The sequence below is a fragment of the Profundibacterium mesophilum KAUST100406-0324 genome, assembly GCF_009835145.1.
Taxonomy (GTDB): Bacteria; Pseudomonadota; Alphaproteobacteria; order Rhodobacterales; family Rhodobacteraceae; genus Profundibacterium; species Profundibacterium mesophilum.
In genome coordinates, this window is record NZ_APKE01000037.1 from 1 (window position 1) to 56,333 (window position 56,333).

49 protein-coding genes and 1 tRNA gene (1 of these 50 running past the window's edge) are annotated in these 56,333 nt (G+C 69.2%); 23 read left to right on the top strand and 27 right to left on the bottom strand.

The annotated features are described in order from the left end of the window. Window positions 1-176: 176 nt before the first annotated feature. Window positions 177-833: a sulfotransferase family 2 domain-containing protein gene (locus tag PMES_RS15350; protein WP_159966621.1), complete on the top strand. Its 657-nt coding sequence runs from the start codon at window positions 177-179 to the stop codon at window positions 831-833. A gap of 45 nt (window positions 834-878) precedes the next feature. Here the strand turns inward: PMES_RS15350 and PMES_RS15355 are convergent, their stop codons facing one another. From PMES_RS15355 to PMES_RS15390, 8 genes are all read right to left on the bottom strand, one after another. Then, complete coding sequence (locus PMES_RS15355) at window positions 879-3,086, bottom strand: 3-hydroxyacyl-CoA dehydrogenase NAD-binding domain-containing protein (RefSeq protein ID WP_159966622.1); 2,208 nt, start codon at window positions 3,084-3,086, stop codon at window positions 879-881. Window positions 3,087-3,098: 12 nt separating this feature from the next. Next, the gene (locus PMES_RS15360) at window positions 3,099-4,310 is read right to left on the bottom strand and encodes an acetyl-CoA C-acetyltransferase (protein WP_159966623.1); all 1,212 of its coding nucleotides are present in this window, start codon (window positions 4,308-4,310) and stop codon (window positions 3,099-3,101) included. Between the two features lie 14 nt (window positions 4,311-4,324). Beyond that, window positions 4,325-4,960 (bottom strand): glutathione S-transferase family protein, encoded by a 636-nt coding sequence (locus tag PMES_RS15365; RefSeq protein ID WP_159966624.1) that lies wholly within the window; start codon window positions 4,958-4,960, stop codon window positions 4,325-4,327. Between the two features lie 292 nt (window positions 4,961-5,252). Beyond that, window positions 5,253-5,462: a hypothetical protein gene (locus tag PMES_RS15370; protein WP_159966625.1), complete on the bottom strand. Its 210-nt coding sequence runs from the start codon at window positions 5,460-5,462 to the stop codon at window positions 5,253-5,255. Between the two features lie 63 nt (window positions 5,463-5,525). Next, window positions 5,526-7,304 carry an acyl-CoA dehydrogenase C-terminal domain-containing protein gene (locus PMES_RS15375; protein ID WP_159966626.1) on the bottom strand — a complete coding sequence of 593 codons (1,779 nt, stop codon included), beginning with the start codon at window positions 7,302-7,304 and terminating at the stop codon, window positions 5,526-5,528. Window positions 7,305-7,339: 35 nt separating this feature from the next. Then, on the bottom strand, window positions 7,340-7,741 hold the full coding sequence (locus tag PMES_RS15380; protein ID WP_159966627.1) for a MerR family transcriptional regulator: 402 nt from the start codon (window positions 7,739-7,741) through the stop codon (window positions 7,340-7,342). A gap of 142 nt (window positions 7,742-7,883) precedes the next feature. Continuing rightward, the gene (locus tag PMES_RS15385) at window positions 7,884-8,285 is read right to left on the bottom strand and encodes a MerR family transcriptional regulator (RefSeq protein ID WP_159966628.1); all 402 of its coding nucleotides are present in this window, start codon (window positions 8,283-8,285) and stop codon (window positions 7,884-7,886) included. Between the two features lie 85 nt (window positions 8,286-8,370). Then, window positions 8,371-9,561, bottom strand: a complete 1,191-nt coding sequence (locus PMES_RS15390; protein WP_159966629.1) for a putative manganese transporter — start codon at window positions 9,559-9,561, stop codon at window positions 8,371-8,373. Between the two features lie 120 nt (window positions 9,562-9,681). Between PMES_RS15390 and PMES_RS15395 the strand changes: the two genes are divergently transcribed. The 3 genes from PMES_RS15395 to PMES_RS15405 are packed head-to-tail and all read left to right on the top strand — an operon-like array spanning window position 9,682 to window position 11,998. Beyond that, window positions 9,682-10,122 carry a PaaI family thioesterase gene (locus tag PMES_RS15395; protein ID WP_159966630.1) on the top strand — a complete coding sequence of 147 codons (441 nt, stop codon included), beginning with the start codon at window positions 9,682-9,684 and terminating at the stop codon, window positions 10,120-10,122. Beyond that, window positions 10,119-10,664, top strand: coding sequence for a PaaI family thioesterase (locus PMES_RS15400; protein WP_159966631.1), 546 nt, complete (start codon window positions 10,119-10,121; stop codon window positions 10,662-10,664). The genes PMES_RS15395 and PMES_RS15400 overlap by 4 nt, the downstream gene beginning before the upstream one ends. Beyond that, window positions 10,661-11,998: an MATE family efflux transporter gene (locus tag PMES_RS15405; protein ID WP_159966632.1), complete on the top strand. Its 1,338-nt coding sequence runs from the start codon at window positions 10,661-10,663 to the stop codon at window positions 11,996-11,998. Before PMES_RS15400 ends, PMES_RS15405 begins: the two co-directional genes overlap by 4 nt. Before the next feature lie 18 nt (window positions 11,999-12,016). Here the strand turns inward: PMES_RS15405 and PMES_RS15410 are convergent, their stop codons facing one another. Further along, window positions 12,017-13,078 (bottom strand): quinone-dependent dihydroorotate dehydrogenase, encoded by a 1,062-nt coding sequence (locus PMES_RS15410; RefSeq protein WP_159966633.1) that lies wholly within the window; start codon window positions 13,076-13,078, stop codon window positions 12,017-12,019. Further along, window positions 13,075-13,524, bottom strand: a complete 450-nt coding sequence (locus PMES_RS15415) for a DUF952 domain-containing protein (protein ID WP_328809169.1) — start codon at window positions 13,522-13,524, stop codon at window positions 13,075-13,077. The genes PMES_RS15410 and PMES_RS15415 overlap by 4 nt, the downstream gene beginning before the upstream one ends. An 84-nt stretch (window positions 13,525-13,608) precedes the next feature. Between PMES_RS15415 and PMES_RS15420 the strand changes: the two genes are divergently transcribed. The 3 genes from PMES_RS15420 to PMES_RS15430 all read left to right on the top strand — a co-directional run bounded on the left by PMES_RS15420 (window position 13,609) and on the right by PMES_RS15430 (window position 16,527). Beyond that, on the top strand, window positions 13,609-15,165 hold the full coding sequence (locus tag PMES_RS15420) for a bifunctional metallophosphatase/5'-nucleotidase (RefSeq protein WP_159966634.1): 1,557 nt from the start codon (window positions 13,609-13,611) through the stop codon (window positions 15,163-15,165). An 86-nt stretch (window positions 15,166-15,251) separates the two neighbouring features. After that, window positions 15,252-15,809, top strand: a complete 558-nt coding sequence (locus tag PMES_RS15425) for a sugar O-acetyltransferase (protein ID WP_159966635.1) — start codon at window positions 15,252-15,254, stop codon at window positions 15,807-15,809. Window positions 15,810-15,813: 4 nt separating this feature from the next. Continuing rightward, the gene (locus PMES_RS15430) at window positions 15,814-16,527 is read left to right on the top strand and encodes an SOS response-associated peptidase (RefSeq protein WP_159966636.1); all 714 of its coding nucleotides are present in this window, start codon (window positions 15,814-15,816) and stop codon (window positions 16,525-16,527) included. A gap of 699 nt (window positions 16,528-17,226) precedes the next feature. Here PMES_RS15430 and PMES_RS15435 read toward each other — a convergent pair. After that, entirely contained in the window at window positions 17,227-17,817 is a 591-nt protein-coding gene (locus PMES_RS15435; protein ID WP_159966637.1) for a DUF1285 domain-containing protein, read from the bottom strand. A gap of 74 nt (window positions 17,818-17,891) precedes the next feature. On the opposite strand from PMES_RS15435, the gene PMES_RS15440 reads away from it, so the two are divergent. The 5 genes from PMES_RS15440 (at window position 17,892) to PMES_RS15460 (ending at window position 25,622) form a co-directional block, all read left to right on the top strand. After that, window positions 17,892-18,899, top strand: a complete 1,008-nt coding sequence (locus PMES_RS15440) for an AAA family ATPase (RefSeq protein ID WP_159966638.1) — start codon at window positions 17,892-17,894, stop codon at window positions 18,897-18,899. Further along, window positions 18,896-19,786 carry a DUF58 domain-containing protein gene (locus tag PMES_RS15445; RefSeq protein WP_438943247.1) on the top strand — a complete coding sequence of 297 codons (891 nt, stop codon included), beginning with the start codon at window positions 18,896-18,898 and terminating at the stop codon, window positions 19,784-19,786. The genes PMES_RS15440 and PMES_RS15445 overlap by 4 nt, the downstream gene beginning before the upstream one ends. Then, on the top strand, window positions 19,786-22,599 hold the full coding sequence (locus tag PMES_RS15450; RefSeq protein ID WP_159966668.1) for a DUF4159 domain-containing protein: 2,814 nt from the start codon (window positions 19,786-19,788) through the stop codon (window positions 22,597-22,599). The genes PMES_RS15445 and PMES_RS15450 overlap by 1 nt, the downstream gene beginning before the upstream one ends. Before the next feature lie 34 nt (window positions 22,600-22,633). After that, complete coding sequence (locus PMES_RS15455) at window positions 22,634-24,688, top strand: hypothetical protein (RefSeq protein ID WP_159966639.1); 2,055 nt, start codon at window positions 22,634-22,636, stop codon at window positions 24,686-24,688. Window positions 24,689-24,839: 151 nt separating this feature from the next. Further along, window positions 24,840-25,622: a TerC family protein gene (locus PMES_RS15460; RefSeq protein WP_159966640.1), complete on the top strand. Its 783-nt coding sequence runs from the start codon at window positions 24,840-24,842 to the stop codon at window positions 25,620-25,622. Window positions 25,623-25,647: 25 nt separating this feature from the next. Here PMES_RS15460 and PMES_RS15465 read toward each other — a convergent pair whose 3' ends face one another. Further along, window positions 25,648-26,364: a DUF599 domain-containing protein gene (locus PMES_RS15465; protein ID WP_236549836.1), complete on the bottom strand. Its 717-nt coding sequence runs from the start codon at window positions 26,362-26,364 to the stop codon at window positions 25,648-25,650. A 268-nt stretch (window positions 26,365-26,632) separates the two neighbouring features. On the opposite strand from PMES_RS15465, the gene PMES_RS15470 reads away from it, so the two are divergent. From PMES_RS15470 to PMES_RS15490, 5 genes are all read left to right on the top strand, one after another. Then, window positions 26,633-28,072, top strand: coding sequence for an FAD-linked oxidase C-terminal domain-containing protein (locus tag PMES_RS15470; RefSeq protein WP_159966641.1), 1,440 nt, complete (start codon window positions 26,633-26,635; stop codon window positions 28,070-28,072). Between the two features lie 114 nt (window positions 28,073-28,186). Further along, on the top strand, window positions 28,187-29,326 hold the full coding sequence (locus PMES_RS15475; RefSeq protein WP_159966670.1) for an FAD-binding protein: 1,140 nt from the start codon (window positions 28,187-28,189) through the stop codon (window positions 29,324-29,326). Window positions 29,327-29,340: 14 nt separating this feature from the next. After that, the gene (gene glcF, locus PMES_RS15480; protein ID WP_159966642.1) at window positions 29,341-30,747 is read left to right on the top strand and encodes a glycolate oxidase subunit GlcF; all 1,407 of its coding nucleotides are present in this window, start codon (window positions 29,341-29,343) and stop codon (window positions 30,745-30,747) included. A 72-nt stretch (window positions 30,748-30,819) separates the two neighbouring features. Continuing rightward, a complete protein-coding gene (locus PMES_RS15485) occupies window positions 30,820-31,668 on the top strand; it encodes a trypsin-like serine peptidase (RefSeq protein ID WP_236549837.1) in 849 nt (282 codons plus the stop codon). Window positions 31,669-31,802: 134 nt separating this feature from the next. Beyond that, complete coding sequence (locus PMES_RS15490; protein WP_159966643.1) at window positions 31,803-32,276, top strand: Hsp20 family protein; 474 nt, start codon at window positions 31,803-31,805, stop codon at window positions 32,274-32,276. Between the two features lie 140 nt (window positions 32,277-32,416). On the opposite strand, the gene PMES_RS15495 is transcribed toward PMES_RS15490, so the two are convergent. Next, entirely contained in the window at window positions 32,417-33,895 is a 1,479-nt protein-coding gene (locus PMES_RS15495) for an NAD-dependent succinate-semialdehyde dehydrogenase (RefSeq protein ID WP_159966644.1), read from the bottom strand. Window positions 33,896-33,986: 91 nt separating this feature from the next. Between PMES_RS15495 and PMES_RS15500 the strand changes: the two genes are divergently transcribed. Next, the gene (locus PMES_RS15500) at window positions 33,987-34,796 is read left to right on the top strand and encodes a hormone-sensitive lipase (RefSeq protein WP_159966645.1); all 810 of its coding nucleotides are present in this window, start codon (window positions 33,987-33,989) and stop codon (window positions 34,794-34,796) included. Here the strand turns inward: PMES_RS15500 and PMES_RS15505 are convergent. Both PMES_RS15505 and PMES_RS15510 read right to left on the bottom strand, forming a co-directional pair. After that, window positions 34,793-35,821, bottom strand: coding sequence for a P1 family peptidase (locus PMES_RS15505; RefSeq protein WP_159966646.1), 1,029 nt, complete (start codon window positions 35,819-35,821; stop codon window positions 34,793-34,795). The two genes, PMES_RS15500 and PMES_RS15505, sit on opposite strands and share 4 nt — an antisense overlap. A 63-nt stretch (window positions 35,822-35,884) precedes the next feature. After that, window positions 35,885-36,316, bottom strand: coding sequence for a cupin domain-containing protein (locus PMES_RS15510; protein WP_159966647.1), 432 nt, complete (start codon window positions 36,314-36,316; stop codon window positions 35,885-35,887). A 364-nt stretch (window positions 36,317-36,680) separates the two neighbouring features. Here PMES_RS15510 and PMES_RS15515 point away from each other — a divergent pair, with 364 nt between their 5' ends. The 3 genes from PMES_RS15515 to PMES_RS15525 all read left to right on the top strand — a co-directional run bounded on the left by PMES_RS15515 (window position 36,681) and on the right by PMES_RS15525 (window position 40,957). Then, on the top strand, window positions 36,681-37,322 hold the full coding sequence (locus PMES_RS15515) for a hypothetical protein (protein ID WP_159966648.1): 642 nt from the start codon (window positions 36,681-36,683) through the stop codon (window positions 37,320-37,322). Window positions 37,323-37,503: 181 nt separating this feature from the next. After that, window positions 37,504-38,493: a deoxyribose-phosphate aldolase gene (gene deoC, locus PMES_RS15520; protein WP_201289022.1), complete on the top strand. Its 990-nt coding sequence runs from the start codon at window positions 37,504-37,506 to the stop codon at window positions 38,491-38,493. Between the two features lie 94 nt (window positions 38,494-38,587). Beyond that, entirely contained in the window at window positions 38,588-40,957 is a 2,370-nt protein-coding gene (locus tag PMES_RS15525; protein WP_159966650.1) for an aldehyde dehydrogenase family protein, read from the top strand. On the opposite strand, the gene PMES_RS15530 is transcribed toward PMES_RS15525, so the two are convergent. From PMES_RS15530 to PMES_RS15540, 3 genes are read right to left on the bottom strand one after another with little or no spacing between them, the layout of a single operon-like run. Beyond that, the gene (locus PMES_RS15530) at window positions 40,944-41,696 is read right to left on the bottom strand and encodes a LamB/YcsF family protein (protein ID WP_159966651.1); all 753 of its coding nucleotides are present in this window, start codon (window positions 41,694-41,696) and stop codon (window positions 40,944-40,946) included. The two genes, PMES_RS15525 and PMES_RS15530, sit on opposite strands and share 14 nt — an antisense overlap. 12 nt (window positions 41,697-41,708) lie before the next feature. After that, on the bottom strand, window positions 41,709-42,728 hold the full coding sequence (locus PMES_RS15535; RefSeq protein ID WP_159966652.1) for a 5-oxoprolinase subunit C family protein: 1,020 nt from the start codon (window positions 42,726-42,728) through the stop codon (window positions 41,709-41,711). Then, the gene (locus PMES_RS15540) at window positions 42,725-43,510 is read right to left on the bottom strand and encodes a 5-oxoprolinase subunit B family protein (RefSeq protein ID WP_159966653.1); all 786 of its coding nucleotides are present in this window, start codon (window positions 43,508-43,510) and stop codon (window positions 42,725-42,727) included. The genes PMES_RS15535 and PMES_RS15540 overlap by 4 nt, the downstream gene beginning before the upstream one ends. 158 nt (window positions 43,511-43,668) lie before the next feature. Here PMES_RS15540 and PMES_RS15545 point away from each other — a divergent pair. Then, a tRNA-Gly gene (locus tag PMES_RS15545) sits at window positions 43,669-43,742 on the top strand. 112 nt (window positions 43,743-43,854) lie between these two features. After that, a complete protein-coding gene (gene amaB / locus PMES_RS15550) occupies window positions 43,855-45,354 on the top strand; it encodes an L-piperidine-6-carboxylate dehydrogenase (protein ID WP_159966654.1) in 1,500 nt (499 codons plus the stop codon). A 2-nt stretch (window positions 45,355-45,356) separates the two neighbouring features. Here the strand turns inward: amaB and argE are convergent, their stop codons facing one another. From argE to PMES_RS15595, 9 genes are all read right to left on the bottom strand, one after another. Then, entirely contained in the window at window positions 45,357-46,517 is a 1,161-nt protein-coding gene (argE, locus tag PMES_RS15555; protein WP_159966655.1) for an acetylornithine deacetylase, read from the bottom strand. A gap of 67 nt (window positions 46,518-46,584) precedes the next feature. Then, complete coding sequence (locus PMES_RS15560; RefSeq protein ID WP_159966656.1) at window positions 46,585-47,961, bottom strand: aspartate aminotransferase family protein; 1,377 nt, start codon at window positions 47,959-47,961, stop codon at window positions 46,585-46,587. Window positions 47,962-48,071: 110 nt separating this feature from the next. Next, complete coding sequence (locus PMES_RS15565) at window positions 48,072-49,115, bottom strand: aldose epimerase family protein (RefSeq protein ID WP_236549838.1); 1,044 nt, start codon at window positions 49,113-49,115, stop codon at window positions 48,072-48,074. Beyond that, a complete protein-coding gene (locus PMES_RS15570) occupies window positions 49,112-51,016 on the bottom strand; it encodes a beta-galactosidase (RefSeq protein ID WP_159966657.1) in 1,905 nt (634 codons plus the stop codon). The genes PMES_RS15565 and PMES_RS15570 overlap by 4 nt, the downstream gene beginning before the upstream one ends. A 142-nt stretch (window positions 51,017-51,158) precedes the next feature. Next, window positions 51,159-52,010 carry an SMP-30/gluconolactonase/LRE family protein gene (locus tag PMES_RS15575; RefSeq protein WP_159966658.1) on the bottom strand — a complete coding sequence of 284 codons (852 nt, stop codon included), beginning with the start codon at window positions 52,008-52,010 and terminating at the stop codon, window positions 51,159-51,161. After that, entirely contained in the window at window positions 52,007-52,612 is a 606-nt protein-coding gene (locus PMES_RS15580) for a 2-dehydro-3-deoxy-6-phosphogalactonate aldolase (RefSeq protein ID WP_159966659.1), read from the bottom strand. Before PMES_RS15580 ends, PMES_RS15575 begins: the two co-directional genes overlap by 4 nt. Then, on the bottom strand, window positions 52,609-53,589 hold the full coding sequence (locus PMES_RS15585; RefSeq protein ID WP_236549839.1) for a 2-dehydro-3-deoxygalactonokinase: 981 nt from the start codon (window positions 53,587-53,589) through the stop codon (window positions 52,609-52,611). Before PMES_RS15585 ends, PMES_RS15580 begins: the two co-directional genes overlap by 4 nt. Window positions 53,590-53,635: 46 nt before the next feature. After that, window positions 53,636-55,744: an alpha-galactosidase gene (locus PMES_RS15590; protein ID WP_159966660.1), complete on the bottom strand. Its 2,109-nt coding sequence runs from the start codon at window positions 55,742-55,744 to the stop codon at window positions 53,636-53,638. A gap of 51 nt (window positions 55,745-55,795) precedes the next feature. Continuing rightward, window positions 55,796-56,333, bottom strand: the 3' portion of a protein-coding gene (locus PMES_RS15595; RefSeq protein WP_159966661.1) for a carbohydrate ABC transporter permease. It continues 311 nt past the right edge of the window; only the last 538 of its 849 coding nucleotides appear in the window; its start codon lies beyond the right edge, outside the window; it ends in the stop codon at window positions 55,796-55,798.

Below are 56,333 nucleotides of genomic sequence, written 5' to 3' on the forward strand. Positions count from 1 at the left end.
CGCAAAGCCGCCTCGACGACCTGCTGCCGTGGAACTTCAAGCCGTCAAGCTGAACCGCTGGTGCTGTTCAGCTAACGCTTACAGTATTGCGGGGATGCGCGGCGGTGCAAGGGCGTTTTCCCGGGGGGGCGCGCCGGCCTTGCCCGCGCCGGCGCCACGGCGCTAGGGTGCGCGGCATGATCATCTCCCCCGGGCGCCGCTACATCTTCGTGCATATTCCCAAGACGGCCGGCACGTCGTTTGCCGCCGCGCTCGAGGCGCGCGCGATGAAGGACGATGTGCTGGTGGGGGACACGCCGAAGGCCCTGCGCCGGCGCGGCCGCCTCGCGGCGCTCAGGCGCACCCTGCCGCCCGGCGCGCGCCTTTGGAAGCATTCCCGGCTTGCCGATATCGAGACCCTGCTCGCGCCCGGGGCGCTGGACGGCTACGAGGTCGTGACGCTGATCCGCAATCCGTGGGACCGGATGGTGAGCTACTATCACTGGCTGCGGCGGCAGGAATTCGGCCATCCGGCCGTGCTGCGCGCCGCGAAGCTCGATTTCGACGGCTTCGTCCGCGACGAGGCGACGCGCGCGGCCTTCGCGGCCGAAAGCTACGGCGCCTATCTGCGGGTGCGCGGCGGGCGCGAGGTGCCGGCGCGCTTCGTCAGGATCGAGCATCTGGCCGATGACCTGGCACCGTTCGAGGCGCATCTGGGATTCGCTCTGGCGGTGCCGCATCTCAACGCTTCGGACCGCGCGGCGGGGTACAGGGACTTCTACGGGCCGCGCACGCGCGATCTCGTGGCCGCCTGCTGCGCACAGGATATCGCGCGCTTCGGCTATGGCTTCTGAGCCGGACGGGCCGCCCCCATGCGCGGGCGGCCCGTCCGCAGGGCTTCAGGCCGCGGCGGAGGCCGCCGCGCCGCCGCCGAAGCGGCTGTAGAAGCTCTGACCCTTGTCGGCCAGCTCGCGCAGCAGGTCCGGCGCCTCGAAGCGCGCGCCATGCTCGGCGCTCAGCGTCTCGCATATCTCCACCGCCTTGGCCGCGCCGATGATGTCGAGCCAGCCGAAGGGGCCACCCGACCACGGCGCGAAGCCCCAGCCCAGGATCGCGCCCACGTCGCCCTCGCGGATATCCTCGAGCACGCCCTGCTCGAAGGCGCGCACCGCCTCGAGCACCTGCGCCATCATCAACCGGTGCTGCACACGCGTCACGTCGGGCTGATCGCCCTCCTTGGTGAACTTCTCGCGCAGCCCCTCCCAGATGCCCGTCCGCTTGCCCGCATCGTCATAGGCATAGAAGCCGGACTTCGACTTGCGGCCGAGACGCCCCTGGTCGAACAGCCAGAACAGGACCTCGTCGGCGGCGTGGTTGTCATAGGCATCGCCCATGGCCGCTTTGGTCGCCTTGGCGATCTTGACGCCCAGATCGATCGAGGTCTCGTCGTTGAGTTGCAGCGGGCCGAGCGGGAAGCCCAGCATCTTGGCCGCGTTCTCGATCAGCGCCGGCTCCACGCCCTCCTGCACCATGCTTACGCCCTCGTTGATATAGGGGATGATGCAGCGATTGGCGTAGAAGAACCGCGCGTCATTGACCACGATCGGGGTCTTGCGGATCTGGCGCACGAAATCGAGCGACTTGGCCACGGCCCGGTCGCCGGTCTCGGCGCCCTTGATGATCTCGACCAGCAGCATCTTGTCGACGGGGCTGAAGAAGTGAATGCCGATGAACTGCTCGGGACGCGCGCTCGCCTTGGCCAGATCGCTGATCGGCAGGGTCGAGGTGTTGGTGGCGAAGATGCAGTCCTCGCCGACGACGGCCTCGACCTTCTTGGTGACCTCGGCCTTGATCGACGGGTCCTCGAACACCGCCTCGACGATCAGATCGCAACCCCGAAGCGCCTCGTAATCGGTGGTCGCGGTGATGCGGGCAAGCACCTCGTCCGTCTTCTCGGGCGTGACCTTCTTGCGGCTGATGCCCTTGTCGAGCAGCCCTTCGGAGTAGGACTTGCCCTTGTCGGCATTGGCCTGCTCCTGATCGATCAGGACGACCTCGATCCCGGCATTGGCACTGACATAGGCGATGCCGGCACCCATCATGCCCGCGCCCATGATGCCGACCTTCTTGACGCGCTCGTCGGCGACGTCGGGACGGTTGGCGCCTTTCTCGAGCGCTTCCTTGTTGATGAAGAGCGACCGGATCATCGCCTCCGACGAGGGGTTCATCAGGACGGAGGTGAACCAGCGCGCCTCGATCTTGATGGCGGTGTCGAAGGGCACCATCGCGCCCTCGTAGGCCGCCGAGAGAAGGGCCTTGGCGGCGGGAAACGCGCCTTGCGTCTTGCCATGCACCATGGCGGAGGCGCCGACATAGGTCATGAAGCCCTGCGCCGAGTAGGGCGTGCCGCCGGGCATCTTGTAGCCCCTGGCATCCCACGGCTTGAGGATGTCGGCATCCTTCGCAGACAGCACCCAGTCCTTCGCGGCCGCGAGCGGATCGGCCACGACCTCGTCCACCAGCCCGGCGGATTTCGCCTTCTTCGGATCCGACAGCTTGCCTTCCAGCAGGAAGGGCGAGGCGGCCATGGCCCCCATCTTGCGCACCAGCCGCGTGGTGCCGCCCATACCCGGGAAGATGCCGACCATGATCTCCGGCAGGCCGATCTTGGCCTTGGGGTTGTCGGCCACGAAGATGCGGTGGCAGGCCAGCGGGATCTCGAAGCCGATGCCGAGCGCGGTGCCGGGCAGGGCGGCGGCGATGGGCTTGCCGCCCTTGTTGGTCTTGGGATCCATGCCCGCGCGCTCGATCTTGCGCAGCACGCCGTGGCAGCGCATCAGCCCGTCCATGAGCCCTTGCGCGGGGTTGTCGCCGGCGCTCTGCTTCATCTTGGCGATGATGTTGAGATCCATGCCGCCCGCAAAGCTGCCCTCCTTGCCGGAGGTGATGACGATGCCCTTGACGGCCTCGTCGGCCAGTGCCTCGTCGATCAACGCGTCGAGATCCTCGAACCCTTCGATGTTCATGACGTTCATCGACTTGCCCCGGGTGTCCCAGGTGATCGTGGCGACGCCCTGCGCGTCGGTGTCCATGGTGAAATCGCTCATGGCTGTCGCTCCTTACACGCGTTCGATGATTGTGGCCGCGCCCATGCCGGACGCGATGCAGAGCGTGGCGAGCCCCACTTCCTTGTCGGACCGCTCCATCTCGTCGAGCAGCGTGCCGATGATGATCGCGCCGGAGGCGCCAAGCGGGTGGCCCATGGCGATGGCGCCGCCATTCACGTTGAGCTTGTCGTGATCCACGTCGAAGCGCTGCATGAAGCGCAGGACCACGCTGGCGAAGGCCTCGTTCACCTCGATGAGATCGATATCGCCGATCTGCATGCCGTGATCGGCGAGGATCTTCTCGGTCACCGGGACCGGGCCGGTGAGCATGATCGTGGGATCGGTGCCGATCTTGGAGGTCGCGCGGATGCGCGCGCGGGGCTTGACGCCATGGCGCTCGCCGAACTCCCTGGAGCCGACGAGCACGGCGGCGGCGCCATCCACGATGCCCGAGCTGTTGCCGGCATGGTGGATGTGGTTGATCCGCTCGAGATGGGGGTATTTCATCAGCGCGATCTTGTCGAAGCCGGGCATGCTCTCGCCCATGTCCTTGAAGGCGGGGCTCAGCGCGCCGAGGCTCTGCATGTCGGTCTGCGGGCGCATGTATTCGTCATGTCCCAGGATCGGCAGGCCGTTGCGGTCCTTGATCTCGATCATCGACTTGGAGAAGCGCCCCTCGTCCCAGGCCTGTTTGGCGCGGCGCTGGCTTTCGACGGCATAGTGGTCCGCCGCGTCGCGGGTGATGCCGTATTCGGTGGCAATGATGTCGGCGCTGATGCCCTGGGGGACGAAATAGCTGTCCATGGCGACGCTGGGATCGACGGCGATCGCGGCACCGTCGGAGCCCATCGGCACGCGGCCCATCATCTCGACCCCGCCGGCGATATAGGCATCGCCCCCGCCGCCGCGCACCTGCAGGGCAGCCATGTTCACCGCCTCCATGCCGCTGGCACAGAAGCGGTTGATCGACACGCCGGGGATCGTTTGGTCGAGTTCCGAAGCCAGGACCGCCGTCCGCGCGAGGCAGCCGCCCTGTTCCGCGACTTGGGTGACATTGCCCCAGATCACGTCCTCGACAGCATGGCCCTCGAGGTTGTTGCGGCGCTTGACGGCATTGAGGATGTCGGCGCTGAGCTTGACGCTCGTCACCTCGTGCAGGGCACCGTCCTTGCGTCCCTTGCCGCGCGGGCTGCGCACGGCGTCGTAGATATAGGCTTCGGTCATGGTCTGTCTCCTTCTCAGCCGGCTTCGGGTTTCGAGCGCGGCATCAGATCATAGGGGTGCTTCCAGCCGGGCAGGGCCGCGATACGGTCCAGCCAGGCATCGATATTGGGCCAGTCGGCCCGATCGAAACCGAACGGTTCGGGATAGTAGAGATAGCCGCAGCAGGACAGATCAGCGATCGTGACGTCATCTCCGACGATCCAGTCGCGCGATCCCAGATGGGCATCCAGAACTTCATATGCCGCCTTGAGGCGACCCTGCATGAAGCCGATGACCTCGGCGGGCCGCTTGTCCTCGGGCAGGAAGTTCATCAAGAAGCGGGTCATCCCCGCCTGTCCCGACAGCTTGTGATTGTCCCACAGGATCCAGCGCAGGATCTCGCGCCTCTGGTCCGTGCCGCCCCCGAGCCGTCCCGTACGCTCCACCACGTAATCCTGGATGACGCCCGATTGCGTGAGCCTGACATCGCCCTCGACCATGACGGGCGCCTCGCCCATCGGGTTTATATCGGTGCGGTAGTCGCTGCCGCGGGTCTCGCCGTTGAAGAAGTCGACGAAGGTCGGCTCCCAGTCCATCCCGGCCAGTTCCAGGGTGAGCGCCGCCTTGTAGGCATTCCCGGATTCGCCGAAACAGTAGAGTTTGATCGTCATGCGTAAGCTCCTGATGCTACCGGCGGGGGTTTCACACCCCCGCACCCCCGTGAGGTATTTCAACGAAGATGATGAGACGGTAGAGAAATCTTAACTACGTTCTCGTTATCTCGATCGCGCGGCACAGGCTGAGGAGCCGATGACCGCCGAAGGTGAAGACCGGACGTCCCGCGCCCGATCGGATATACGATGACGCCCCTGAGGTGCGGGCTGCGGAACGATCCACCGTTGCGTCCTTCATCTTCGCCAAAATACCTCCGCCGGAGGCGATCCCGACCGTGCGGCAGGCGCGTCATTCCGGTTTCGCGCGGGCGGCCGTGAACAGTTTCAGCCTGGCGTTCAGGTTCTCCTTGTTGGTCACGCTGTCGAAATTCTCGAAGATGAACGAAAGTGCCTCCCCTTCCGAAAGGTCCGCGCTCGCTGCGAATTTCCTGAGCCTTCGATACCCGTCCTCGGTCATCGCGGCCGGAAAGCGGCGGGTGAGCAGGAAGCGTTTGGGCATGGTGCACCCCTTGGGAATGGAGGGCGGCGGGGCACGGAGGAGAGGCGCGCCGCCTTGGAAAGGTCAGAAGTTCGCGGCAGCAAGGCTCATCACGGGGGCCGAGCCGCTCTGGATGCGCGACAGGTGCAGTTGCGTCGAGGGGAGCTGCCGCGCCATGTAGTAGCGCCCCGTGGCCAGCTTGGTCTCGTAGAACGCCGCGTCGCCTTGCCCGGAGGCCAGGCCGGCCCGTGCCGCGAGCGCCATCCGCGCCCAGGAGAAGCCCAGGCAAACATGCCCGAAGAGGTGCATGAAGTCGTAGCTCCCCGCAAGGGCGCTCGCCGGGTCCTTCATGCCGTTCTGCATGAAATACATCGCGGCCTGCTGAAGGTCCTTGCTCGCGCCTTTCAGCGGATCGAGGAACTGCTCCTTGAGCTCCGCGTCGCCCTCGTTCTCCTTGATGAAGGTCTTGATCATGTCGAAGAAGGCCATCAGCGTCTTGCCGCCGTTCATGCCGAGCTTGCGCCCCACGAGATCGAGCGACTGGATGCCGTTGGTCCCCTCGTAGATCATGGTGATCCTGGCATCCCTGACGAATTGCTCGAGGCCCCATTCGCGGGTGAAGCCGGAGCCGCCCAAGGTCTGCTGCGCGAGGACCGTGGTCTCGAAACCCTTGTCCGTCAGGAACCCCTTGAGAACCGGGGTCAGCAGCGAGATCAGCGCCTCCGCCTCGGCATCCTCGCAGCGATGGGCGCGGTCGATCAGCGAGGCGCCCCAGAAGGTGAAGGCGCGGGCGCCTTCGACGAAGCTCTTCTGGTCGAGCAGGTTCCGCCGCACGTCGGGATGCACGATGATCGGATCAGCGGGCCCGTCGGGGTTCTGCACGCCGGTCACGTCGCGGCCCTGAAGGCGGTCGCGAGCGAAGGCGAGGGCGTTCTGATAGGCAACGGCGCCCTGCGCGTAGCCCTGCAGGCCGACCCCGAGCCGCGCTTCGTTCATCATGGTGAACATCGCACGCATGCCCTTATGCGCCTCGCCGATCAGGTAGCCGGTCGCGCCATCGTAATTCATCACGCAGGTGGCGTTGCCGTGGATGCCCATCTTCTTCTCGAGGCCGCCGCAGGAGAGGCTGTTGCGGGCGCCCGGCATGCCGTCTTCGTTGAGCAGGAACTTGGGAACGATGAAGAGCGAGATGCCCTTCACACCCTCGGGGCCGCCGGGGATCTTCGCCAGCACGAGATGGACGATATTGTCCGTCAGGTCATGCTCGCCCGCCGAGATCCAGATTTTCTGCCCCGAGATGCGGTAGCTGCCGTCATCCTGCGGCACGGCCTTGGTGCGGATCAGGCCCAGATCGGTGCCGCATTGCGGCTCGGTCAGGTTCATGGTGCCCGACCAGGTGCCGTCGATCATGCGCGGCAGGTAGGCCTGCTTCTGCGCCTCGGAGCCGTGCACGGCGATGGCCGACATCGCGCCGTGGCTCAGGCCCTGGTACATGTTGAAGGCCATGTTGGCGGAGACGAACATCTCGCCGGTGGCCGACTGCATGATGTAGGGAAGGCCTTGCCCCCCGTATTCGGGATCGGCGTCGAGCCCGGTCCAGCCGCCCTCGCACATCTGCTCGTAGGCTTTCTTGAACCCGGTCGGGGTGCGCACGACACCGTTCTCGAGGGTGCACCCTTCGGCGTCGCCGACAGGGTTGAGCGGGGCCAGAACGTTTTCGGAGATCTTGCCGGCCTCGCCGAGGATCGCACCGGTGAACTCGGCATCGAGATCGTCGTAGCCGGGAATGTCCGACGTGGAGACCGCGAGGACATCATGGAGAATGAACTGCATGTCCTTCACGGGAGCGGAATAGATCGGCATGGAAGCTGTCCTTGGATTGGTGGTGTCTGGCTGGATCAGGCGGCGGCGATGCGGCGCAGCTCGGCAAGGCGCTTGGCCCCCCAGTCGAGCTGCTCTTCGAGCTCCTCGATCGCCTCGTCGAGCTCGACGCGGCGACGGCGCAGATCCTCGAGGCGGTCACGCGCCACGTCGTAGGTGCGGGAGAGCTGTTTCTCCTGCTGGTCGTTCTCGTAGTAGAGATCGAGCAGCTGGCGGATCTCCTCGAGGCTGAAGCCGAAGCGTTTGCCGCGCAGGATCAGCTTGAGACGGGCACGGTCGCGGCGGGTGAACAGGCGTTTCTGTCCTTCCCGGATCGGTGCCAGAAGCTCCTTGCCCTCGTAAAAGCGCAGGGTGCGCGGGGTCACGTCGAATGCATCGCACATCTCGCGGATGCTCATCAGGGATTCGGTCGTGTTCATGGTCATGCTCCGCTGGGCGCCGGGCGCCAGTTCGGGGAATGGCCATGATGTAGCAGTCGCTTGACGTGAACGTAAACGTAAACGTAACGTCAAACGAAGCCGCATCCTACCGCGCGGGGCTCCGGCAGGACAGGAGGTCCGCTCAGTCCGAGACGGGTTTGGGGGCGGGTTCTCCGCTCTCGAGCGCCTTGACGATTTCGTCGCGGGTCTGCTGCAGTTCGGCGAGCGTCGCGGCAAGCTGTCCGTGCTCGGCCCTCAGCTGCTCGAGCTGGGCATCGGCCAGCTTGACCCATTCGGCGAGTTGCACCTCGTTGCCCTCAACATCGTAGATCAGCAGCCATTTGCGGATGTCCTCCAAGCTGAAGCCCCAGCGGCGACCGCGCAGGATCAGGGTCATGCGGGCGATCTCCCGCGGGCCGTAGAACCGCGATCGGCCCTCCTTCTCGGGGCTGAGCAGCTCGATATACTCGTAATAGCGCAAGGTCCGCGGCGTGACGTCGAACCGTGCGCACATTTCCTTGAACGGTAATTTCTTCTTGGTCATGTGCGTGCTGGTTTCCCCCTTTGAACCAAGACTACGGGCAAAGTTATAGGGGTTCAACAGATGGCGGAAGGCGGCCGCCCGCGCGCTATGGCATCAGCAGATCCGGCGCGAGGAAATAGAAGCCATATGCGACCAGCAAGGCGGGCAGGGCCGAGTAGATCGTCGCCCAGAACGCGACCGCGGGATCGATCGCCAAGGCCGGAAAGAGCGCGTCCCCGTCATTCGAGATGGCATTGCCGATCAGGGCGGAGAAGGGAATCAGTCCGTTGACGAAGAGGGTGGTCACCAGCACCTGCGGCCCGCATCCCGGCACGAAGCCGACGAGGATGGCAATCAGTGGAAGCAGGGGAGCGACGGTGGAGAAGAGCGCTTCGAGATCGAGCCCCGCATAGGCGGCGGCGTAATCGTAGGCGAGATAGGCGCCGATGACCCAGATCGAGATGAACGCCGTCTCCTCGGCCATCCTGACCAGCGGGCCGTCATTCGAATGGGTCATCGCCATGACCGGCGAGCGCGCCCAGATCCACAGCCCGATTGCGGTGCCGGCCAGTGCGAACCAAGTCGTGGGAATGCCGGCCACCTGGTTCAGCTCGATCTGGGCAAGCTGCGCGCCGCCGACCACGAGGCCGGGCGCCAGCATCACGAGATAGGCAATGTGCCGCAGACCCGGAGCGCCGATCATGGGCACCGCAGGGCAGGCGCCGGTCGCCGCGCGTCCGGGCGGGGAGGGGGCAAGAAGGTCGGTCAACCAGCCCGACACGATCCCGACCCCGAAGGAAACCGGCAGGACGATCATCGCGGCATCGGGCCGCGTTGCGATCAGCAGGAAGGCCGCATCGCCCATCGTCGCGGTCAGGGTGGCGACCACGGCCCCGAAACCGACATTGCCCGAGCTGTAGGCCGCGACGACGACAACCGCGCCGCCGCATCCGGGCGTTGCGCCCAGAAGCGCCGCGAGCGGCACTTGAAAGCCGCGCGCGCGGCTCAGGGAGCGACCGATATCGAAGCCAAAAACGCGCTCGGCCCCGTAGAACAGCAAAAGCGTGGCCGCGACGAAGGCGCTCACCTGCACGAAGGCATCGGTCATCAACGCGCGTGTGAGCGCGCCGAATTCGCCCGGCATCGCCGCAGCGAGCAGCAGGAGAAGGGCCATCCCGAGGCGCCGCGGACGAAACCCGAACCAGCCTTGCGCCGCCTTGGTGCTCTCATGGCGGGGCGCGGGCGCTGCATCCGGCGTGCCGGCGGGCGTGGCAAGACGGGGGCGCAGATCAGTCATAGGGTCATCCTGCTTTTGCGAATTACTCTCAATAGCGAAGTTAACCCTTGTCCGGCAATATGCAAGACCCGATACATCAGGCAGGGGTCCCAAGCCGGTCCCGCAGGATCAGGAGGCAGGATGCAGCAGGACCGGACAGCGAGGATCGCGCGCCAGTTCATCGAGGCGATCCCCCACGCCCGCGCGCTCGGGATGACGCTCGAGACGATCGGGGACGGAACCGCCGAGATCTCGATGCCCTACGATCCGCGCCTGATCGGTGATCCGGCGACCGGGGTGATCCATGGCGGTGCGGTCTCGGCCCTGATGGACACTTGCGGCGGCGCGGCGGTGATGCTGCATTCCAGCGGGCCGAGCACCACCGCGACGATCGATCTGCGCATCGATTACATGCGCGCCGCCGTGCCGGGGCAGAAGATCACCGCGCAGGCGACCTGCTACCACGTGACCCGGGCCGTCGGCTTCGTGCGGGCGGTCGCGATGGACGAGGACAGGGACAACCCCGTGGCGATGGCGACCGGCGCCTTCATGCTCGCCTATGCCAAGGCGGAGCGGTCATGACCGACGATGCGCCCTCCCGCCCGGCGACGCGCGGCCGCCCCGAACCCGTGCAGGTCGTCAAGCAACGACGCGACGGCGCCCTCTCCGCCCTCGTGCGCGGCGTGCCCTACATCACCTATCTCGGCATCACCTTCGAGCGCCGGGGCGACGAGATCACCGCGATCCTGCCATTCGACGAGAAGCTGATCGGCAATCCCGCGCTTCCCGCGATCCACGGCGGGGTGACGGCTGCCTTCCTGGAGGTGACGGCGATCATCGAGCTGTCCTGGACCTACCTGTGGGATGATATCGAGGCGGGACGCATCGACCTCGAGGCCGAAGATGCCTCGCGCCGCCTGCGGCTGCCCAAGACGATCGATTTCACCGTCGACTACCTGCGCTCGGGATTGCCGCGCGACGCCTATGCCCGGGCGAGGGTCAACCGCTCCGGTCGCCGCTATGCCAGCGTCCATGTCGAGGCCTGGCAGGACAATCGCAGCCGCCTCTTCGCGCAGGCGACGGGCCATTTCATGATGCCGCAGGGCCTTCGGGAGCGGGAGTGAACGCGGCAGGCGGCACGCAGTCGCGGCGCCCGCGCGCGGTCACCCACCGCCGGGTGCTCGGCGTGGCGCTGCCGATCGTGCTGTCGAACGCGACCGTGCCGATCCTCGGTCTCGTCGATACCGGGGTCGTGGGCCAGATGGGGGCTGCCGCGCCGATCGGGGCCGTCGGCATCGGCGCGGTGATCCTGACCGGCATCTACTGGGTCTTCGGCTTCTTGCGGATGGGCACGACCGGGCTCACCGCCCAGGCCTTCGGATCGGGCGACGAGCCCGAGGCGGCCGCGCTCCTGATGCGGGGGCTGATGATTGGCGGCGCGGCGGGCGCGGCGATGATCGCGCTGCAATTGCCGCTCTTTGCCGGTGCGTTCGCGCTCTCGCCGGCCAGCCCGCAGGTCGAGGAGCTGGCGCGCCAGTACATGGCCATCCGGGTCTGGTCGGCGCCTGCCGCGATCGCGCTCTACGCGATCACGGGCTGGCTGATCGCGGCCGAGCGCACCCGCGCCGTCCTCGTGGTGCAGCTGTGGATGAACGGGCTGAACATCGTGCTCGATCTCGTCTTCGTGCTCGGGATGGGTTGGGGGGTTGCGGGGGTCGCGGCCGCCACGTTCCTCGCCGAATGGTCCGGCCTCGCGGTGGGGCTGTGGTTCTGCCGCGCGGTGTTCACCGGGCCTCATTGGCGCGACGCGGCGCGGATCTTCGACCGGCCGCGGCTGCGGCGCATGCTCGCGGTCAATTCCGACATTCTGGTCCGCACGCTGCTGCTCGAGACGGTCTTCGTCTCCTTCCTGTTCTTCGCCGCGCGGCTCGGGGACGTGCCGCTCGCCGCGAACCAGGTCCTGCTGCAGTTCCTGCATGTCACCGCCTTCGCGCTCGACGGGTTCGCCTTCGCGGCCGAGACGATGGTGGGGCAGGCGATGGGCCACCGGCGGCCCGACCTGCTGCGCCGCGCGGCCGTGCTGTCCTCGCTCTGGGGCGGGGGCATGGCGTTGCTGCTTGCGGCGACCTTCGCGCTGCTGGGGGCTGAGCTGATCGCGGTGATGACGACCTCGGCGCCGGTGCGGGACGCCGCCGGGAGCTACCTTGGATGGATGGTGGCCGCCCCGATCGCGGGGCTCGCGGCCTGGATGCTCGACGGCATCTTCATCGGGGCGACGCGCACCCGCGACATGCGCAACATGATGCTCGTCTCGACGCTGGTCTACGGCGTCGCGCTGATGCTGCTGATGCCGGTTTTCGGCAATCACGGGCTCTGGATGGCGCTGCTGATCTCTTTCGCCGCTCGCGGGATCAGCCTCGGGATACGCTACGGCGCGCTAGAGGCCTCCGCCCGCTGATCCGGGCGGCGCGCGCGGCTAGTCCAGCCAGTCGGCGCGCCCGCTGCCCACCGCGTCGGCGAGGCGGGCGTGGCCGTCACGCTCGAGCAGCGCATCGAGACCTTCCGCGATCCCCGCGGCGAGCGACAGGCCCTCGTAGGCGAGGGCGGAGTAGAGCTGCACGGCGCTCGCACCGGCGCGGATCTTCTCGTAGGCGTCCTGCGCGCAGCTCACCCCGCCGACCCCGATCAGGGGGATCGCGCCCTCCGTCAGCGCCGACAGGCGCGCCAGCACCCGTGTCGAGCGCTCGAAAAGCGGCTTGCCCGACAGGCCGCCGGCCTCGCCGCGCGCAGGGCTGAGCAGCCCGTCGCGCGACAGCGTGGTATTGGTCGCGACGATGCCGTCGATCCGCGACTCGAGCGCGACCTGCGCGATAGCGTCCAGCTCCTGCGCGTTCAGGTCGGGTGCGATCTTGAGAAAGATGGGCACCGGACGCGCGAGCGCGGCATTGGCGGCACGCACCCCCGCAAGGAGCGCCGAAAGCGCCTCCGGCCCCTGCAGATCACGCAGCTTCTCGGTATTGGGCGAGGAGACGTTGACGGTCGCGAAATCGACATGCGGACCGATCACCGTCAGCACCTGCGCGAAATCGGCGGCGCGGTCCGCGCTGTCCTTGTTCGCACCCAGATTGATGCCGCGCGGCACGCCGCGCGGGGCGGCGCGCAGCCGTGCCGCGATCGCTTCGGCGCCGTCATTGTTGAAGCCGAACCGGTTGATCACCGCGCCATCCTGCGGCAGGCGAAAGAGGCGCGGACGCGGATTGCCGGGCTGCGGACGCGGGGTGGCGGCGCCAAGCTCGATGAAGCCGAAGCCGGCCCGCGACAGGGCGCCGGCAGCCTCGGCATTCTTGTCGAACCCTGCCGCCAGGCCGACCGGGTTGGCCAAGTCCATCCCGGCAAGGCTGCAGGCGAGGCGCGGGCGGGTCACCGGACCGGCGCCCCCCATCAGGCCGCTGCGCAGAGCGTGGATGGCGGCGCGATGTGCCGTTTCGGGGTCGATCCGGCGAAGGGCCGACAGGCCGAGCCGCTCGAGCCGCCTCATCCGCTCTCGCCGTTCCGTGCCGATGCGGACGTTTGGGCCGCGTCCCCGCCAGCATCCGTTCCGGCACGGGCAGGCAGGACATGCCCGCCGGGGCCATCCTCGATCGGGGCGCTCCAGAGCACGTCCGCGATCTCGAGGGGCCTGTAGAGATGGGGAAACAGTTGTCCGCCGCGCGACGGCTCCCATTTGAGCTCGGGGCCGAGCCCGTCGGCCTCCAGCGCAAGCAAAACCAGCCCGGTCTCTTGCGCGAAGTGCTTGGCGAGGGTCTGCTCGAGCTGCGCGCGTGTCGAGAAGTGGATGTACCCGTCCGACAGGTCGACCGGGGCGCCCCGGCTCGTCTTGTCACGGTCGAAGGCCTCCGCCTCGGGCGCGCGGAATATCTTGTAGATCACCATGGGCGCGGTGATGCCCGCAGCGAGGCGCCGCGTCAAGGCGCGGGCGGGCATGCCGGCCACCGGGCAGCGCTTGCCAGGATGCGAAAAGGACAGCACTCTGCGCCTGACAAGAAACCAGATCGGGAGCCCTGAACCATGTCCATCCGCCTTTTGTCCTCGGCCGCGCTGCTTGCGCTCGGTGCCGGCGCGGCGCATGCCGAATATGCGCTGACCATCCTGCACACCAATGATTTCCATTCCCGGTTCGAGCCGATCAGCAAATACGATTCGGGCTGCTCGGCGGAGGACAACGCGGCGGGCGAGTGCTTCGGCGGCTCCGGCCGGCTGGTCACGGCCATCAAGGAGGCCAAGGCCCGCGCGGACAACCCCATCCTCGTGGACGGGGGCGATCAGTTCCAGGGCTCGCTCTTCTATACCTATTACAAGGGCAAGCTCGCCGCCGAGATGATGAACGCGCTCGGATATGACGCGATGACCGTCGGCAACCACGAATTCGACGACGGCCCCGAAGTGCTCAAGGGGTTTGCCGAGGCCATCAACTTCCCGATCCTGATGTCGAATGCCGACATCTCGAACGAACCGCTGCTCACGGACGTGATCGAGAAAAGCACCGTCATCGAGAAGAACGGCGAGAAGATCGGCCTGATCGGCCTGACGCCGCAGGACACGGACGAGCTGGCGAGCCCCGGTCCCAACGTGACCTTCTCGGACCCGTCGGAGGCGGTCCAGGCCGAGGTCGACCGCCTGACCGAAGAGGGCGTGACCAAGATCATCGTCCTGAGCCATTCGAGCTATGGCGTGGACAAGCAGGTGGCCGAGAACACCACCGGGGTGGACGTGATCGTGGGCGGTCATTCCAACACCCTGCTGGGCGACATGGAAGGCGCCGAGGGCCCCTATCCGACGATGGTCGGCGATACCGCCATCGTCCAGGCCTATGCCTATGGCAAGTATCTGGGCGAGTTGAACGTCACCTTCGATGATGACGGCAAGATCACCAAGGCCGAGGGCGCGCCGATCCTGATGGATGCCAGCGTGGGCGAGGATCAGGGCACGGTCGACATGATCGCCGAGAAGGCCAGGCCGCTGGACGAGATCCGCAACAAGGTCGTGGCGGAAGCCGCCGAGCCGATCGAGGGGGGCCGCGAGGTCTGCCGCGCGCAGGAATGCGCGATGGGCAACCTGGTGGCGGATGCGATGCTCGACCGGGTGAAGGACCAGGGGATCGACGTGGCGATCGCCAATTCGGGCGGTCTGCGCGCCAGCATCGACGCGGGCGAGATCACGATGGGCGAGGTGCTGACGGTGCTGCCCTTCCAGAACACGCTCTCGACCTTCACCGTCAACGGTCAGCAGCTTCTCGACGCGCTCGAGAACGGCGTCGGCCAGATGGAGGAGGGCGCAGGCCGCTTCCCGCAGGTCGCCGGCATGACGTTCACCATCGATCCCGATGCGGCGGCAGGCGCGCGGGTGCGCGACGTGATGGTGGGTGGTGAACTCGTCGATCCGGTGCAGACCTACGGCGTCGTCTCCAACAACTACGTGCGCAATGGCGGGGACGGCTACAAGATGTTCCAGGATGCACAGGACGTCTATGACTACGGCCCCGACCTTGCGGATGTGACGGCGGAATACCTGGCCAGGAACGCGCCCTACAAGCCTTATACCGACGGGCGCATCACGGTCGAATGACGGCGCTGCGGCGGGTGGCGCCAGGACGCGCCGCCCGCAACGCGCCGTCGGCGATGGTGTGCGGGCCACCCACGCGCCCGGGGGGCATGATGACCGAGAAGGAAAAGATGCTCGCCGGCGCGCTCTACGATGCCGGCGATCCCGAGCTGGTCGCCGACGCGGCCGCTGCCGCCGCGTGGATGCGGCGCTACAACGCCTGCGACGATCCCCGGGAGCGGGCCGCCCTGCTGGGTGCGCGCTTCGCTTTCGTGGGCGAGGGGGCCTCCATCCGCCCGCCCTTCCATTGCGACTACGGATACAACATCCGCCTTGGGCGCGGGGCCTTCCTGAACTTCAACTGCGTGATCCTCGACGTGACGGCGGTGGTGATCGGGGAGATGACACAGGTCGGGCCGGGCGTGCAGATCCTCGGCGCCGACCATCCGCGCGATCCGCAGCTCCGCGCAGGGATGCTGGAATACGGCCGCCCGGTCCGCATCGGCGCCAATGTCTGGATCGGGGGTGGAGCGCTCCTGCTGCCCGGTGTCACGGTCGGCGATGACGCGGTGATCGGCGCGGGAAGCGTCGTGACCCGCGACGTGGCGGCCGGCAGCACCGTCGCCGGCAATCCCGCGCGCGCCTTGCCGCTACGAAAGGAGACCTGAGGCCATGTGCGGGCGCTTCGTGCTCACCCATCCCTCGGACGCGCTGGCGCGGCTCTTCGATGCGGTTCCGGACAACGACCTGCCCGATGTGCCAAATCACAATATCTGCCCGACCGTGATGATCCATGCCGTCACCCGCCCCGCGCAGGAGGCAAACCCGGATGCGGCGGAACAAGCCGGGACGGCAAGAGACGGGACGGGGCGCCGCCTGCGCGCGCTGCGCTGGGGGTTCGTGCCGCATTGGGCGACCGCGATGAATGACGGGCCGCTGCTGATCAACGCGCGGGCCGAGACGATCGCCGCCAAGCCGGCCTTTCGCGCGGCGGTGCGGAGCAGGCGATGCATCGTCCCGGCCAGCGGCTTCTACGAATGGGTCAAGGACGCGGAGCAAGGCCGTTTGCCTTTCTATATCCATTCCGCGCGGGCCGAACCGTTGGCCCTTGCCGCGATCTGGCAATCGTGGGGGCAGGGCGAGGCCCGGTGCGACACCTGTGCCATCGTCACAACCGCCGCCAGTGACCGGATGGGGCGGATCCATCACCGAATGCCGGTGATCCTCGCCACCGGGGACTGGCCGACATGGCTGGGAGAGACGGGCCGCAAGGCCGCCCCCCTGATGCGCCCGGCTCCGGAAGACGCGCTTGTCATGTACCGTGTGGGGCGCGAGGTGAACTCGAACCGCGCCACCGGCCCCCGGCTCGTCTCCCCGCTGAGCTGATATCGCGGGCGGCATAGGCGCGCTTGGGGGCGGCGCGGCGTTCGGGGGCCGCTCGTCCGGGCGGGGCGGGCGAGAATGCGGACCGGCGGCGGGGCCGCCAGTAGGCCGGCATGATGGCATATGGATGGCTTGACGCCGCATCGGCTTCGGGAAGGCTGTCCCGGAAACGCCTCGAGAGGGGAACGGCCGAGCGGGCGTGGATCGCAGACATATGGCCGAGGCCCGCGCGGGACGGCACGCGGTTCAAAAAAAAAGGCCGTGCAAAAGCACGGCCTGTCCAGTCAGGGAGGAACCTTGCCGCGATGCGGCGGGTGGGGCATGTGGCGCCACCTGAAACTCTTGGGATGCGGCCCGTTCCCGCTGCCGGTCTGTGCCGAGCTATGGGCGATGTGGCGAGGGGCCGCTTCTCCTGTAGCTTACACGATTCTGCCGTGCTTTGCTTTCTTTTGTGCCAATCTTGAAAATAGCGCGTCATTCTTGCCACAAAGCGCATCGTCCGCACGGCGGGCGAAGCGGGACGAGACGGCTCCAAGTGGCTGTCCGGATTGGTAATAATCCGCCTCCCGGCACCCTCCGGCGCGGTGCGGCGCGATCTTCGGGTGACGGGGCGAATTGGGCGGCCGGGCACCATGCCCGTGGACGCATGCGGCGGGGCGCGGAGAATCACCCCGCCCGCACGGGCGCCGGGGCGGCGATCGTTCAGGGCAGCTCGCTGGCCGGGATCACCGGAAAGAACGCGCCCCCGGAGCGCAGGCCGAACCAAGGCGCGCCCTCGTGCTCGGCCTGCTCGCCAAGCTCGACGAGACGGTAGAAGCTCTTGCGGTCGATCAGCGCCTCGAGCCCCGCGCGCACATGGACATAAGGCGACGGCTCCCCGCTCTCGCGGTCACGCTCCACCCTGATCGGGTGATCGGGGCCGGCATCGACGCAGTCGCCCACATGGGTCGTGAACCGCAGCACCTGCATGCCGCCCTCGTCGCGGCGCTCGAAATCAACGGCCACGAACGGCGCGTCCTCGACGGTGATCCCGACCTTCTCGACGGGGGTGACGAGGAAATAGGCGTCGCCCTCGCGCTTGAGGATCGAGGAGAAGAGCTTGACCAGCGCCTTCCGCCCGATCGGGCTGCCCATGTAGAACCAGGTCCCGTCGCGCGCGATGCGCATGTCCAGATCGCCGCAGAAGGGGGGATCCCACAGATGCACTGGCGGCAATCCGCCCGATTTCGCCGCGGCCCGCGCATGGCCGGCGATCCCTTCGGCATCCGGTGTCACGATGTTTTGTCCTGCCATTGCTTTTGCCATCCTCCCCCGCAAGGATAAGTCTGTCAGGTACGAATTGATATAGAGATGCGGGGAGCATTGTCATGGCCGACGCGGAAAACCTGCTTGGCGAGATCGAGGCGCTCGGCGATCGGCTCGCCCATGCCCGCCAGAGCATCACCCGCCGCTTCATCGGCCAGGAGCAGGTCGTCGACCTGGTGATCTCGGCGCTTCTATGCGGCGGGCACGGGCTGCTGATCGGCTTGCCGGGGCTCGGCAAGACCCGCCTCGTCGAGACGCTGAGCACGGTGATGGGCCTGCAGGGCGCGCGGGTGCAGTTCACCCCCGACCTCATGCCCGCCGACATCCTCGGCTCCGAAGTGCTCGAGACCGGCGCCGATGGCAGCCGCGCCTTCAAGTTCATCGAGGGGCCGATCTTCACGCAGCTCCTGATGGCCGACGAGATCAACCGTGCCAGCCCGCGCACCCAGTCGGCGCTGCTGCAGGCGATGCAGGAGAAATCGGTCACGGTGGCCGGTCAGCCGCACCGCCTCGACACGCCCTTCCACGTCCTCGCGACGCAGAACCCGATCGAGCAGGAAGGCACCTATCCGCTCCCCGAGGCGCAGCTCGACCGGTTCCTGGTGCAGATCGACGTGCCCTATCCCGACCGCGATACCGAGCGGGCGATCGTGCTCGCCACCACCGGCGCCACCGAGGAGGAGGCCATGGCGGTCTTCACCGCGGCCGAGCTCGTCGCGGCGCAGGCCCTCTTGCGGCGGATGCCGGTGGGCGAGGCGGTGCTCGAGGCGATTCTCGACCTGGTTCGCGCCTGCCGCCCGGACGATGCCACCGCGCCGGAGGCGGTGCGCGCCCATGTCGGCTGGGGTCCGGGGCCGCGCGCGGCGCAGGCCTTGATGCTCACCGTGCGGGCGCGGGCCCTTCTCGACGGGCGGCTTGCACCCTCGATCGAGGACGTGGCCGCGCTGGCCGCTCCCGTCCTCACCCACAGGATGGCGCTGAGCTTTGCCGCGCGGGCCCGCGGCGAGACGCTGGAGGCGATCATCGCGGGGGTGACGGAGCGCATCGTGCAAGGCCGGGCCGCCGCGTGAACGCCGCCGCCCTGCACCGCGCGGCCGGGCTGCGCTCCGGCGCGGAGGCGCTTTCGGGCAGCTTGCCGCCCTTGCTGGCGGAGGCGCGCCATCTCGCCGCGGCGCTGCTCATGGGGGCCCACGGGCGCCGGCGGGCCGGCATGGGCGACGAGTTCTGGCAATACCGCGCCGCCGTTCCGGGTGACGAGGCGCGGGCCATCGACTGGCGCCGCTCGGGCCGGTCCGATGCGCATTTCGTCAAGGAAAAGGAATGGCAGGCCGCCCAATCGGTGCAAATCTGGATCGACGCGGGACGCTCGATGCAGTTCGCCTCGGCGCCTGCCTTGCCTGAAAAGCGCGACAGGGCGCGTCTTCTTGCCCTCGCGGTGGCGGTGCTGCTGATCCGGGGCGGCGAGCGCGTGGGCCTGTCCGGCGACACGCTGCCACCCCGGAGCGGCTCGGTGCAGCTCTTGCGCCTCTCCGCCGCGCTCAGCGCCGCCGAGGCCAATGCCGATTACGAGGCGCCGCAGGCAAACGCCCTTCTGCCCCATGCGCGGGCGCTCTATCTCTCCGATTGCCTCGGCGATCCCGAACCGCTGCGCGCGGCGCTGGGCATCGCCGCCGATCGCGGGGTCGAGGGCGCGCTCGTGATGCTCCTTGATCCGCAGGAGGAGGCATTTCCCTTCGACGGGCGCACCGTCTTCGAGAGCATGGGCGGCACCTTGCGCCACGAGACGCTGAAGGCGGGCGATCTGCGCGCGCGCTACCTGGAACGGGTCGCCGAACGCAAGGCGCTCCTGGGCGATCTGTGCCGTGCCGCGGGCTGGCAGTTCACCGTGCATCACACCGATGCCAGCGCGGCGGCCGAGCTCTTGTGGATCTACCGCGCGCTGGAGAGGCGGCGCTGATGCTGGTGCTGGGTCCGATCGGTTTCACCGCGCCCTGGCTGCTGCTCGGCCTCGCGGCGCTACCCCTCTTGTGGCTGCTGCTGCGGGCGGTGCCACCGGCGCCGGTGCGGCGGCGGTTTCCGGGGGTCGCGCTGCTGCTCGGCCTCGATGACAGGAGCCGGCAATCTGACAGGACGCCCTGGTGGCTTCTGCTGCTGCGCCTTCTGGGCATGGCGGCGCTGATCGTCGGCTTCGCGGGGCCGGTGCTCGACCCCGAAACCCGTGCCGAAACACGCGCGCCGCTGCTGATCCTCTTCGACGGCAGCTGGGCGGATGCCCGCGACTGGCCGGCGCGCAGCGCGCGGGCGGAGCAGGCTCTGGACGAGGCCGGGCGCTCCGGGCGGCCCGCCGCGGTGGTCAGCCTGACGGACCTGCCGCCCGGCGCACTGCCCTTCCAGGCCCCCGGTTCCTGGCAGGAGCGCCTGCCGGGACTGCGACCGCGACCCTGGGGGGGCGATCCGCAACAGATCGCGCGCTGGGCGTCGGAGCTGGAGGGCGATTTCGACACGCTGTGGCTGTCGGACGGATTGCGGCGGCCCTACAGGGAGGATCTGCTCGCCGCCCTCGAGGCGCGCGGCACGGTGCGCGTCTTCGAAGGATCGCGCCCGGTCCTCGCCCTCGCGCCCGCCGTCTTCGAGGATGGCGCCATCGCGCTCAAGGCGTTGCGCGCCGCGCCGGGTCCGCGGATCGAGACCGAGATCGTGGCCCGCGGGCTTGATCCCAACGGTATCGAGCGCGAGCTGGCGCGCCTGCCGCTCGTCTTCGAAAACGGCGCGCCGGAGGCCCGCGCGGCCCTGTCCCTCCCGCCCGAGCTGCGCAACCGCGTGCAGCGCTTCGAGATCGCCGGCCAGCGCAGCGCCGGCGCCGTCAGCCTCACCGATGACGCCTTGCGCCGCCGCGAGGTCGCGATCGTGGCCGGGCGCGACAACCGCGAAGGGCTCAGGCTCCTCGCGCCGGACCACTACCTGGTGCAGGCGCTCGCGCCCGTCTCCGACCTGATCGACGGCACGCTCGACGAGATCGTGCAGGCCAATCCCGACGTCATCATCCTCGCCGATGTCGCGACGCTCCCGCCGGGCACCGCCGGCGCCATCGAGGACTGGGTGCGGGAGGGCGGCCTGCTGCTGCGTTTCGCCGGGCCGCGCCTTGCCGCGAGCGATCTGGCGCGTGACGCGGCCGATCCCCTGCTGCCGGTGCGCCTCAGGGCGGGCGGGCGCAGCGTCGGCGGCGCGATGAGCTGGGGCGCGCCCAAGAGCCTGCGCGAATTCGGGGCCGGCTCCCCCTTCGAGGGGCTGGAGGTGCCGCCCGATGTCACCGTCACCGCGCAGGTCATGGCCCAGCCCGATCACGAGCTGGCAGCACGGACGATCGCCAGCCTGACCGACGGCACGCCCCTCGTGACGCGCGCGCGGATGGGACGGGGGCAGGTGGTGCTGTTTCACGTGACCGCCAATGCCGAATGGTCGAGCCTGCCCCTGTCGGGGCTCTTCGTGCAGATGCTCGAACGGCTCGCGGTCTCCTCTGGACTGGCGCGGCCGGCGCCCGAGGATCTCGCCGGGACCGTCTGGACCCTCGATACGGTGCTCGATGCCTTCGGCGCGCCCGACGCGGCGGCCAGCCTCGCCGGCGTCGCGGGGGAGGAGCTTGCGCAGCGGCTCGCCGGCCCGGGTCCGGGGCCCTCCGTGCCGCCGGGGCTCTACGCGGGAGAGGCACGGCGCATCGCGCTCAACGTCATCGGCCCCGAAACCGAGATCGCCGCGAGCCGCTGGCCGGAGCGCATCGCCGTCGAGGGCCTCGGGATCGGGGGCGAGCGCGGCCTGAAGGGTGCGGCGCTGAGCGCGGCGCTCCTGCTGCTTGCCGCCGATCTGCTGGCATCGCTGGCCCTCGCGGGGCGCCTGCGCGGCGCGAGAGGCGCGGCGGGCGGCGTGCTCATAGCGGCCCTTCTGGCGATGCCGGGGGGCGGGGCAAAGGCGCAGGACGCGCCACCCGCCGAGCCGCAAGCTGCTCGCCCGCCGATCTCGCAGAAGGCGCAGGCCGCCGCGGAGGCGGTCGTGCTCGGTCATGTGCTGAGCGGCGACGCGGCCACGGACCGGATCGCGGCGGCCGGGCTGGCGGGGCTGTCGCGCACCCTTTTCGAGCGCACCTCCATCGAGCCCGCGGCGCCGGCCGCCGTCGATCTCGAAAGCGACGCGCTCGATGTCTATCCGTTCCTTTACTGGCCCGTGACGGCCGGACAGCCGATCCCCAGCGATGGCGCCTATGCCAGGCTGAACGCCTATCTGCGCACGGGCGGCATGATCCTCTTCGACACGCTCGATGCCGATGTCGCCGGCTTCGGCGCGGGCGCGCCCAATGGCCGGCGCCTGCAGGAGCTGGCCGCCGGGCTCGACATTCCGCCGCTCGAACCGGTGCCGCGCGATCATGTCCTGACGCGGGCCTTTTATTTGCTTGGCGATTTTCCGGGGCGCCATGCCGGGCGCGACGTGTGGGTCGAGGCGGCGCCCCCCGATGCCGAGCAGGTGGAGGGAATGCCCTTCCGCAACCTCAACGACAATGTCACCCCGGTGGTGATCGGCGGCAATGACTGGGCCTCGGCCTGGGCGATCGACGAGAACGGCGCGCGGATGTTCCCGGTGGGCCGCGGCTTCGCCGGCGAGCGCCAGCGCGAGATCGCCCTGCGCTTCGGGGTCAATCTCATCATGCATGTGCTGACCGGCAATTACAAAAGCGACCAGGTGCACGTGCCGGCGCTGCTCGATCGTCTGGGGCAGTGACGATGCGGCCGCATGCAGCACGGAGGAAGACGCGATGAACGGCGAGGTGGTCTTCGACCCGCTGCTGCCATGGGCGATGCTCTGGGCCGCGGCCGCACTTGGCGCGGCTCTGTGCGCCCTGTCGCTCTGGCGCCGGCAGGCGGGGTGGTGGCTGCGCGGGCTTGCCGCCGCAATGGTGCTGATCGCGCTCGCCAACCCGTCGCTGCAGCGCGAGAGCCGCTCGCCTCTGGGCGACATCGTGCTCCTCGTCGTCGACGAGAGCGCCAGCCAGCGCATCGGCGGGCGTGCCGAGCAGACCGAGCAGGCGGTGGCGCGGATCGAGGCACGGATCGCCGGGCTGGAGAATACCGAGCTGCGCATCGTGCGTCTCGGGGACGGGCCGGGCGATGACGGCACCTTGCTGATGACCGCCCTGGCACAGGCGATCTCGGAGGAGCCGGCGGACCGGATCGCGGGGGCGATCCTGCTGAGCGACGGGCGGCTTCACGACATCGAGCGGGCGCCCGAGTTGCCCGCACCGCTGCATCTTCTGCTGACCGGCATGCCGCGGGACTGGGACCGGCGCCTGGTGGTCTCGAACGCGCCGGCCTTCGCGATTATCGGCGAGCCGGTGACCTTGTCGTTGCGGCTCGAGGACCAGGGCCGGGTGCCGGAGGGGCAGAGCGGCACGGCGAGGATTGAGATCGCCGTCGATGGCGGCGAGCCGCGCGGTTTCGACGTGCCGGTGGGCGAGACACTGGAGTTGCCGGTCACGCTGCCCCACGGGGGGCGCAACGTGATCCGTTTCTCCACCCCCGCCGCGCCGGGCGAGCTGACCGATCGCAACAATGCCGCCGTGATACAGATCAACGGCGTGCGCGACCGTCTGCGGGTGCTCTTGGTGAGCGGCGAGCCGCACCAGGGCGAGCGTGTCTGGCGCAACCTGCTCAAATCCGACAGTTCGGTCGACCTGGTGCATTTCACCATCCTGCGCCCGCCTGAGAAGCAGGACGGCGTTCCGGTGGACGAGCTCAGCCTCATCGCCTTTCCGACGCGCGAGCTGTTCCTCGACAAGATCGACGAGTTCGACCTCATCATCTTCGACCGCTACAAGCGCCGCGGGATCCTGCCGCAGCTCTATTTCGACAATGTGCGCCGCTACGTGGTGGAGGGCGGGGCGGTGCTCGTCGCCGCGGGGCCTGATTTTGCCGGCGTCGATTCGCTCTACCGCTCTGCCTTGGGCGACGTTCTGCCGGGCGCGCCGACCGCGCGGGTGATCGAGGAGCCCTTCCTGCCGCGATTGAGCGATGTGGGCACGCGCCATCCCGTCACCCAGCAGCTCGACGGCGGTGCGCAGACGCCCGAATGGGGCCGCTGGCTGCGCCAGGTCGAGCTTGAGCCGCGCTCGGGCGAGGTGGTGATGGAGGGCGCCGACGGTCAGCCACTGCTGCTGCTCGACCGGGTGGGCGAGGGGCGCGTGGCGCTCCTCGGCTCGGATCACGCCTGGCTGTGGTCACGCGGCTTCGAGGGGGGCGGCCCGCAGCTCGAGCTGCTGCGGCGCCTTGCACATTGGCTGATGAAGGAGCCGGAGCTGGACGAGGAGGCCCTGGTGGCGACCGCCGAGGGGCAGACCATCACCATCGAGCGGCGCACCCTTTCGCAAGAGGCCGGCGAGGTGGAGATCACCGGTCCCGACGGGCAAACCGAGCGCCGCGCGCTCGAGCAGACCGGACCCGGCCGCTTCCAGACGGTGTTCGAGGCGCCGCAGATCGGCCTCTACCGGCTGGTGGAGGGGGACCGCGAGACGGTGATCGGCATCGGCCCCGCCGCACCGCGCGAGTTCGAGCAGACGGTCGCCTCCGGCGCGGCGCTCGGTCCCGCGGTGGCGGCGCGGCGCGGCGCGGTGTTGCCGGTCTCGGAGGGCGTGCCCGATATCCGCGAGGTGCGGCCGGGCCGTCCGGCCGGCGGGCGCGGCTGGATCGGGATCACGCCGCGGCAGGCCTACCTGACGACGGACCTGACCTTGCGGACCCTGCTGCCCGCCTGGCTGCTGCTCCTGGCGGCGGCGGGGTTGACGCTCGCGGCATGGATGCGCGAGGGGCGCCGCTGAGTGCCGTCCTGTCCGGCTCTGCCCCGCCATGCCATACCGCCGCCCCGCACGGTGTGGCAAAAGGCCCGGCATGGCGGGGCGCGGGGCTAGGAACCCGGGACGGGCGGCTTCCGTTACGCATTGAATCGCATTCAATGGAGCCCTGCCAGACATGATCGAACTGTTGTCCTCTCCGCAGGCCTGGGCGGCCTTCTTCGCATTGGTCACGATGGAGATCGTCCTCGGGATCGACAACCTGATCTTCATCTCGATCGTCTCCGGCAAGCTTCCGCCGAAGCAGGAAAAGATCGCGCGCCAGATCGGGATCGGCCTCGCGCTGGTGCTGCGTCTTGCGCTGCTGTCGGTGATCGCCTGGGTCGTCGGGCTCACCGCGCCGGTTTTCGACCTCGGCATCCAGGGCGCCCCCGGTGCGCATGGTGATCCATCCTTCGAGACGGCCTTCTCCTGGCGCGACCTGATCCTCATCGGGGGCGGCGCCTTCCTTGTCGTCAAGGCGACGCAGGAAATCCATCACAAGGTCGATCCCGCGCGGGATGCCGAGCATGGCGGGGCCAAGGTTGCCACCTCGCTCTTTTCCGCCATCGCACAGATCGTGGCCCTCGACGCGGTCTTCTCCATCGACAGCATCCTCACCGCGATCGGCATGACCAACGAGCTGCCGATCATGTATGCGGCCGTGATCGTGGCGGTCGGGGTGATGTTCGCGGCCGCGGGGCCGGTGACGCGCTTCGTCAACAACAACCCTTCGGTGGTGATGCTCGCGCTCGCCTTCCTTTTGATGATCGGGATGGTCCTGATCGCGGACGGCTTCGGGCGCCACGTGCCCAAGGGCTACATCTATGCCGCGATGGCCTTCGGGGTGTTCGTCGAGGTGCTCAACATGCTGGCGCGCCGGCGGCGCAACCGTCTCGCCGCGCGGCGGGCGAAGGGCTGACAGTCCGGCCGCCGCCGCGACGGGCTCAAGGGCCCCGCGGCGGCGGCGCGGTCAGGATCCGGTGCGAATTGGAGAGGAACTCGCGCGACCACAGGGTCCAGAACGTCACCATCGTCGCCGCGATCATGGGCAGGGCCCCGGCCAGCCATGCCAGGGCGGCGAGGGCGAAATACATCCAGCGCAGTCCCCGGTTGAAGTTCCAGGCGGCACGGATGTTGATCTCGGCCGCCTGCGCCGCGCGCGGATAGGCCATCGCGTCATCGGCATCGTTCGGCACGGCGGCCATGACCACCGCGCAATATCCGAAAAGACGGTTGGCCCAGACGAACTTGAGAAATCCCGCCGTCAGAAGCAGCGCGACAAGCCCCAGCTTGGCCTGCCAGACAAGGGGCGGCACACGGCTGCCGTTCAGGTCGATCGCAAGGCCCGCGAGGCGCTCGGAATTGCCCATCAGCGCGAGAACGCCGCCAATCGCGATGACGCAGGTCGAGGCGAAGAAGCTGGTGCCCTGACGCAGGGTGCCCAGCACGCTCGCATCGAAGATGCGCGGCTGCCGGGTGACGAGCTGACGCATCCATTCGCGGCGGAAATCGGCCATTCTCACCGTCACGGAAGGGTGCCGACCCGATGGCCGCTCGATGAGCCAGCCAACCGTGAAGGTGCTCGCCAGGAGGAAGATCACGGCGATCCGGTCGAGGATCGGGAAGAGGGCGAGCTGTCCAAGGAGATCGGCGCCCATCATGCCGCGCGAACCAGGTGAGGGGCGGTGCGATGCACGGGCATGATCCTTGGCCTTCGATGTGATTGCCTCGCGGCGTCGGCCTGCAGGGTGACAGGCGCGCGGGCGGGGTGCAAGTTCCGCCGGCCGGCCGGATCCCGCACCCCATGGCCAGCCCGCAATGCTCCGTGACGTGCCATCTGCGCTTGCCCGCTGCGGGCGCGGCATCTGGGCGCTTGCACCGGCGGGCTGGCGGTTATAATTTCTTACCAAATCCGAGGAGGAGCCCGCCATGCAGATGCCACAGCCAGATCCCGCGATTATTCAGCGCAAGGCCGAGATCGTGGCGCGCCTGCAAAGGGTGCTCCCGCATGACGCGGTGATCCACGAGGAGCACGAGACGCGCGCCTATGAATGCGACGCGCTCACCGCCTATCGCTGCCCGCCGCTGGCCGCGGTCCTTCCAGCATCGACCGCCGAGGTCGCGGCGGTGCTCAAGGTCTGCCACGAGGAGGGGGTGCCGGTGGTGCCGCGCGGCTCTGGCACGTCGCTCGCCGGGGGTGCCTTGCCGACGGCCGATTGCGTGATCCTGGGCGTGGCGCGGCTGGCCGAGGTGATCGAGACCAACTATCCCGACCGCTACATCCGGGTGCAGACCGGGCGCACCAATCTCAGCGTCACCGGCGCGGTCGAGGAGGATGGCTGGTTCTACGCCCCGGACCCCTCGTCGCAGCTTGCCTGCGCGATCGCCGGCAATATCGGGATGAACTCGGGCGGGGCGCATTGCCTGAAATACGGGGTGACGACGAACAACCTGCTCGGCGTGACCATGGTGATGATGGATGGCACGGTGGTCGAGATCGGCGGCGCGCATCTCGACGCGCCCGGCCTCGACCTGCTGGGGGTGATATGCGGCAGCGAGGGGCAGCTTGGGGTCGTGACCGAGGCGACGCTGCGTATCCTGCCCAAGCCCGAGGGCGCGCGCCCCGTCCTGATGGGATTCGATAGCAACGAGGTGGCCGGTGAATGCGTCTCCGACATCATCAAGGCGGGCGTGCTTCCGGTGGCGATCGAGTTCATGGACCGCCCCTGCATTCGCGCCACCGAGGCCTTTGCCGGCGCGGGCTATCCCGATTGCGAGGCGCTGCTGATCGTCGAGGTCGAGGGCAGCCCGGCGGAGATCGACGAGCAGCTCGGCGTGATCATGCAGATCGCCCGCCGCCACGATCCGGTCGAGCTGCGCGAGAGCCAGTCGGCCGAGGAGAGCGCGCGGATCTGGCTCGGCCGCAAGTCGGCCTTCGGGGCGATGGGACAGATCAACGACTACATGTGCCTCGACGGGACGATCCCGGTGAACGAGTTGCCGCATGTACTGCGCCGGATCGGGGAGCTCTCCGAGCAATACGGGCTGGAGGTTGCGAACGTGTTCCACGCGGGGGACGGCAACATGCACCCGCTGATCCTCTTCAACGCGAACGAAGAAGGGCAACTGGAGAAATGCGAGGCCTTCGGGGCCGACATCCTGCGTCTTTGCGTCGAGGTGGGCGGCTGTCTGACCGGCGAGCACGGGGTGGGGATCGAGAAGCGTGACCTGATGCTCGACCAGTTCGCGCCCGACGACCTGGAAGCGCAGCTGCGGGTGAAGGACGTGTTCGATCCGCGCTGGTTGCTCAATCCGGCGAAGGTCTTTCCCCTTGCCGTCACGCAGAACCGCAGGCAGGCGGCCGGCTGACCGCACGTCCATCGCGGCGGGCGGCATGCCCGCGCCGGGCCGGATCGGGGGCCTTGCCCCCGGCCATTCGGCCTCCCCCAAGGTATTTGATCGAAGATGAAGGAGCGGGCGATGCTGACCCCGAGAGACGAGGCCGAACTGAGCGAGGCGATCGCGGGCGCGTCCGGCGCGCTGCGGATCACCGGCGGGGGCACGCGGCCCTCGGGCCGGACGCGCGGCGAGGTTCTGTCGACCGGGCACCTGTCCGGGATCAGGCTTTACGAGCCGGGCGCTCTCACGATCGTGGCGGGTGCCGGAACGCCGGTGACGGAGGTCGAGGAGGCGCTCGCCGCGCAAAATCAGCGTCTGCCCTTCGAGCCGATCGATCACCGGAGACTTCTGGAGCAGGAGGGGGTGCCGACGATCGGCGGGATGGTCGCGGTCAACGCCTCCGGCCCGCGCCGCATCCAGGCCGGTGCTTGCCGGGACAGCCTGATCGGGGTGCGTTTCGTGGACGGGGCCGGCACGGTCATCAAGAATGGTGGCCGCGTCATGAAGAACGTCACCGGTTATGACCTCGTGAAGCTGCTGGCCGGCTCCTGGGGCACGCTGGGGGTGATGAGCGAGCTGTCCTTCAAGGTTCTTCCCGGCATCGCCGCGACGGCGACGCTGCGTCTCGGGGGGCTCGCGGCGGAAGGGGCGGTCGCGGCGATGTCGGCGGCGCTGGGCTCGCCCTACGAGGTGTCCGGTGCGGCCTACCTGCCGGATGAGGGCGATGTGATCCTGCGGATCGAGGGGTTCGAGGCTTCGGTCGCTTACCGCGCAGAGCGCCTTTCGGGGCTTCTGGAGCGGTTCGGCGCGGCTCGGACCCTCACCGATCGCGCCGAGGAGGCGAGCCGCTGGCGCGCGGTGCGCGATGCCGCCGCCTGTGCCCCGTCCGAAGGCGGAGCGGGCGATGTCTGGCGTATCTCCGTGCGCCCCTCCGACGGGCCGCAGGTGGCCGAGCGTCTGGGATCGCGGATGCGGTTGGTGGACTGGGGGGGCGGCCTGATCTGGGCCGTGGTCCCCGAAGGCCAGCCGCTGCGCCGCGAGCTTGCCGGGATCGCCGGCCATGCAACCTTGCTGCGCGCGGCGCCGGAGACCCATGCCGCGCTTGGCATGTTCCACCCCGAACCCGAGGCTCTCGCCGCGGTGTCGCGCGGCCTGCGCGCCCGCTTCGATCCGCGCGGCATCCTCAATCCCGGACTGATGGACGGGGCTTCGGCCGCCGCCTGAAAGGACCATATTCCATGCAGACGAATTTCACCCCGGAGCAGCTTGCCGATCCCTCCACCGCGCGCAGCAACGAGATCCTGCGGGCCTGCGTGCATTGCGGCTTCTGCACGGCGACCTGTCCGACATACCAGGTGCTGGGCGACGAGCTCGACAGCCCCCGCGGACGCATATACCTGATCAAGGACATGCTCGAGAAAGACCGCCCCGCGGACGAGAAAACGGTCAAGCATATCGACCGCTGCCTCTCCTGCCTCGCCTGCATGACGACATGCCCCTCCGGCGTGCATTACATGCATCTTGTCGATCACGCCCGTGCCCATATCGAGAAAACCTACAAACGGCCCTTCATGGACCGGGCGCTGCGCTGGACGCTGGCGCGCATCCTGCCCTATCCGGGGCGGTTCCGCCTTGCGCTGCTGGGCGCCAAGATCGGCCGGCCCTTTGCCTTCCTGATGCCCGATGCGCGGCTCAAGGCGATGCTTCAGATGGCACCCAAGAGGGTGCCGCCGGTCAGCCGCAACGACGATCCGCAGGTCTTTCCCGCCGAGGGGAAGAGGGTGATGCGGGTGGCGCTGCTGACAGGCTGCGCGCAGAAGGCGCTCAACACCGACATCAACGACGCGACGATCCGCCTGCTGACGCGGCTCGGGGCAGAGGTGGTGGTGGCGCGCGGCATGGGGTGCTGCGGCGCATTGGTGCATCACATGGGCAAGGAGGACGAGAGCCACGATTTCGCCGCCGACAACATCCGCGCCTGGATGGACGAGAAGCGCGGTGCCGGACTCGATCACGTGGTGATCAACACCTCCGGCTGCGGCACCACGGTGAAGGATTACGGGCACATGATGCGGCAGACGGCGCTGGCCGAAGATGCCGCGGCGATCAGCGCGATGACGCTCGACGTGAGCGAGTTGCTCGAGAAGCTGCTGCCGGGCGCTGATCCGATCGGCGGGCTGGACCGCGCCGCGGAGGATATCGCCGGCACCGATCATCGGCCCGGCTTCGCCGCCGAGGGCCGCCCCGACGGGCCCGGTCCGCTGCGCGTTGCCTATCACTCGGCCTGCTCGCTGCAACACGGCCAGAAGGTGCGCACCGCGCCCAAGGCACTTTTGAAACGTGCGGGTTTCGAGGTGGTCGAGCCGGCCGATCCGCATCTGTGCTGCGGCTCGGCGGGGACCTACAACCTGATGCAGCCGGAGATCAGCGCCAGGCTCAAGGACCGCAAGGTGCGCACGCTGGAGGCCAAGTCTCCCGACATCATCGCCGCCGGCAATATCGGCTGCATGATGCAGATCGGATCGGGCACCGGGGTTCCCGTCGTGCACACGGTCGAGTTGCTCGACTGGATCACGGGCGGGCCGAAGCCGCCGGCCATGAGCCGGGCCGCCGATGCCGCCCCCGAAGTGCCGCGTCTTCGCTGACGCGGCGCCGCAATCCTGCCCCGCAGCGCGGTTAGGACCGTCTTTACATGTTCCCGCAGGGAAGGCGGTGCGATGATTTTCCGGATGTCGCGTATCGGGCGGGTCCTCGGGGCGGCGGGGGCGGCGATGCTGCTGCTGGGCGCCTGGCCGGGCGGGCTCGCCGCGCAGGAACCCACGCGCCTGCGCAGCCTTTCGACCGCCGATGACAGCCGCGGCTGGGCGGCGGTGGGGCGGCTCGATTTTGCCAATGGAAGCTTCTGCACCGGCACGCTCATCGCGCCCGATCTGGTGCTGACGGCGGCCCATTGCCTCTTCGACATCCGCAGCGGCCGGCGGCAGCCCGATGCCGGGATCGAGTTCGCGGCCAACCTGCGCGACGGGCATGCGGCGGCCTATCGGGGCGTGCGCCGCTCGGTCGTCCACCCCGCCTATGCGCGCGCGGATGCGGGGATGGCGCGGGTGTCGAGCGACCTCGCGCTGGTCGAGCTCGACCGGCCGATCCGGGGCGTCGATCTCGCGCCTTTCCGGGTCGGTGCCCTGCCGGAGGGCGGCGCCCTGGTCTCGGTGCTTTCCTACGCCCATGACCGCCCGGCGCAGCCCGCGCTGCAGGAGCGGTGCAACGTGCTCTCGCGCCGATCGGGCGCGCTGGTCCTGTCCTGCGATGTCGATTATGGCGCCTCGGGCGCGCCGATCTTCGCCCTGCGCGGCAGCGAGTTGCAGGTCGTCTCGATCATCTCGGCCAAGGCGCTGCAGGACGGGCGCAAGGTCGCGCTGGGCACCGACCTGGAGGTGCCGCTCTCGGCGATGCTGGCGATGCTGTCGGGCGAGGATGGCGTTTTCCACCGCCGCGCCGCGCCGCCGGAACGGGGCGGCGCGAAGGCCGCGCGCGCGATCACGGGAGCGAAATTTTTGCGCCCCTGAGGGTCTTGAACGGCCTTGGCCATCTTCTTATCTCAGCGTCACCGGACGCCGCCGAGCGGGTTCGGGATACCACCTCGTCCGTTCCGCGATGGAAGGACGAAACAGTTTAGTTGTCGCTCAATGGAGGATGACCCATGCGAAGCTTTGATCTTGCCCCCCTTTACCGCGCCACCGTCGGTTTCGATCAGGTTGCGAACCTGATGGACCGTGTCCTGTCGGACAATGTCGCGGCCCAGACCTATCCGCCCTACAACATCGAACGCACCGAGGACGATGCCTGGAGCATCGAGATCGCGGTCGCCGGTTTCACCGAGGACGACCTTTCGATCGAGCAGCGCGAGAATGCCCTGATCGTCTCCGGCCGCAAGCCCGAGGAGACCGCTCAGCGCACCTACCTTCATCGCGGCATCGCGACCCGCGCCTTCGAGCGCCGGTTCCATCTCGCCGATCACGTGAAGGTCACCGCGGCGGCCCATGCCAACGGCATGCTGCGCATCGATCTCGTGCGCGAGGTTCCCGAGGCCCTCAAGCCGCGCCAGATCGAGATCTCGCGCAACACCGCGATCGAGGGCAAGAAGGTCAAGACTGCCGAGACGCAGGACGCCTGAGCCCGGATGGGCCGCAGCCGGCCTTCCCGAAGACCGGTCTTGCGACGGCTGACCCTTCGACAATCGGCCCCTTGAAAGCTGGCTTGCCGCGCGCATCGCGGCAGGCCTTTCGCATGGGGCACGCGGCCCCGCAGCTTCGCTCAGACCGAGAGGCAGATATATTTCATCTCGGTATATTCCTCGATGCCGTACTTGCTGCCCTCGCGGCCGAGACCCGATTGCTTGACGCCGCCGAACGGGGCGACCTCGGTCGAGATGAGGCCGGTATTCACGCCGACGATGCCGTATTCCAGCCCTTCGCTGACCCGCGTCACGCGGCTCATGTCGCGGGCATAGAAATAGGCGGCGAGGCCGAAGATCGTGTCATTGCCCAGCGCGATGCCCTCTTCCTCGGTCTCGAACTTGAAGAGCGGCGCGAGGGGGCCGAAGGTCTCCTCATGCGCGACCTTCATGTCCTGCGTCACGCCTGTCATTATCGTCGGCTCGAAGAAGGTGCCGCCCAGCTCGTGACGCTTGCCGCCCTGCACGATCTCGGCGCCCTTCTCGCGGGCATCCTTGATATGGTCCTCGACCTTGCCGACGGCGTCCTCGTCGATGAGGGGTCCGAAATCCACGCCCTGCTCGAGCCCGTCGCCGACCGTCTTCTTGGCGAGGGCCGCGGCGAGCTTCTCGGCGAAGGCATCATAGACACCCGACTGCACGTAGATGCGGTTGGCGCAGACGCAGGTCTGCCCGGCATTGCGGAACTTGCAGACCATGGCCCCCTCGACGGCCGCGTCGAGATCGGCGTCGTCGAAGACGAGGAAGGGCGCGTTGCCGCCGAGCTCCATCGAGCACTTCATCACCTGGTCGGCCGATTGCTTGAGCAGGATGCGTCCCACCTCGGTCGAGCCGGTGAAGCTCAGCTTGCGCACGATCGGGTTCTCGCAGAATTCCTTGCCGACCTCGGAGCTCGAGGAGGAGGGAAGCACCGAGAAGATCCCCTTCGGCAGGCCGGCACGATCGGCAAGCACCCCGAGTGCCAGCGCCGAGAGCGGGGTGAGCGTGGGCGGGCGCACCACGAAGGCGCATCCCGCGGCAAGCGCCGGGCCGGCCTTGCGGGTGATCATCGCGTTGGGGAAGTTCCACGGCGTGATCGCGGCGGCCACCCCGATCGGCTGACGGATCACGTGGATGCGCTTGTCGGCCGCATGGCCGGGGATGATGTCGCCATAGACGCGCTTGGCCTCCTCGGCGAACCATTCGATGAAGCTGGCGCCATAGGTGATCTCGCCCTTGGCCTCGGCCACGGGCTTGCCCTGCTCGGCGGTGAGAATGGCCGCAAGATCGTCCGCGTTCTCGATCATCAGGTCGAACCAGCGGCGCAGGACGGCCGCCCGTTCCTTGGCCGGACGCGCGGCCCAGTCCTTCTGCGCCTTCTGGGCAAGTTCGATCGCCTCGGCGATCTGCGGACGCCCGAGGTCGGCGACATTGGCGATCACGTCGCCGCGTGCGGGGTTGCGCACTTCGAATGTCTTGCCGTCTTTTGCATCCGTCCAGGTTCCGCCGAGATAGGCGCGTTCGACGAGCAGTTCGGGATCCTTGAGCAAGTCCGTCAGGTTGGTGGTCTGGTCGAGCATCTTGACCTCGTGCTTGGGGCTGTTTCAGGGTGCGCCGGAATCCGGCGCGGCTTTGCCGGTCCGATCATGCCCGACCCTGGAAGGCTCCGCCATGACGAACGACATTGCTTACGCCAATCGCGATTTCATCCCGGCGGCGGATGACTACGTTCCGGGCTGGGAACGGGCGGCGGCCGCGTTCCGGCATGCGGCACGGGATCGCGGCGCGTTGCGGACGCGGCGCTACGGCCCCGCCGAGCGGCAGGAGACCGACCTCTTCATGCCGCAAGGCCAGCCGCTCGGCTGCGCCGTATTCGTACATGGCGGGTATTGGCGCGCCTTCGACAAATCGCTCTGGTCGCATCTGGCGGCGGGACCGTTGGCGCGGGGCTGGGCGGTGGCCATGCCGTCCTACACGCTGGCGCCCCATGCGCGTATCGGGCAGATCGGGGCCGAGATCGCCGATGCGATCACCGATGTGGCAGAGGCGGTGGAAGGGCCGATCGCGTTATGCGGACATTCGGCGGGCGGGCAGCTCGTGGCGCGCATGCTGTGCGATCCGCCGCTGCTGGCGCCCCGGATCGCCGCACGCATCCTGAGCTGCGTGCCGATCTCCCCGATCGGCGACCTCGTGCCGCTCATGGACACCGCGATGAACGCCGATCTGCGCATCGATGCGGAAGAGGCGGCGGCGCAGAGCCCGGCGCGGCTCGCGCTTGGCGCCGCCGGCATTCGCATCACCGTCTGGGTCGGCGCCGAGGAGCGGCCGGCCTTCCTCGACCAGGCCGCCGGGCTTTCGCAAGCCTGGGCGGGGGCGGAGGCAGGTCTCAGAATCGATCCCGGGCGCCATCATTTCGATGTCATGGACGGGCTCGAAAACGCGGGAAGTCCCCTTGTGGAAGCGCTTCTGGGCGGGCTCTAGCCGTAAAGATCGCACCAGCAGGGCCGGTCGTCACCCGGTGCCGGCCGGGCCGCGTAAACCGCGCGCGCAATCGCCCGTGCCAGCGCCACGCCCGCCCCGTGGCCGAGCCAGAGGCGCCCGGCGGCATCGGGAATGCCGGCGCCGGCGGTCGAGACGCCGAAGACAAGATCGCCGTCGAAAGGAGTGTGGCTGGGCAGAAGCGCGCGCGCCATTCCGTCCTGCGCGGCCATGGCCATGCGCTGCGTCTCGGCCTGGTCCAGCGCGAGGTCGGTCGCGACGATCGCCAGCGTGGTCTGCGCGCCGGGCATGAGCTTCGTTGCGGGAAGGACGGGCGCCGCGCGATCTTCCACTCCGCGCCCGCCGAACTCGTCGCCCTGCTCGAACGGGGCGGCCCAGAAACGCCCGGAGCCCGGCGCGCAGGCGCAGCCCACGGGGTTCACCGCGACGAGCGCCGCGACCGTGCCGCCCCCCGGCAAGGTGCACGAGGCGCTGCCGATCCCGCCCTTGAGCCGCGCGGTGCGGGCCCCGGTCCCCGCACCGTGACTGCCCAATGCGATCGGCGCCGAGGTTCGCGGCGCATCGAGCGCCGCATCCAGGGCGGTCCGTCCCAGCGCGGTATGCGGTGTTTCACCGCCGCAAGAAGCGCCCCCCGCTCCCAGGTCGAAGAGCACGGCCGCCGGGACGATCGGCACCCGGTATCCGCCGGCGAGAAAGCCGCGGCCGCGCTCGGCAAGCGCGGATGCCGCCCCCGTGGCCGCCGCGAGCCCGAAGGCCGAGCCGCCGGACAGCACCAGCGCATCGACCCGGCGCACCAGCCCTCCGGGCGTCAGAAGATCCGTCTCACGCGTGCCGGGAGCGCCGCCCATCACGTGTACCGCGGCGGTGAAGGGCGCGTCCGCGGTCAGTACCGTCACCCCGGTCTTGAGCCGATCGTCCTGGGCCTGGCCGACCCGCAGGCCGGCGATGTCGGTCATGTCGTTGCGCGGGCCGGGACGCAGGGCAGGGCCGGGCGACGGCGCGTTCATCCGTCCGCCTCCCACCGGCATCGGGGCAGGGCGCGGCAAGGCGGGCGATGCCCGATCACGGGCTCAGGCATGGGGTTTGTGCACCGCGCTGCGCGGGTCTCCGGTATTGGGCGTGCCCGACGGCTCGATGATGAGCAACTCGGCCGTTGGGCGCGCGACGGGACGATGGCGCATGCCGGCGGGCACGACATGGAGCTGGCCCGGACCCAGGCTGACCGTGCCTTCCGGCAGTTCGATGTCGAGCCGCCCGGAAAGCACCAGGAAAAGATCGTCGGTCTCGGGATGGGCATGCCATACGAACGCCCCTTCGGCCTTCACCACCATCACGTCATTGCCGTTGTAGCCGGCGACGATCCTTGGATGCCAGGGCGTGTCGAAGGTCGCGAGGCGCGCTGCCAGATCGACGGGAGCGACCGCCGCGGGCGTGCCGGACGGCGCCTCGCTTCGGGGCCGATCTTCGGGAGTTGTTTCGGGCAGTGTCTTGAGCGGGGGCATGGCGGTTCCTCGTGAGCGTGGTTCCGGCCGCGATCCTGCCAGATCGCCGGCCTGCCATCCAGCGGGATGGGCGATGGCGGCGGGTGGGCTGGGGCCGGGGGGGCAGGGCGGCGGTTCTTTTCCCTACGCCTCCGATCCATGCGTCCCCGCGCAAGCGGTCGAACCCGTCAGGTCTTCCGCCCGGCCGCTGACCACCCGCAGCGTGGGATACCGCCCAGCCGGGATGACCGCGCCGCATGCACCGGGGTGCAGCATCGGGGGCATCGGCAGGCATCGCATAGTTAGCTTAAACTCACCATATTTCTGACGTGGATATGATCTCTGCTCCAAGCACTCACATTAGTGTAATTTTTGGAAGAATCACATGTCTGATTTCAATGACCAGTTAGGGGCCGTCGTTTCAAATTTCAGTGCCATCGATGCCGATATTAAGCGCATCGCAATGAAGTTGTGTGGCCCCGCCACCAACTCTGCGGCCCAATGCTGCAAGGCCGACATCCGGGCCATTCAGTCGCGCTACGGCAATTGCAGGAGCGCGGTGGAGGACCTGATCGATCAGCTCGAACGCGAGACGCGCGCGCTGGAGGCGGAGCCGGCGGCGATGCGCCTTCCGTGCCAGGTCCGCCCGCAGCGATTCTGGAACTTCGTGCGCGGGCGCGGCCGTGGGGCAGGGTCGCTCACGAACGGCGCGGGCCATGCGCTCGAACTCCTGTTCCAGCAATCCGATCGGATCGCCGTGCTCCTGAGCCGTCTCGACAAGCGCCTCGAGGAAACGCTGGCCATGCTGCAATGCTGCGCCGAGGATGCCGAGGGCGCCGTGCCCGACGATGTTGACATGGCCGGTCACAGGTCGCTGCTCTTCGGGGTGCTCAGCGATGCGCAGGCCGCGCAGGCCCGCATCGCCGCCCGCCTGCGCGATGACAATCGTGTTCGCGTCGCCCTTTACGACGAGCTGACGCTGAGCTTGCGCGACGGGCTGCATGTTGCGCCGCCGCGCAGCGCCTGACGCCGGTTTCGCCGGGTCCGGCCCGTCCGAACCCGGAATACCACCCGCCGGGGCATGGGCATAGCGGCTTGCGGCCGGCGGTTACCCGGCATCGAGGGTCTTTTGACCGTTTGGTAAATCTTGCAAAGCGGGGGCCACGCTGGCACCCTTGCGCGATCTCATGTCTCGAGGATGCCGCGCAATGACCGACCGTCCCACCGCCCTGCGTGCCGCCGCGCATCCTGACGATGCCCGGCGCAATCCCGGCCTGCCCTTCGACCTCGACCGGGTGCGCGCGGTTCAGGCCAATACCGGCGCGATCGAGCGCCGCGCCGCGAGCCTGCCCGGACGCCGCTCGGTCAAGAAGGAGTGGCAGGCGGCCTGGCTGCTGCGGGCGATTACCTGCATCGATCTGACCACGCTTGCGGGGGACGACACGCCGGGCCGCGTGCGGCGGCTCTGCGCCAAGGCCGCGCGGCCCCTGCGCGGTGATCTGCTGGATGCGCTGGGGATGGAGCCCATCACCGTCGGCGCGGTCTGCGTCTATCACGAGATGGTCGAGACGGCGGTGCGGGCGCTCGAGGGAACGGGGATACCCGTGGCGGCCGTCTCCACCGGCTTTCCCGCCGGCCTGTCGCCCTTCAGGCTCAGGCTGGCCGAGATCGGGGATTCGGTGGCGGCCGGCGCGTCGGAGATCGACATCGTGATTTCCCGCCGCCACGTCCTGACCGGGGACTGGAAAGCGCTCTATGACGAGATGCGCGCCTTTCGCGAGGCATGCGGCGCGGCCCATGTGAAGGCGATCCTGGCGACCGGGGAGCTTGGATCGCTGCGCAATGTCGCGCGCGCCTCGCAGGTCTGCATGATGGCGGGGGCCGACTTCATCAAGACCTCCACCGGCAAGGAAGGGGTGAACGCGACCCTTCCGGTCAGCCTGGTCATGCTGCGCGCGATCCGCGACTACGAGGCGGCCACGGGCATCCGGGTCGGCTACAAGCCCGCGGGCGGCATATCCAAGGCGAAGGACGCGTTGACCTATCTGGCGATGATGAAGGACGAACTCGGACGGCCCTGGCTGAACCCGGAGCTCTTCCGGTTCGGAGCCTCGTCGCTGCTGGGCGACATCGAGCGCCAGCTCGAGCATTTCGTGACCGGGCGGTATTCCGCGGCGCATCGCCATCCGGCCGGATGACCGCGCGGGGCGCAGCGCGGCCTTCGCCCGGGCGCAGCCCGGCAGGACCGTCCCGCCCGCCCACCCCCTCTTGTTTCGAGAAGAAAGTGAAGACATGACCGTGGCGCAGATTTTCGACAGCATGGAATACGGTCCCGCTCCGGAGAGCGCGGCCGAGGCGCAGGCATGGCTGGAAGCCCATGGACGCATGTTCGGCCACTGGATCGGCGGAGCCGCCCGGGCCGGAGCCGACCATTTCGACAGTCGCTCTCCGGCCGACGGCACCCTGCTGGCGCGGATCGCGAAGGGCGACAGCGACGCGGTCGAGGCGGCCGTCACCGCCGCGCGTGGAGCGCAGGAGGCATGGGCGGCGCATCCCGCGAAGCGCGCGCGGGCGCTCTATGCGCTGGCGCGGCTGATCCAGAAGAACGCCCGCCTCTTCGCGGTGCTCGAAAGCCTCGACAGCGGCAAGCCGATCCGCGAGAGCCGCGACATCGACATCCCCCAGGTCATCCGCCATTTCTACTACCATGCCGGCATGGCGCAGATCATGGAGGAGGCCGTTCCGGGCCGCGTGCCGCACGGGGTCTGCGGTCAGATCGTGCCATGGAACTTCCCGCTTCTGATGGCCGCGTGGAAGATCGCCCCGGCGCTGGCCATGGGAAACACGGTGGTGCTCAAACCCGCCGAATGGACGCCGCTGAGCGCGCTCCTGCTGGCCGAGCTGAGTGCCCAGGCGGGGCTGCCCGCCGGGGTTCTGAACGTCGTCACGGGCGATGGGGAAACGGGGGCCGCGCTGGTCGCGGCACCGGTCGACAAGATCGCGTTCACCGGCTCGACCGAGGTCGGCCGCGCGATCCGGCGTGCCACCGCCGGCAGCGGCAAGGCGCTGACGCTCGAGCTGGGCGGCAAATCCCCCTATCTCGTCTTCGACGACGCCGATCTCGACAGCGCGGTCGAGGGGCTGGTGGATGCGATCTTCTTCAATGGCGGTCAGGTCTGCTGCGCCGGATCGCGGCTCCTGGTGCAGGAGGGGATCTCCGAGGACTTCCACGCCAGGCTGATCCGGCGGATGCAAAGCCTCCGGGTGGGCGATCCGCTCGACAAATGCATCGACGTGGGCGCCATCGTCGATCCGGTGCAGCGCGACCGCATCGCCGCGATGGTCGATGCCGGCGGCGGCACGGTGCACCGCGCGGGGGGCGATCTTCCCGGCGAGGGGTGCTTCTATCCGCCGACCCTCGTGACCGGACTTTCGGGCTCCGATCCCCTGATGCAGGAGGAGATCTTCGGCCCCGTCCTCGTCTCCACCACCTTCCGGACCCCCGCCGAGGCCGTGCAGCTCGCCAATGACACGCGCTACGGCCTGGCGGCTTCCGTCTGGAGCGAGAACATCAACCTCGCGCTCGGGGTCGCGCCGGCGATCACGGCGGGCGTGGTCTGGATCAACGGGGCCAACATGTTCGACGCCGCAGCACCGTTCGGCGGCCTGCGCGAAAGCGGCTTCGGCCGCGAGGGGGGGCCGGAGGGGCTTGCCGCCTATACGCGCGCCCCGCACCCGGCGCGCCAGGCCCGGCCCATCGCGGCGGTGGAGGCGCCCCGCGCCGGGCAGGTGCGCGCCCCGGCGCTCGACCGCACCGCCAAGCTTTATATCGGCGGCAAGCAGGTGCGTCCCGATGGCGGCTATTCGCGGCCGGTCTGGTCGAAGAAGGGCGCACTTCTGGGCCATGCGCCGCAGGCCAACCGCAAGGATCTGCGCAACGCGGTGGAGGCGGCGCGCGCCGCATCGGGCTGGTCCGCGATGGCGGGGCACCAGCGTGCGCAGATCCTCTATTATATCGGTGAGAACCTGTCGGCGCGGGCCGAGGAATTCGCCGCCCGCATCGCCGAGATGACGGGAGGCTCGGCCAGGGAGGCCGAGGCAGAAATGTCCGTCGCCGTCGATCGCTGCTTCACCTGGGCGGCTTGGGCGGACAAGCATGACGGCGCGGCGCGCGATGTTCCGGTCCGCGGAATGGCCTTGGCCCTCAAGGCGCCGGTCGGCGTCATCGGCCAGTTCGCGCCGGACGAGGTGCCGCTCGCAGGGCTGATTTCGATCGTTGCGCCGGCCATCGCGCTCGGCAACCGCGTGATCTGCGTCGCCTCAGAGCCCTATCCGCTGGCCGCGACCGATTTCTACCAGGTGCTCGACACGTCCGACGTGCCGGCGGGGGTGGTCAACATCCTGACCGGCCCGCATGAGGAGCTGGCTCCCCAGATGGCGGGACATATGGGCATCGACGCGGTCTGGAGCTTCTCGGGGCGGGCGCTTTCGCAGGTGATCGAGCAGGAGAGCGCGGCCGACCTCAAGCGCAGCTGGGTATCTGACGGCATGGCCCGCGACTGGCTGGGGCCGGAGGGGCAGGGCGCGCGGTTCCGCGACGAGGCGACCGAGACGCGCACCGTCTGGATCCCTTACGGCGAGGGCACGATCACAGCTTCCTGAGGTCGATCCCGGCGGTTTCGAGGGCGAAGCGGATGCGCGCGGCGGTCTCGATCGCGCCCGGCGTATCGCCATGCAGGCAGACGGTGTCGATCCGCGCCTCGATCTTGCTGCCGTCGCCGCACAGGATCGCCCCCTCCTGCAGCATTGCCGCGACCCGCGCCGCCGCCTCCTCGGCATCCTCGATCATCGCGCCCGGCTGCGACCTTTGCCGCAGGCGCCCGTCCGCCTCGTAGCCGCGATCGGCGAATATCTCGCCCGCCCAGCTGCAGCCCAAAGCCTGCGCCGCGCGCTCCATCCCCGTGGCGGCCTGCGCGACGATCAGCAGGTCGGCGTCGAGCTCGAGCGCGGCGCCGAAGCAGTGTCTCGCCAGCTCCTCGTCCTCGGCGGCCATGTTCGACAGCGCCCCGTGCAGCTTGACATGCCGCAGCTGCCCGCCCGCGCCCCGCGCCATCCCGATCGCGGCCGCGACCTGGTACTGCACGAGGGCATGGACCTCCTCATGGGCCAGCGTCATCCGGCGTCGCCCGAAGCCCTGCAGATCGGCAAATCCCGGATGCGCCCCGATCCCCACGCCCTTCTGCACGGCGGCGCGCATCGTGCGGCCCATCACCACCGGGTCGCCCGCATGGGCCCCGCAGGCGATGTTGGCCGATGTCACGATCTCGAGCAGCGTCTCGTCATCCCCCATCACCCAGGGGCCGAAGCTCTCGCCCATATCCGCGTTCAGGTCCACATGCATCGCCTCAGGTCCTCATTCCAGCTCGTCGCCCGCCGTCACACCGCCGATCAGCCCGTAGGACAGCAGATCCGTCATACGCGCCGGATCGCGGACGAGGGGGCGCAGGCGTGCGGCGCATCGCGCCATCCATGCCGCGTCCGAGAGGTGGACGGCAAGGGCTTCCCCGATTTCGACGCGCTCGAAATGCAGGGTCTCGCCCGGAGCGGCCTGCATCGCGCGGGGCATGTCCACCGGCAGGACCGTCCCGATCCGGGGATAGCCGCCGATGCTCTGGCATTCGGGGCCGAGGATATAGGGCAGCCCGGCACCGGTCATCTGGATGTCGCCGGGAACGATCGTCTCCGACAGGAGCGACAGCTGGCCCCGCGCGGCGAAGGGCGCGCCGCCGCTCTCCTGCACAAGCTCTGTTCCCTGCCGGTTGCCCCTGGGCCCGCGGCGGAACCGTGTCGCCGCGAACCGCGCGCGCTGCGCATCCGAGAAGAGCGCGGAATGGGGCCCGTCGAGATAACGCAGCCTGCCGCCGCCGAGCCGCTCCTCCGGCGCGAGCGTCACGCCCGATGGCCCGCCGGGATCGGCGCCGAGCGCGACACGGTCGCCGGCGGCAAGCGGCGCGCCGATCCCCGCGCCGAGATGCGCCGAGCGGCTGCCCAGCACCCGGTCCGCGGCGATGCCGCCGCCGACATGCAGATAGGAATAGACCCCCGCGGTCGCGGGTCCGAGGATCAGGGCCTCGCCCGCGGCCATATGGTGCGAGGCGTTCCAGGCGAGGTTCCGCGTTCCCGCGCGCGCCTCGCGCGGGGCCCCCGTCAATGCGATCCTGGCATCGGCGTCGAGGACGAAGCGTGCCGGGGCCCCGGTGATCTCGATCGCGGCGCAAGTCTGGTCCTGGGCGAGCAGGGCGGCCCCTTCGAGCAAGGCCAGGCGATCCGCCGCGCCCCCGCGGGAGAGCCCCTGCGCCAGGTAGCCCGCGCGCCCGGTATCCTGCACCGTCGATCCGGGGCCGATCGCCTCGATGCACAGGCAACCGCTCATGCGATCGGCTCGGCGCGCGCGCCGCCCATTCCGCCGGGATCATCCGCCTCGATCTCGCGCAGCTCTGCGCCCCCCACAGGGTGCAGGCGCAGCTCGTCGCCGGCCCGGAAGGCAAAGGTCTCATCCCCCCGCGAGGGCCTGAAGGGCTGAAAGGCGCTGCGCCCGATCTGGTGCCACCCGGTCGGCGCCGTCGCCGCGAAGACGATCAGCTGGCGCACCGCCAGCACGATCGCGCCGCGCGGCACTGCCGGCACGAGCGCGGCGCGACGGGGAATGTCCCAGCGGGCCGGCAACATGCCGAAATAGGCCTGCCCCGGCGCGAAACCGAGGGCCAATGCCCGGACCGGGGCGGCGCAGATCTGCGCCACGGCCTCCTCGGGCGCGATGCCTGCGGCGTCGGCGATCGCTCCGAGATCGGGCGCGTCCCCGCCCTCGAAGCTCGCGGGGACATGCCACAGGCGGCGCCCCTGCGGGAGCGGGGCCCGCGCCCAGTCCGCCGCGGCGAGCCGCTCGCGGAGCGCCGACAGGATCGCCTCTCGCACATCCATCGCCGGATCGAAGCGCAGGTAGACCGAGGCGAGCGCGCCTGAGGTTTCCTGCACCCCGGTAATGGGATCGGCTTCGAGGGCCGCGCGCAATGCCAGCGCCGCGCGGTTCGCCTCCATGCTCTCGCCGGCGCGAAAGCGCACCAAGAGGCCATCGATCCCCAGCGCCGCGATCTGCGGGACATCGAAAAGCGGATCATCGGGCCGCTGGGATTGGGTCTCGGGACGGCGCGTCATGGGCCTGACATTCGCCCCCTGAACCGGGCGGCGCAAGGGGGCGCGGCAGGGATGCGCGCGGCACGCGGGCACGGCGGTCGGGCGGCCCGGATGACGGGGAAACGCGCCCAGGCGAAGGCTTGCACTCCCTTGCGAGCGGCGCTAGATACCGTGGCAGCGCGGGTGTTGTGTAATGGTAAGACCCTAGCCTTCCAAGCTAGAGATACGGGTTCGATTCCCGTCACCCGCTCCATCCTCCCCCGCCCCATCAGTACCCTGCCGCGATCGACGCGCCCCCCCTTGCGAGCCGTCCATCCCCCATGCTGTGATGGCGCCGAGCGCAATGCGCCGGACAGGGAGAGCACATGGATCATTCGCAGATACTCGAGGCGTGCGGGCTGCCGCACGGCACCGATGGGCCGGGAGGCCTTGCCGTGACCACGCCCGTCGATGGCAGCGTCATCGCGCGGCTTTCCCAGCACAGTCCCGCGCAGGCGCAGGAGGCGATCGATCGCGCCGCCGCGGCCTTCGAGATCTGGCGCGACGTGCCGGCGCCGCGGCGCGGGGCCCTCGTGCGCCTGATCGGCAAGGAGCTGCGTGCCGAGAAGGAAAATCTCGCCAGGCTGGTTTCCCTCGAATGTGGCAAGATCGTTCAGGAGGGGCGGGGCGAGGTCCAGGAGATGATCGACATCTGCGACTTCGCCCTTGGCCTGTCGCGGCAGCTCTACGGGCTGACGATCGCCTCCGAGCGCCCCGGCCACGCGATGCGCGAGACCTGGCACCCGATGGGCGTCTGCGCGATCATCACGGCGTTCAATTTCCCCGTTGCGCCCTGGTGCTGGAATGCCGCGCTGGCGCTCGTCTGCGGGGATCCGATCATCGCCAAGCCCTCGGAGAAGGCCCCGCTTTGCGCCCTCGCGGTGCAGCGTATCTGCGAGCGGGCCCTCGAGCGGTTCGGCGACGCGCCGGATGGCCTCGTGCAGACCCTGGTGGGGGGCGCCGAGCTTGGGGCCGCCCTCGCAGCCTCGCCGCGGGTCGCGATCGTGTCGGCCACGGGCTCGGTTCCCATGGGCCGGAAGGTCGCCGGCGCTGCGGCCGAGCGCATGGGGCGCTGCATCCTCGAGCTGGGCGGGAACAACGCGATGATCATCGCGCCCTCGGCCGATCTGGAGCTGGCCGTGCGTGCCGCGGTCTTCTCGGCGGTCGGCACGGCGGGGCAGCGTTGCACCTCGCTGCGCCGGCTGATCGTGCACGAGGATGTCGCCGACGGCGTGATCACCCGCCTGCGCCACGCCTATGACGGGCTCAGGATCGGTGATCCGCTGGCCGAGGAGACCCTGGTCGGCCCGCTGATCGATAGCGATGCGGGGACGGCGATGAGCGCGGCGCTGGAGCGTGCCGCGGCGCAGGGCGGAACGGTGCATGGCGGCGCCCCGGTGCTCGGCGATCGCTTTCCCGGCGCCACCTACCGGCAACCGGCCCTCGTGGAGATGCCCGAGCAGAGCGACGTGGTGCATGCCGAGACCTTCGCGCCCATCCTCTATGTCATGCGTTACCGGACGCTCGACGAGGCCATCGCGCTGCAAAACGCGGTTCCCCAAGGGCTGTCATCGTGCATCTTCTCCACCGACATCCGCGAATGCGAGCGGTTCCTGTCGGCCTCCGGCTCCGATTGCGGCATCGCCAACGTCAATATCGGGCCGTCGGGCGCCGAGATCGGCGGGGCATTCGGCGGGGAGAAGGAAACGGGCGGCGGCCGCGAAAGCGGCTCTGACGCCTGGAAAGGCTACATGCGCCGGCAGACGGCGACCGTGAACTGGTCGCGCGAGTTGCCCCTTGCGCAGGGCATCCGCTTCGATCTTTAAGCTCAGGCCGCCAGGCGGCCGGCCAGTCCGCGCAACATCTCGAGACAGGCGGCAAGCTGCGCCGTCTCGAGATACTCGTCCGGCCGATGCGCCTGGGCGATCGCGCCGGGGCCGCAGACGACGACATCGGCGCCGAGCGACTGGAACAGCCCCGCCTCGGTTCCGAAGGCCACGAGCTCGGCCCCGTTCTGCCCGGTCAGGCCGAGCATCAGCTCGCGCGCGGCATTCTCCTCCATCGGCTCGAGCCCGGCCACCTCGCCGATGATCTCCGTACGGATGGTGGCCTCCGGATGCACGGCGCGCATCGCCGGCAAAAGCCGGGCCTCGACATGGTCGGTGATCTGCGCGCGCACCCAGTCGGCATCCGCCTGGCTGACCGGGCGCATCTCCCAATCGACCCGCGCGCGCCCCGGGATGACGTTATGCGCGGTGCCGCCGCTCAGCGCCCCGGTGTTGATCGTCGTCCAAGGGGGATCGAAGCGCCCCCCGGCCGGCGCCCGCGCCTTCAGCGCTTCCTTCAGCTCCATCAGGCGGTGGACATAGGACACGGCGGCCTCGACCGCGTTCACGCCCCGATCCGGCGCCGAGCCGTGACCCTCGAGACCGGTGAAATGGGCGCTGTACTCGCAGCAGCCCTTGTGCCCCTCGATGACCTTCATCTGCGTCGGCTCGCCGATCACGACGAGGTCCGGCCGCAGGCCCTTGCGCTCCAGGAGGCCCACCAGCCTTTGGGCGCCGAGACAGCCGACCTCCTCGTCATGGGTAAAGGCGAAATGGACCGGCTTGCGCAGCCGCCGCGACGCAAGAAGCGGTGCCATCGCGACACATGCCGCGATGAAACCCTTCATGTCGCAGCTGCCGCGACCGAAGAGACGCCCATCCCGCTCCTGCATGACGAAGGGATCTGAGCTCCAGCTCTGCTCTGCGACGGGCACGACATCCGTATGCCCCGACAGCACCAGGCCGCCGGTGTCGCCCTCGCCGATCGTGGCGAACAGGTTGGCCTTGCCGCCGCTCTCGTCGGCCTGGATCTCGATCCGCGCGCCCGCCTCCCCGAGCCGCTCGGCCAGATGGGCGATCAAGTCCAAATTGCTGTCATGCGAGACGGTCGGAAAAGCGAACAGCGTCCCCAGGATGTCCCTCGCGCGGTCCAGATCGTCCATGTGCCGCGCTCCTTCAGCTTCGTCGAAATACCTCGGGGGTCCGGGGGCAGGCCCCCGGTCCGTCCTCTCAGCCCAGGACCTCGGCCACCGCGTCGCGTGCCGCCGATACGATCGTGTCGGCCTCCTCGCGCGTCAGGCACAGCGGCGGCGCGAAGCCGAGGATATCGCCTTGCGGCATCGCCCGCGCGATCACCCCGCGCGACAGCATCGCCGCGACGACCTTCGGTGCGACCTTGCCGGCCGGATCGTAGAAGCGCCGGGCCTCGCGGTCCTCGACCAGTTCGACGGCGGCGAGCATTCCGTCGCCGCGCACCTCTCCCACGTTGCGGTGCCCGCCGAGCGCATCCGTCAGGCCTTCGCGCAGGTAGCGCCCGACGGTGCCCGCGTTCTCGACCAGTCCGAGGCTGTCGATCAGCTTGAGATTGGCCACGCCCGCCGCCGCGCCGATGGGATGCGCGGAGTAGGTCCAGCCATGGCCGATCGCACCGTTCTCGTCGGTGCCCTGCTCGAGCACCTTCCACATCTTGTCGCCCACGATCGAGCCCGACAGCGGCGCGTAGGCGGATGTCAGACCCTTGGCGATGGTGATGAGATCGGGCCGGATGCCGTAATGGTCGGAACCCATCATCGTGCCGAGCCGGCCGAAGCCGGTGACGACCTCGTCGGCAACCAGCAGGATGTCGTGCTTCTCGAGAACCTTCTGGATCGCCTCCCAGTAGCCGGCGGGGGGCGGGACGATGCCGCCCGTCCCCAGGATCGGCTCGGCGACCATGGCGGCGATCGTGTCCGCACCCTCGCGCGCGATCAGCTCCTCGAGCCTTGCGGCGCAATGGGCGGTGAAGGCCGCCTCGTCCATCGAGATGTCTTCGCGGCGGAAGAAATAGGGCGCCTCGGTATGGATCACCGTGTCGAGAGGCAGGTCGAACTTCTTGTGGAAAAGCTCGAGCCCGGTCAGCGAGCCGGTCATCAGCCCCGAGCCGTGATAGCCGCGCCAGCGCGAGATGATCTTCTTCTTCTGCGGCCGTCCCAGGATGTTGTTGTAGTACCAGATCAACTTGATGTTGGTCTCGTTCGCATCCGAGCCGCCGAGCCCGAAATAGACCTTGGACATGCCGGCGGGCGCGCGGTCGAGCACCATTTTCGACAGGGTTATCGAGGCTTCCGTGCCATGGCCGACATAGGCATGGTAATAGGCCAGCTCGCGCGCCTGCTCGGCGATCGCATCGGCGATCTCGGTGCGGCCATAGCCCACGTTCACGCAGTAGAGCCCCGCGAAGCCGTCGAGAAGCCTGTTGCCGTCGCGATCCTCGATATGCACCCCGGAGCCTGACTTCACGATGCGCGATGCGCTCTCGCCGCGCGCGTGCTGGGCGAGATGCGTGGAGGGGTGGAACATGTTCTCGCGGTCCCAGGCGTCGAGCTGGTCGTTTCTCAAATCATCCATGTCCGGGCTCCTCACCATGCTGCGATCATGTCCACTGCACTATTACAGATCGGCGAGGGGCGCAAAGGGTGTAAGGCCCGTGCCCGGCCCCGGGGGCGCTCGGGAGTCGCTCAGGGGTCGGTCCGGGACCCGGTGCGGGGGCCGGTGCGGGGGGCCTCGAAGACGAAACGGGTCTGCTGGGCATAGGATGTGCCCGGTGTCAGCAGCAGCGAGGGAAAATCGGGATGGTGCAGCGCGCCGGGCCACAGCTGCGGCTCGAAGGCCAGCCCCGCGCGGTTGCCGTAGGGGGGGCCGTGCAGGGTCGCGAAATCCTCGCTGTCGAGCGGCGCCATGTCGAAGACCTGGATGCCGGGCTCGGTCGTGTCGATCCGCAACGAGACCCCGGAGCGCCCCGTCAGGCGCAGGGCGGGAACGGGGGCGGGCCGGCGCGCGCGGGCAAGGCAGAAGTTGTGATCGATGCGTCCCGTTTTTTGCGGATCGAGCCGCACCGGATCGCGGTAGTCGAAACGGGTCCCGGCCACGGGGGCGATTTCCCCGGTCGGCAGGTTCTCGGGCGACATCGGCAGGTAGTGCTCGGCATCGATCGAAAGGCTCTGACCGCTCCAGTCGGCCCCGCCATCCATCGTCCAGTAGCCGTGATGGGCGATGTTCATGGCGGTCAGGTGGTCGGTCTCGGCACCGATATCGAGCCGCAGCGTCGAGGGCGCCTCGATGGCATAGCGTGCCGTGATGCGCCGATTGCCGGGGAAGCCGCCATCGCCATGGGCAAGGTCGATCGCAAGGCTCACATGCGCCTCGCCGCGCTCCACGATGCGCCAGAGCTCAAATTGCGTGCCCGCGCGCCCCGAATGGAGCGTCGCGCCCCCCATGTTGTCCTCGAAGCGGTATCGCGCGCCGCCGATCATCGCCTCCGCGCCCTTGATGCGGTTCGCGACGGGGCCGATCACCGCGCCGAAATGCGCAAGCGGTCCGAGATAGGCGGCCAGGTCGGGCGCGCCGAGCGTGAGCCCGTGATCGACGCCGTCGAGCCTGACATCCTGCAAGATCGCGCCGAGGGTGAGGATGCGCACGCGCAGCGCGCCGCCCGAAAGCGCGATCGTCTCCACCGCGCGCCCGCCTGGCAGGTGGCCCATCACCTGCACCGCGCCGCTCACAGCGCCCTCCAGGCGACGCCGGCGGGGGCGATGCGCATTCCGTCGATTTCGACCGTCTCGGGCAGGTAGTTGAACCAGAAGCGGTGGGTGGCCGTGTCGCGCCGCCGCAACCCGTCCGGCAGATCGAGCGCCTCGATCCCCACCTGCGCGCAGGCCTGCCGGACGATCCGCGCGAAGGCGTCCGGGTCGGGCCAGCCGCACAGGTAACGCAAGGCCCCCCCGCACAGCATCGCCGGCCGTCCATCGGCGGTCCATTCCGCGATCTCGGCCGTGCCCTCGAGATGCTCGAACCAGCGCTGGAAGGCGCCGCCGGATGCAAGCGGGAGGGGCGCGGCCGGCGGCAGGCTCTCGGACAGGCCCACGGCGGCCGGAAGCCCATCGAGCGCGGGCGGCAGGGGCAGGGGGATCGACATCTCCGGGGTGGCGGCATTGGCGCGCGGCCCGACAAGCGCGATCCCCTCCATGCGCGCGAACGCCTCCCGGAGCGCGGGCGGGATCACCGCGAGCCCCGGCGCGAGCACGAGCGCGTAGCCCGACAGGTCCGCCGTGCCCGGCGGCAGGATGTCGATATTCAGTCCCGCCCGCCGCAGCGCCCTGTAGGCATCGAGGCAGAGCTCGAAATACGAGAAATCCGCGCCCTGAGGCTGCGTCTCCCACGCCCAGGCGGAGGCATAGTCGAAGATCAGCGCGGCCCGCGCCTTCCCCGTTCCCGCCTGTGGCATCTGCGCGATCTCGCGCCCGACCTGCGCGGCTTCCTCCAGCCCCGGCGCCGCGGCGCTGTCGGGACGCAGCAGGCCGGCGTGATGCTGCTCCTGGGCGAAGGGCACCTGCCGCCAGCGGAAATAGCAGACGGTCTCCGCCCCGTGGGCGAAGGCCTCCCAGCTCCAGAGGCGTACCATGCCGGGGAGCGGGGCGGGGTTCCACGGTGCCCAGTTCACCGGGCCGGGCTGCTGCTCCATCACCCACCAGCGCCCGCGCCCCACCGCGCGGTAGAGGTCGTGATGGAAGGCCTGCATGTCCGGATCGCCCTGGCGCAGGAAGCGGGTCTTGCGCGCGGGCGTGCCTTCGAGCCGGTCCGACAGGAAGCCGATCGGGTAGCTGTCCCAGCTGGCGATATCGAGATCATCGCCCACGGCGTAATGATCGAAGCCTGTCTCGCGGCCCATGTAATTGTGGATCAGCGGCGCGCGGGTATGACGGCGCAGCGCCTCGGCCTGCGCGCGGTTGAAGTGCACCACCTGGTCCGAGCTGAACCGGCGGAAGGCCATGACATGGGCGGGGTTCGCCTCGGTCACGGTGAGCATCGGCAGGCCGATCTCCTCCATCGCGCCGTATTCCATCGACCAGAAGACGTTTCCCCAGGCCCGGTTCAGCGCCTCGGCCGACTGGTAACGCTGCGCGCACCAGTCCCGGAATGCCTCGCGCGCTGCGGGGGAATAGCTCAGGGACGTGTCGTGGCAGCCGTATTCGTTGTCGATCTGCCAGCCGACGATGCGCGGATCGCGACCGTAGCGCGCGCCGAGCAGGTCGGCGATGCGGACGCATTCGCCCCTGTAGCCTTCATGCGAGAAGCAGTAATGGCGCCGCGATCCGAACTCCCTCGGGCGGCCCTCGCGATCATGGGCGAGCATGCCCGGATGGCGCGCGAGCATCCAGCGCGGCGGCGTCGCGGTGGGGGTGCACATCACGATTCCGAGCCCGGCCTGCGCCAGTGTCTCGATCGCCGCATCGAGCCAGTCGAAACTCAGCGCGCCGGGGGCCGGCTCGATCCGGCTCCAGGCAAACTCGGCGATGCGCACGCGGGTGATGCCGGCCGCGCGCATCCGCGCGGCATCCTCGGCCCAGAGCTCCTGCGGCCAGTGTTCGGGATAGTAGCAGACGCCGAGGCTGCGATCGGTCATGGGGAACGCTCGTGGATATGGAAGGCGGAGAGGGCGGAACGGGCCGCGCACCGGGCCGTGGCGGGGCCCGGAACGATGGGGCGGGGCGCGAGGGGGTAGGGCACGAGGAGGCGATGAGCGCGGCGCCGGACGGGGGCGTGCCTCAAGGGATCACCCGCGGCTCCGGGCGGCCGGTGCCCGCGCCGGTGACGGCGAAGGTGCTGCCCTGGCCTTGCGGTGCGCCGCCCTCCATGTCCTGCGCCGCGCTGGTGCAATAGAGGACCGACAGGTCGGGACCGCCGAAGGCGGGACAGGTGGGCTGCTTGGCGGGCAGGGACACGGTGCGGATTTCCGTTCCATCGGGTGCGTAGCAGGCCAGGCGCCCGGCGCCGTATTGCGCGCTCCACAGGTTGCCGGCCGCATCGATGACGGCCCCGTCGGGCCGCAGGCCGCGCGGGCCGAGGTCGAGCCAGTCGGTCGCCGGCCCCGTGGGCCAGCCATCCTCGCCGAGCGGTACGCGGCAGATCACCGCGCGGGCGGTGTCGGTGAAATGGGCAAGCCGGCCATCGGCGGAGAAGCAGATCGCATTGGGAATGGTCAGATCGCCGAAGAGGCGGCGCATCTCGCCGCGATGATAGCGCCAGATCGCGCCCGCTCCCGGCTCGGCCCGCCGGCCCATCGTGCTGATCCAGAAGCCGCCATGCGGATCGGCGCGCCCGTCATTGGAACGCGTCTCGGGCCGGTCCGCCTCCAGATCGCACAGAGGCGCCGTCTCGCCATCGGAAATGGCAAAGCGCATCAGGGCGCGGTCGCCGGCGACGATCAGGGTGTCGTCGTCGATCCAGCCCGCGGCCGAGACCGGCCCGTCGAAGGTCCAGTGCCGCGCGCCGCCCGCCATGCGCGTCAGCAGGCGGCAGGCATTGATGTCGAACCAGAAAAGCTGTTGCCGGCCGGGATGCCATAGCGGGCCTTCGCCCAGATCGCAGGCCCGCGCATCGTGAACTTTCACCCTCATCGGGACAATGCATCCCATGCGTCCACCAGGGTGGCGGCTCGCGCGGCGATGTCCTCCACCGCGTCACCGGGCCTGTAGAGGTTCGAGCCGAGGCCGAAGCCGCTGGCCCCGGCGGCCCGCCATTGAGCGAATTGCGGCGCGCCGACACCGCCGACCATGAACAGCTCCGCCTCGTGCGGGAGCACAGCGCGCAGCGCCTTCAGACCCTCCGGGCCAAGCTGGAAGGCCGGGAATATCTTGATCCCGCTGGCGCCCGCGGCAAGGGCGGCGAAGCATTCGGTCGCGGTGAGCGCGCCGGGATAGCTCTCGAGGCCGAGGGCGATGCTCGTCCGGATCACATCGGGATCGGTATTGGGCGAGACGATCATCCTACCCCCCGCCCGTGCCACTGCCGCCACGTCCTCGATCCCGAGGACCGTGCCCGCCCCGATCACCGCCTCGTGGCCATGCGCCTTCGCCATGGCGGCGATGCTCTCAAGGGGGGAGGGCGAGTTGAGCGGCACCTCGATCCGGGTGATCCCGGCCGCGATCAGGGCCGCCGTGACCGGAACCGCCTCGTCGGGGTCGATGCCGCGCAGGATGGCGATCAAAGGGCGGCTCATCGTGAGGTCTCCTCGAGGTTGCGGCGGGCGGCGAGAAGCCCCGCGCGGGTCATCGCGTCGCCGCGCGTCTGGATCGGCGAGGACCCCTGGGCGGCAAGCGCATCGGTGTAGCGCGCGCTCAGCTCGGCCGAGCCGATCAGCGCGACTTGCTGGCCAAGCCAGTAGGGCCGCATCGCCCCCAGTTCCGCCCCGATCAGCAATCCCGACAGCCTGGCCTGCGCCGTGCCGGCATCCTGGCCGTTGACCAGCTCCTCGGCACGCAGCTCGAAAAGCCGCACCGCAAGCGCCTCGGGCCGCGACAGCCCGTCGGCGACGGCCTCCTCGAAGACGCCCGTTGGCCAATCCCGGCCCGGCATGCCGAGCGTGTGGCGCAGGACGGTATGCCCGCCGATCGCGGCATGCAGCTCACCGGTCATCGCGGTGCGGAAGCTGACCACCTCGCCGGCGCTGATGCGTGCCCATTTGCCATGGCTGCCCGGCAGGCAGATGACGCCGTCAAAATCGGGATTGTGCAGCAGGAAACCGGCGATCTGCGTCTCCTCGCCGCGCATCACATCCGCCGGGCGGCGCTGGCGCAGGCCGGGGATCACGTGGACGGTGACCTGCGCATCATCGATCGGCGCGGTCACGGGGGGCGCGGCGAGGGGCTGGGTCGGAACGTCGCTGTAGGGTGCCTCGATCCAGCCCTGGCGCGAGCCGACCATGCCGGCGGCGATCACCTGGACGCGTCGGCCGGGGCGGCGCCAGGGGGCGATGAGCTCCAGCAGCACGGGCGCGAACTGCGACTGCGACAGGCAGCCCATCCCCTTGTCGGACTGCCGCTGCGCAAGGACCGAGCCGCCGGCATCCATCGCCCAGGCCCGCAGGTTCGACGTGCCCCAGTCGATCCCGATCCAGTCGAAATCGACGGCGCTCGGGACATCGGCGCTTGGGACATCGGCGCGCGGGGCGCCGGGATCATCGGGGGACATGCTCATGGCCCGAGCATAGGCCGCTGCGATGCGGCGGCAAGCGCCCGCCCGATCACAGCCGCACCCCCTCGACGGTCCACATCGTGCCGGGCCAGGCCCAGGGCAGGCGCAGGCCCTGGGACATCAAGGCCCGGCCCGACAGGGTGACCGGTCCATCCTTGAGCGCCAGCGGCCCGCGGCTTTGCGGGGGCAGGTCCTCGGGGTTGACCAGTCGCAGCCTGTAGAAGGCATACGGGTCGAGCCCGGCGAGGCGCAGCGGCCGCGGCAGGCTTTGTGCCATGCTGGCCCAAGTGCCGGCGAAGAGGACGAAGCGCCCGCCATCGGCGGCGATCTGTTGCTCGGCGGTCAGGGCCGGATCGGCACTGTCGAGGGGCAGGATGCGGCCGCGATGCATCCAGTCTCGGTTGGCCTTGTACCAATCGGTGATCCGCCGCAGCACGTCCATTTCCCCCGCGTCGAGCTCGCGCGGGTCCATCTCGAAACCCATGTGGCGCTGGGCGGCCACCCAGCCGCGGAACGCGATGGAGAGGATGCGCCCGGAGCTGTGGCTGGCGCGCGGGCCGACATGGCTGCCGGTCACGGCCGCGGGCAGGAAGAGCGCCGCCTCGTGCTGCATCCTCAACCGCTCGATCGCGTCGTTGCTGTCGGACAGCCAGACCCTGTGGGTGCGCGACAGGATGCCGGCATCGATCCGGCCCCCTCCCGATGCGCAGCTCTCGATCTCGACCCCGGGATGGGCGGCGCGCAGGCGATCCAGCAGATCGTAGATCCCGTCGGTCTGGGCCGGGTCGACATGCGGCAGGACGCGGTTGTGATCCCATTTGAGGTAATCGATGGGATGGGCTCGCAGGAGGGCGCCGATGGCCTCCAGCAGATGCGCGCGCACCTCGGGGCGGGCCATGTCGAGCAGGTATTGCCCCCGGCCCGGAACCTGCATGGCCGGTCCCAGGAGCCAGTCGGGATTGGCGCGGTAGAGATCGCTGTCGAGATTGACCATCTCGGGTTCGACCCACAGACCGAAGGACATGCCCAGCCCGGTCACGTGGTCGATGAGCGGAGCGAGCCCGCCGGGCCACTTGCGCCGGTCCACCTGCCAGTCGCCGAGCGATGTCGTGTCGTCGTCGCGCCCTTGCGCCGTGCCGCCGAACCATCCGTCGTCGAGTACGAAACGTTCGGCGCCGAGCGCCGCCGCTCGATCGGCGATCGCGATCAGGGCATCGGCGGACTGGTCGAAATAGATCGCCTCCCAGCAGTTGTAATGCACCGGGCGGGGGCGGCCGGGATCGGGCCAGGGCACCAGCCGGTCGCGCAGCAGCCGCTGATGGGCGCGGGCGATGCCAGCCTCTCCCTCGGCGCTGTAGGCGGCGAGCGCGAGGCCGCTCTCGAAGCGGGTCGCGGGGGCGCTTGCCGCGCCGAAGCTCTTGCCGATCTGCACCTGCCGGCGCCCATCCGCCAGCTCCTCGGCCAGCATCCTGTGTCCGCCGGACCAGGCGAGTTGGAGCGCGAAGACCTCGCCCGCCGTCTTCGTCGCCCCCCGGCAAGGCAGCAGGACGGCCGGGAAATGCTCGTGCCCCGAGCGCCCGGTGCGCGCCTCGCGCATCCTGATGCCGGCCGACCAGGGGGTGCGGTTGCGGTGGAACTCGCGCAGCCAGGTGCCGTGGAAGTCAACGATCTCGGTGCCGCATTGCGGACCGGGCAGCACCGGTGCGCTCAGCCAGGCCAGGCGCATGGGTGTGTCGCTCTCGAGCGTGGCCGAGAGCCGCAGGACGCCGCTCCCCTCCTCGGGTTCGATCCGCGCGGCATGGCGCAGGCCAAGCATGGTGTCGACATGATGCAGCACGAGCGCCGCGCCGTCCCGCTCGGCATGGGCGAAGCGCAGCGCGGGCGCGAGGGGCTTGCCGGCGGCATCCGCGATCCACAGGCCGGGCTGTCCGGGGAAGGACGCCCCCGGCGAGGGGCAGATGCCGGCCGGGATCGTCGCGTCGAGCGAGCCGCCGGTCAGATCGGAGCGCGCGGCGGCGGCCAATGCCTCGAGGTCCTCCTCGCGCGGCAGCGGCGCCCCCCAGTAGACGATCTCGGCCATCCGCAGGTCCAGCGGGCCGGGAAGCACCGCGAGGACGAGGCTCTGTACGCCGTCATCGACGCGCCAGCAGGTGGTCATGACGCACTGTCCTTTCGTGTCGTTCCGAAGGGGCCGTGGGCCCGGGACGTCTTATTTCACGGCGCCGAGCGTCAGGCCGGCGATGAAGTGCCTTTGCATCGCGAAGAACATCGCGACCGGGGGCAGGGCGGCCACGATGCTTCCCGCGCTCATCAGGTGATAGGCGGCGCGGTACTGCGCATTGAAGCTGGTGATGCCGGCGGTGACGGGTTGCGATTCCACCCCCTGCGTCAGCACCACGGCCCAGAAATAGTCGTTCCATATGAAGGTGAAGACGAGGACCGCCAGCGCCGCGAGAGCGGGTTTCATCAGGGGCAGCACGACATACCAGAAGATGCGCCATTCGGCGATCCCCTCGACCCGCGCCGCCTCGATCAGCTCGAAGGGGAGGGCGCGGATGAAGTTGCGCATGAAGAGGGTGCAAAAGCCCGTCTGGAAGGCGATGTGGAAGAGGACGAGCCCGGTCTTGGTGTTGTAGAGTCCCATGTCCAGGGTCAGGTCGCGCACCGGCACCATTAGGATCTGGAACGGCACGAAGTTGCCGGCCACGAACATGAAGAAGATCCACAGGTTGGACCTGAAACGGTAG

Excerpts from the sequence above, each read along its gene's own strand:
- PMES_RS15560 (WP_159966656.1), bottom strand. The coding sequence starts at position 47,961 with ATGGATGATTTGAGAAACGACCAGCTCGACGCCTGGGACCGCGAGAAC.
- PMES_RS15375 (WP_159966626.1), bottom strand. The coding sequence starts at position 7,304 with ATGCCGATCTATTCCGCTCCCGTGAAGGACATGCAGTTCATTCTCCAT.
- PMES_RS15370 (WP_159966625.1), bottom strand. The coding sequence starts at position 5,462 with ATGCCCAAACGCTTCCTGCTCACCCGCCGCTTTCCGGCCGCGATGACC.
- PMES_RS15365 (WP_159966624.1), bottom strand. The coding sequence starts at position 4,960 with ATGACGATCAAACTCTACTGTTTCGGCGAATCCGGGAATGCCTACAAG.
- PMES_RS15350 (WP_159966621.1), top strand. The coding sequence starts at position 177 with ATGATCATCTCCCCCGGGCGCCGCTACATCTTCGTGCATATTCCCAAG.
- amaB (WP_159966654.1), top strand. The coding sequence starts at position 43,855 with ATGGATCATTCGCAGATACTCGAGGCGTGCGGGCTGCCGCACGGCACC.
- PMES_RS15470 (WP_159966641.1), top strand. The coding sequence starts at position 26,633 with ATGCAGATGCCACAGCCAGATCCCGCGATTATTCAGCGCAAGGCCGAG.
- PMES_RS15580 (WP_159966659.1), bottom strand. The coding sequence starts at position 52,612 with ATGAGCCGCCCTTTGATCGCCATCCTGCGCGGCATCGACCCCGACGAG.
- PMES_RS15490 (WP_159966643.1), top strand. The coding sequence starts at position 31,803 with ATGCGAAGCTTTGATCTTGCCCCCCTTTACCGCGCCACCGTCGGTTTC.
- PMES_RS15570 (WP_159966657.1), bottom strand. The coding sequence starts at position 51,016 with ATGACCGATCGCAGCCTCGGCGTCTGCTACTATCCCGAACACTGGCCG.
- PMES_RS15525 (WP_159966650.1), top strand. The coding sequence starts at position 38,588 with ATGACCGTGGCGCAGATTTTCGACAGCATGGAATACGGTCCCGCTCCG.
- PMES_RS15390 (WP_159966629.1), bottom strand. The coding sequence starts at position 9,561 with ATGACTGATCTGCGCCCCCGTCTTGCCACGCCCGCCGGCACGCCGGAT.
- PMES_RS15540 (WP_159966653.1), bottom strand. The coding sequence starts at position 43,510 with ATGACGCGCCGTCCCGAGACCCAATCCCAGCGGCCCGATGATCCGCTT.
- PMES_RS15510 (WP_159966647.1), bottom strand. The coding sequence starts at position 36,316 with ATGCCCCCGCTCAAGACACTGCCCGAAACAACTCCCGAAGATCGGCCC.
- PMES_RS15500 (WP_159966645.1), top strand. The coding sequence starts at position 33,987 with ATGACGAACGACATTGCTTACGCCAATCGCGATTTCATCCCGGCGGCG.
- PMES_RS15360 (WP_159966623.1), bottom strand. The coding sequence starts at position 4,310 with ATGACCGAAGCCTATATCTACGACGCCGTGCGCAGCCCGCGCGGCAAG.
- PMES_RS15590 (WP_159966660.1), bottom strand. The coding sequence starts at position 55,744 with ATGACCACCTGCTGGCGCGTCGATGACGGCGTACAGAGCCTCGTCCTC.
- PMES_RS15395 (WP_159966630.1), top strand. The coding sequence starts at position 9,682 with ATGCAGCAGGACCGGACAGCGAGGATCGCGCGCCAGTTCATCGAGGCG.
- PMES_RS15455 (WP_159966639.1), top strand. The coding sequence starts at position 22,634 with ATGAACGGCGAGGTGGTCTTCGACCCGCTGCTGCCATGGGCGATGCTC.
- PMES_RS15400 (WP_159966631.1), top strand. The coding sequence starts at position 10,119 with ATGACCGACGATGCGCCCTCCCGCCCGGCGACGCGCGGCCGCCCCGAA.
- PMES_RS15440 (WP_159966638.1), top strand. The coding sequence starts at position 17,892 with ATGGCCGACGCGGAAAACCTGCTTGGCGAGATCGAGGCGCTCGGCGAT.
- PMES_RS15355 (WP_159966622.1), bottom strand. The coding sequence starts at position 3,086 with ATGAGCGATTTCACCATGGACACCGACGCGCAGGGCGTCGCCACGATC.
- PMES_RS15430 (WP_159966636.1), top strand. The coding sequence starts at position 15,814 with ATGTGCGGGCGCTTCGTGCTCACCCATCCCTCGGACGCGCTGGCGCGG.
- PMES_RS15450 (WP_159966668.1), top strand. The coding sequence starts at position 19,786 with ATGCTGGTGCTGGGTCCGATCGGTTTCACCGCGCCCTGGCTGCTGCTC.
- PMES_RS15515 (WP_159966648.1), top strand. The coding sequence starts at position 36,681 with ATGTCTGATTTCAATGACCAGTTAGGGGCCGTCGTTTCAAATTTCAGT.
- PMES_RS15380 (WP_159966627.1), bottom strand. The coding sequence starts at position 7,741 with ATGAACACGACCGAATCCCTGATGAGCATCCGCGAGATGTGCGATGCA.
- PMES_RS15420 (WP_159966634.1), top strand. The coding sequence starts at position 13,609 with ATGTCCATCCGCCTTTTGTCCTCGGCCGCGCTGCTTGCGCTCGGTGCC.
- PMES_RS15575 (WP_159966658.1), bottom strand. The coding sequence starts at position 52,010 with ATGAGGGTGAAAGTTCACGATGCGCGGGCCTGCGATCTGGGCGAAGGC.
- PMES_RS15460 (WP_159966640.1), top strand. The coding sequence starts at position 24,840 with ATGATCGAACTGTTGTCCTCTCCGCAGGCCTGGGCGGCCTTCTTCGCA.
- PMES_RS15425 (WP_159966635.1), top strand. The coding sequence starts at position 15,252 with ATGATGACCGAGAAGGAAAAGATGCTCGCCGGCGCGCTCTACGATGCC.
- PMES_RS15485 (WP_236549837.1), top strand. The coding sequence starts at position 30,820 with ATGATTTTCCGGATGTCGCGTATCGGGCGGGTCCTCGGGGCGGCGGGG.
- argE (WP_159966655.1), bottom strand. The coding sequence starts at position 46,517 with ATGGACGATCTGGACCGCGCGAGGGACATCCTGGGGACGCTGTTCGCT.
- PMES_RS15505 (WP_159966646.1), bottom strand. The coding sequence starts at position 35,821 with ATGAACGCGCCGTCGCCCGGCCCTGCCCTGCGTCCCGGCCCGCGCAAC.
- PMES_RS15495 (WP_159966644.1), bottom strand. The coding sequence starts at position 33,895 with ATGCTCGACCAGACCACCAACCTGACGGACTTGCTCAAGGATCCCGAA.
- PMES_RS15530 (WP_159966651.1), bottom strand. The coding sequence starts at position 41,696 with ATGCATGTGGACCTGAACGCGGATATGGGCGAGAGCTTCGGCCCCTGG.
- PMES_RS15435 (WP_159966637.1), bottom strand. The coding sequence starts at position 17,817 with ATGGCAGGACAAAACATCGTGACACCGGATGCCGAAGGGATCGCCGGC.
- PMES_RS15465 (WP_236549836.1), bottom strand. The coding sequence starts at position 26,364 with ATGATGGGCGCCGATCTCCTTGGACAGCTCGCCCTCTTCCCGATCCTC.
- PMES_RS15585 (WP_236549839.1), bottom strand. The coding sequence starts at position 53,589 with ATGAGCATGTCCCCCGATGATCCCGGCGCCCCGCGCGCCGATGTCCCA.
- PMES_RS15385 (WP_159966628.1), bottom strand. The coding sequence starts at position 8,285 with ATGACCAAGAAGAAATTACCGTTCAAGGAAATGTGCGCACGGTTCGAC.
- glcF (WP_159966642.1), top strand. The coding sequence starts at position 29,341 with ATGCAGACGAATTTCACCCCGGAGCAGCTTGCCGATCCCTCCACCGCG.
- PMES_RS15535 (WP_159966652.1), bottom strand. The coding sequence starts at position 42,728 with ATGAGCGGTTGCCTGTGCATCGAGGCGATCGGCCCCGGATCGACGGTG.
- PMES_RS15410 (WP_159966633.1), bottom strand. The coding sequence starts at position 13,078 with ATGAGGCGGCTCGAGCGGCTCGGCCTGTCGGCCCTTCGCCGGATCGAC.
- deoC (WP_201289022.1), top strand. The coding sequence starts at position 37,504 with ATGACCGACCGTCCCACCGCCCTGCGTGCCGCCGCGCATCCTGACGAT.
- PMES_RS15415 (WP_328809169.1), bottom strand. The coding sequence starts at position 13,524 with ATGCCCGCCCGCGCCTTGACGCGGCGCCTCGCTGCGGGCATCACCGCG.